The sequence below is a fragment of the Polaribacter sp. KT25b genome (assembly GCF_900105145.1).
Lineage (GTDB): Bacteria > Bacteroidota > Bacteroidia > Flavobacteriales > Flavobacteriaceae > Polaribacter.
The window spans coordinates 1,899,731-1,957,401 of sequence record NZ_LT629752.1 but is presented as its reverse complement, the minus strand read 5'-3'; the positions used below and the strand labels follow the sequence as shown (position 1 = coordinate 1,957,401).

At 27.6% G+C, this 57,671-nt stretch carries 50 protein-coding genes (2 of these 50 running past the window's edge); 23 read left to right on the top strand and 27 right to left on the bottom strand.

Going from position 1 to position 57,671, the window contains the following annotated elements; all coding sequences use genetic code 11:
- The 8 genes from BLT70_RS08415 to BLT70_RS08380 all read right to left on the bottom strand — a co-directional run.
- Nucleotides 1-688 carry the 5' portion of an anti-sigma factor gene (locus BLT70_RS08415; protein WP_091893487.1) on the bottom strand. It extends 95 nt beyond the left edge of the window, so 688 of the gene's 783 nt are visible here — the first part of the coding sequence; it begins with the start codon at nucleotides 686-688; the stop codon falls past the left edge of the window.
- A 3-nt stretch (nucleotides 689-691) separates the two neighbouring features.
- Nucleotides 692-1,222, bottom strand: coding sequence for an RNA polymerase sigma factor (locus tag BLT70_RS08410; protein ID WP_091897531.1), 531 nt, complete (start codon nucleotides 1,220-1,222; stop codon nucleotides 692-694).
- A 131-nt stretch (nucleotides 1,223-1,353) separates the two neighbouring features.
- Nucleotides 1,354-3,231: a DUF3857 domain-containing protein gene (locus BLT70_RS08405; protein ID WP_091893486.1), complete on the bottom strand. Its 1,878-nt coding sequence runs from the start codon at nucleotides 3,229-3,231 to the stop codon at nucleotides 1,354-1,356.
- Between the two features lie 78 nt (nucleotides 3,232-3,309).
- Complete coding sequence (locus BLT70_RS08400; RefSeq protein ID WP_091893484.1) at nucleotides 3,310-4,389, bottom strand: exonuclease domain-containing protein; 1,080 nt, start codon at nucleotides 4,387-4,389, stop codon at nucleotides 3,310-3,312.
- Nucleotides 4,390-4,413: 24 nt separating this feature from the next.
- Entirely contained in the window at nucleotides 4,414-5,073 is a 660-nt protein-coding gene (locus BLT70_RS08395) for a YggS family pyridoxal phosphate-dependent enzyme (protein ID WP_091893482.1), read from the bottom strand.
- An 84-nt stretch (nucleotides 5,074-5,157) separates the two neighbouring features.
- Nucleotides 5,158-6,111, bottom strand: a complete 954-nt coding sequence (locus BLT70_RS08390; RefSeq protein ID WP_091893480.1) for a D-2-hydroxyacid dehydrogenase — start codon at nucleotides 6,109-6,111, stop codon at nucleotides 5,158-5,160.
- Between the two features lie 84 nt (nucleotides 6,112-6,195).
- Nucleotides 6,196-7,263, bottom strand: coding sequence for a 3-phosphoserine/phosphohydroxythreonine transaminase (serC, locus tag BLT70_RS08385; RefSeq protein WP_091893478.1), 1,068 nt, complete (start codon nucleotides 7,261-7,263; stop codon nucleotides 6,196-6,198).
- An 84-nt stretch (nucleotides 7,264-7,347) separates the two neighbouring features.
- Nucleotides 7,348-8,409 (bottom strand): acyl-CoA reductase, encoded by a 1,062-nt coding sequence (locus tag BLT70_RS08380; RefSeq protein ID WP_091893476.1) that lies wholly within the window; start codon nucleotides 8,407-8,409, stop codon nucleotides 7,348-7,350.
- A 70-nt stretch (nucleotides 8,410-8,479) separates the two neighbouring features.
- Here BLT70_RS08380 and BLT70_RS08375 point away from each other — a divergent pair, with 70 nt between their 5' ends.
- The gene (locus BLT70_RS08375) at nucleotides 8,480-8,830 is read left to right on the top strand and encodes a 4Fe-4S dicluster domain-containing protein (protein ID WP_091893475.1); all 351 of its coding nucleotides are present in this window, start codon (nucleotides 8,480-8,482) and stop codon (nucleotides 8,828-8,830) included.
- Between the two features lie 58 nt (nucleotides 8,831-8,888).
- Here the strand turns inward: BLT70_RS08375 and BLT70_RS08370 are convergent, their stop codons facing one another.
- Complete coding sequence (locus tag BLT70_RS08370; protein WP_091893473.1) at nucleotides 8,889-10,352, bottom strand: carboxypeptidase-like regulatory domain-containing protein; 1,464 nt, start codon at nucleotides 10,350-10,352, stop codon at nucleotides 8,889-8,891.
- 205 nt (nucleotides 10,353-10,557) lie between these two features.
- Here BLT70_RS08370 and ychF point away from each other — a divergent pair, with 205 nt between their 5' ends.
- The 3 genes from ychF (at nucleotide 10,558) to BLT70_RS08355 (ending at nucleotide 13,956) form a co-directional block, all read left to right on the top strand.
- Nucleotides 10,558-11,649, top strand: coding sequence for a redox-regulated ATPase YchF (ychF, locus tag BLT70_RS08365; RefSeq protein ID WP_091893471.1), 1,092 nt, complete (start codon nucleotides 10,558-10,560; stop codon nucleotides 11,647-11,649).
- Nucleotides 11,650-11,747: 98 nt separating this feature from the next.
- A complete protein-coding gene (locus BLT70_RS08360; protein ID WP_091893469.1) occupies nucleotides 11,748-12,935 on the top strand; it encodes a hypothetical protein in 1,188 nt (395 codons plus the stop codon).
- Between the two features lie 232 nt (nucleotides 12,936-13,167).
- Complete coding sequence (locus tag BLT70_RS08355; protein ID WP_091893468.1) at nucleotides 13,168-13,956, top strand: transglutaminase family protein; 789 nt, start codon at nucleotides 13,168-13,170, stop codon at nucleotides 13,954-13,956.
- 10 nt (nucleotides 13,957-13,966) lie between these two features.
- Here the strand turns inward: BLT70_RS08355 and BLT70_RS08350 are convergent, their stop codons facing one another.
- Together BLT70_RS08350 and BLT70_RS08345 are read right to left on the bottom strand one after the other, a co-directional pair.
- On the bottom strand, nucleotides 13,967-15,034 hold the full coding sequence (locus BLT70_RS08350) for an endonuclease/exonuclease/phosphatase family protein (protein ID WP_091893466.1): 1,068 nt from the start codon (nucleotides 15,032-15,034) through the stop codon (nucleotides 13,967-13,969).
- Nucleotides 15,035-15,189: 155 nt separating this feature from the next.
- Nucleotides 15,190-15,984 carry a hypothetical protein gene (locus BLT70_RS08345; protein WP_091893464.1) on the bottom strand — a complete coding sequence of 265 codons (795 nt, stop codon included), beginning with the start codon at nucleotides 15,982-15,984 and terminating at the stop codon, nucleotides 15,190-15,192.
- Between the two features lie 331 nt (nucleotides 15,985-16,315).
- Here BLT70_RS08345 and BLT70_RS08340 point away from each other — a divergent pair, with 331 nt between their 5' ends.
- The 7 genes from BLT70_RS08340 (at nucleotide 16,316) to BLT70_RS08310 (ending at nucleotide 21,411) form a co-directional block, all read left to right on the top strand.
- Nucleotides 16,316-16,723, top strand: a complete 408-nt coding sequence (locus BLT70_RS08340) for a DUF134 domain-containing protein (RefSeq protein ID WP_091893462.1) — start codon at nucleotides 16,316-16,318, stop codon at nucleotides 16,721-16,723.
- Nucleotides 16,724-16,725: 2 nt separating this feature from the next.
- Complete coding sequence (locus tag BLT70_RS08335; protein ID WP_091893460.1) at nucleotides 16,726-16,905, top strand: DUF5320 domain-containing protein; 180 nt, start codon at nucleotides 16,726-16,728, stop codon at nucleotides 16,903-16,905.
- Nucleotides 16,905-17,294: a NifB/NifX family molybdenum-iron cluster-binding protein gene (locus BLT70_RS08330; protein ID WP_091893458.1), complete on the top strand. Its 390-nt coding sequence runs from the start codon at nucleotides 16,905-16,907 to the stop codon at nucleotides 17,292-17,294. Before BLT70_RS08335 ends, BLT70_RS08330 begins: the two co-directional genes overlap by 1 nt.
- A 48-nt stretch (nucleotides 17,295-17,342) precedes the next feature.
- Nucleotides 17,343-17,978 (top strand): GTP cyclohydrolase II, encoded by a 636-nt coding sequence (gene ribA, locus BLT70_RS08325; protein ID WP_091893456.1) that lies wholly within the window; start codon nucleotides 17,343-17,345, stop codon nucleotides 17,976-17,978.
- Nucleotides 17,968-18,387 carry a thioesterase family protein gene (locus BLT70_RS08320; RefSeq protein WP_091893455.1) on the top strand — a complete coding sequence of 140 codons (420 nt, stop codon included), beginning with the start codon at nucleotides 17,968-17,970 and terminating at the stop codon, nucleotides 18,385-18,387. Before ribA ends, BLT70_RS08320 begins: the two co-directional genes overlap by 11 nt.
- On the top strand, nucleotides 18,384-19,166 hold the full coding sequence (locus BLT70_RS08315) for an MBL fold metallo-hydrolase (RefSeq protein ID WP_091893453.1): 783 nt from the start codon (nucleotides 18,384-18,386) through the stop codon (nucleotides 19,164-19,166). Before BLT70_RS08320 ends, BLT70_RS08315 begins: the two co-directional genes overlap by 4 nt.
- 172 nt (nucleotides 19,167-19,338) lie before the next feature.
- A complete protein-coding gene (locus tag BLT70_RS08310) occupies nucleotides 19,339-21,411 on the top strand; it encodes a hypothetical protein (RefSeq protein ID WP_091893451.1) in 2,073 nt (690 codons plus the stop codon).
- 95 nt (nucleotides 21,412-21,506) lie between these two features.
- Here the strand turns inward: BLT70_RS08310 and BLT70_RS08305 are convergent, their stop codons facing one another.
- Both BLT70_RS08305 and BLT70_RS08300 read right to left on the bottom strand, forming a co-directional pair.
- Nucleotides 21,507-22,373 (bottom strand): YkgJ family cysteine cluster protein, encoded by an 867-nt coding sequence (locus tag BLT70_RS08305; protein WP_091893449.1) that lies wholly within the window; start codon nucleotides 22,371-22,373, stop codon nucleotides 21,507-21,509.
- 426 nt (nucleotides 22,374-22,799) lie between these two features.
- Nucleotides 22,800-23,792 carry a YhdH/YhfP family quinone oxidoreductase gene (locus BLT70_RS08300; protein ID WP_091893447.1) on the bottom strand — a complete coding sequence of 331 codons (993 nt, stop codon included), beginning with the start codon at nucleotides 23,790-23,792 and terminating at the stop codon, nucleotides 22,800-22,802.
- A gap of 145 nt (nucleotides 23,793-23,937) precedes the next feature.
- Here BLT70_RS08300 and BLT70_RS08295 point away from each other — a divergent pair, with 145 nt between their 5' ends.
- Entirely contained in the window at nucleotides 23,938-24,264 is a 327-nt protein-coding gene (locus BLT70_RS08295) for a helix-turn-helix domain-containing protein (RefSeq protein ID WP_091893445.1), read from the top strand.
- Between the two features lie 93 nt (nucleotides 24,265-24,357).
- On the opposite strand, the gene gcvT is transcribed toward BLT70_RS08295, so the two are convergent.
- Nucleotides 24,358-25,443 (bottom strand): glycine cleavage system aminomethyltransferase GcvT, encoded by a 1,086-nt coding sequence (gcvT, locus tag BLT70_RS08290; RefSeq protein WP_091893443.1) that lies wholly within the window; start codon nucleotides 25,441-25,443, stop codon nucleotides 24,358-24,360.
- Nucleotides 25,444-25,574: 131 nt separating this feature from the next.
- Here gcvT and BLT70_RS08285 point away from each other — a divergent pair, with 131 nt between their 5' ends.
- Nucleotides 25,575-27,197, top strand: a complete 1,623-nt coding sequence (locus BLT70_RS08285) for an aminopeptidase P N-terminal domain-containing protein (RefSeq protein ID WP_091893441.1) — start codon at nucleotides 25,575-25,577, stop codon at nucleotides 27,195-27,197.
- Nucleotides 27,198-27,199: 2 nt separating this feature from the next.
- On the top strand, nucleotides 27,200-27,421 hold the full coding sequence (locus tag BLT70_RS08280; protein WP_091893439.1) for a VF530 family DNA-binding protein: 222 nt from the start codon (nucleotides 27,200-27,202) through the stop codon (nucleotides 27,419-27,421).
- Nucleotides 27,422-27,702: 281 nt separating this feature from the next.
- Here the strand turns inward: BLT70_RS08280 and BLT70_RS08275 are convergent, their stop codons facing one another.
- On the bottom strand, nucleotides 27,703-28,632 hold the full coding sequence (locus BLT70_RS08275; RefSeq protein ID WP_091893437.1) for a sterol desaturase family protein: 930 nt from the start codon (nucleotides 28,630-28,632) through the stop codon (nucleotides 27,703-27,705).
- A 298-nt stretch (nucleotides 28,633-28,930) separates the two neighbouring features.
- Between BLT70_RS08275 and BLT70_RS08270 the strand changes: the two genes are divergently transcribed.
- Nucleotides 28,931-30,727 (top strand): long-chain fatty acid--CoA ligase, encoded by a 1,797-nt coding sequence (locus BLT70_RS08270; protein WP_091893435.1) that lies wholly within the window; start codon nucleotides 28,931-28,933, stop codon nucleotides 30,725-30,727.
- Between the two features lie 86 nt (nucleotides 30,728-30,813).
- Here the strand turns inward: BLT70_RS08270 and BLT70_RS08265 are convergent, their stop codons facing one another.
- From BLT70_RS08265 to BLT70_RS08250, 4 genes are all read right to left on the bottom strand, one after another.
- Nucleotides 30,814-33,144: a type IA DNA topoisomerase gene (locus BLT70_RS08265; protein WP_091893433.1), complete on the bottom strand. Its 2,331-nt coding sequence runs from the start codon at nucleotides 33,142-33,144 to the stop codon at nucleotides 30,814-30,816.
- A gap of 11 nt (nucleotides 33,145-33,155) precedes the next feature.
- The gene (locus tag BLT70_RS08260; protein WP_091893431.1) at nucleotides 33,156-33,407 is read right to left on the bottom strand and encodes a hypothetical protein; all 252 of its coding nucleotides are present in this window, start codon (nucleotides 33,405-33,407) and stop codon (nucleotides 33,156-33,158) included.
- A 292-nt stretch (nucleotides 33,408-33,699) separates the two neighbouring features.
- Nucleotides 33,700-35,823 carry a Tex family protein gene (locus BLT70_RS08255; RefSeq protein WP_091893429.1) on the bottom strand — a complete coding sequence of 708 codons (2,124 nt, stop codon included), beginning with the start codon at nucleotides 35,821-35,823 and terminating at the stop codon, nucleotides 33,700-33,702.
- Between the two features lie 198 nt (nucleotides 35,824-36,021).
- Nucleotides 36,022-36,534 (bottom strand): GNAT family N-acetyltransferase, encoded by a 513-nt coding sequence (locus BLT70_RS08250; RefSeq protein ID WP_091893427.1) that lies wholly within the window; start codon nucleotides 36,532-36,534, stop codon nucleotides 36,022-36,024.
- Between the two features lie 138 nt (nucleotides 36,535-36,672).
- Between BLT70_RS08250 and BLT70_RS08245 the strand changes: the two genes are divergently transcribed.
- Both BLT70_RS08245 and BLT70_RS08240 read left to right on the top strand, forming a co-directional pair.
- A complete protein-coding gene (locus BLT70_RS08245) occupies nucleotides 36,673-38,391 on the top strand; it encodes a lamin tail domain-containing protein (protein WP_091893425.1) in 1,719 nt (572 codons plus the stop codon).
- 194 nt (nucleotides 38,392-38,585) lie between these two features.
- On the top strand, nucleotides 38,586-40,943 hold the full coding sequence (locus tag BLT70_RS08240; RefSeq protein ID WP_091893422.1) for a CotH kinase family protein: 2,358 nt from the start codon (nucleotides 38,586-38,588) through the stop codon (nucleotides 40,941-40,943).
- A 106-nt stretch (nucleotides 40,944-41,049) separates the two neighbouring features.
- On the opposite strand, the gene BLT70_RS08235 is transcribed toward BLT70_RS08240, so the two are convergent.
- Together BLT70_RS08235 and lysA are read right to left on the bottom strand one after the other, a co-directional pair.
- Entirely contained in the window at nucleotides 41,050-41,661 is a 612-nt protein-coding gene (locus BLT70_RS08235; protein ID WP_091893420.1) for a fumarylacetoacetate hydrolase family protein, read from the bottom strand.
- Nucleotides 41,662-41,758: 97 nt separating this feature from the next.
- Entirely contained in the window at nucleotides 41,759-43,006 is a 1,248-nt protein-coding gene (gene lysA / locus BLT70_RS08230) for a diaminopimelate decarboxylase (protein ID WP_091893418.1), read from the bottom strand.
- Nucleotides 43,007-43,232: 226 nt separating this feature from the next.
- Here lysA and BLT70_RS08225 point away from each other — a divergent pair, with 226 nt between their 5' ends.
- From BLT70_RS08225 to BLT70_RS08200, 6 genes are all read left to right on the top strand, one after another.
- The gene (locus BLT70_RS08225; protein WP_091893416.1) at nucleotides 43,233-45,092 is read left to right on the top strand and encodes a DNA topoisomerase IV subunit B; all 1,860 of its coding nucleotides are present in this window, start codon (nucleotides 43,233-43,235) and stop codon (nucleotides 45,090-45,092) included.
- Between the two features lie 72 nt (nucleotides 45,093-45,164).
- Nucleotides 45,165-45,695 (top strand): ORF6N domain-containing protein, encoded by a 531-nt coding sequence (locus tag BLT70_RS08220; RefSeq protein WP_091893414.1) that lies wholly within the window; start codon nucleotides 45,165-45,167, stop codon nucleotides 45,693-45,695.
- A gap of 145 nt (nucleotides 45,696-45,840) precedes the next feature.
- Nucleotides 45,841-48,573 carry a DNA gyrase/topoisomerase IV subunit A gene (locus BLT70_RS08215; protein WP_091893412.1) on the top strand — a complete coding sequence of 911 codons (2,733 nt, stop codon included), beginning with the start codon at nucleotides 45,841-45,843 and terminating at the stop codon, nucleotides 48,571-48,573.
- Between the two features lie 100 nt (nucleotides 48,574-48,673).
- On the top strand, nucleotides 48,674-49,396 hold the full coding sequence (locus BLT70_RS08210) for an aspartate/glutamate racemase family protein (RefSeq protein WP_091893410.1): 723 nt from the start codon (nucleotides 48,674-48,676) through the stop codon (nucleotides 49,394-49,396).
- Between the two features lie 66 nt (nucleotides 49,397-49,462).
- Complete coding sequence (locus tag BLT70_RS08205; RefSeq protein WP_091893408.1) at nucleotides 49,463-50,782, top strand: 7TM diverse intracellular signaling domain-containing protein; 1,320 nt, start codon at nucleotides 49,463-49,465, stop codon at nucleotides 50,780-50,782.
- A gap of 391 nt (nucleotides 50,783-51,173) precedes the next feature.
- Nucleotides 51,174-52,469 carry a 7TM diverse intracellular signaling domain-containing protein gene (locus BLT70_RS08200; RefSeq protein WP_091893406.1) on the top strand — a complete coding sequence of 432 codons (1,296 nt, stop codon included), beginning with the start codon at nucleotides 51,174-51,176 and terminating at the stop codon, nucleotides 52,467-52,469.
- Nucleotides 52,470-52,569: 100 nt separating this feature from the next.
- Here the strand turns inward: BLT70_RS08200 and BLT70_RS08195 are convergent, their stop codons facing one another.
- The 6 genes from BLT70_RS08195 to BLT70_RS08170 all read right to left on the bottom strand — a co-directional run.
- Nucleotides 52,570-53,700 (bottom strand): ABC transporter substrate-binding protein, encoded by a 1,131-nt coding sequence (locus BLT70_RS08195; RefSeq protein ID WP_091893404.1) that lies wholly within the window; start codon nucleotides 53,698-53,700, stop codon nucleotides 52,570-52,572.
- Nucleotides 53,700-54,737 carry a GMP reductase gene (locus BLT70_RS08190; protein ID WP_091893402.1) on the bottom strand — a complete coding sequence of 346 codons (1,038 nt, stop codon included), beginning with the start codon at nucleotides 54,735-54,737 and terminating at the stop codon, nucleotides 53,700-53,702. Before BLT70_RS08190 ends, BLT70_RS08195 begins: the two co-directional genes overlap by 1 nt.
- 113 nt (nucleotides 54,738-54,850) lie before the next feature.
- Nucleotides 54,851-55,411, bottom strand: a complete 561-nt coding sequence (locus tag BLT70_RS08185; protein ID WP_091893400.1) for a hypothetical protein — start codon at nucleotides 55,409-55,411, stop codon at nucleotides 54,851-54,853.
- 30 nt (nucleotides 55,412-55,441) lie between these two features.
- Nucleotides 55,442-56,554 carry an ABC transporter substrate-binding protein gene (locus BLT70_RS08180; protein WP_091893398.1) on the bottom strand — a complete coding sequence of 371 codons (1,113 nt, stop codon included), beginning with the start codon at nucleotides 56,552-56,554 and terminating at the stop codon, nucleotides 55,442-55,444.
- 1 nt (nucleotide 56,555) lies between these two features.
- Entirely contained in the window at nucleotides 56,556-57,083 is a 528-nt protein-coding gene (gene cobC, locus BLT70_RS08175; protein WP_091893397.1) for an alpha-ribazole phosphatase, read from the bottom strand.
- Nucleotides 57,068-57,671, bottom strand: the 3' portion of a protein-coding gene (locus BLT70_RS08170) for an adenosylcobinamide-GDP ribazoletransferase (RefSeq protein ID WP_091893395.1). Its footprint extends 164 nt past the window's final position; only the last 604 of its 768 coding nucleotides appear in the window; the start codon falls outside the window, past its right edge; its stop codon occupies nucleotides 57,068-57,070. The genes cobC and BLT70_RS08170 overlap by 16 nt, the downstream gene beginning before the upstream one ends.

The following is a 57,671-nucleotide window of genomic DNA, read 5'->3' as shown; positions in this document are numbered from 1 at the left end:
TATTTGCATTATATATGGTAAATATCTTATTAGTGTCAGCAGTAAAAGAATCTAAAGTTCCTAAACTAGTTGGCGATAAAGGATCTAAAGTTAAAGACCAAACTTGATATACTTTTCCTTTTGGAGGTTCTGGTAATCCTTTAGCATCTAAATAAATAGAGTTTGTTTTTTTGTTCCAATATACTTTAGCATAAGAAGTTGGCGAAACTGTTTGCCCTGCTAAAGACACAGAAATAATGTCTTTATCTCTAAAAATTTCAATTAATTTTTCTGCAGCAGCTAAATTAGTAGATGCGCTATCTATTTGAGCTTCTAACAATTCTTTTTCAGAAGCCAATTGATTTTTTAGTTTGTTATTTTGTAATACAGATAAAATTAAGGTTGAACCAAATATAAAAGCAGCTGCCCAACCTGTATATAACCCCCAATTCGATTTTGGTTTCGAAATCGGTATTACTTTATGTTCATCAACTTTTAATTGATTTTTAATATCATTAAATGAATAAGTACTATCTTTTTTGGCAAATGCAGTTAATTGTACAATAGCATTTTCTATAGATTCTACTTCTGCTAAAACTTCAGGATATTTTTGCATAGCTTCATACACTTCCTGGTTTTCTTTTTCAGAAAGTGAACCTGCAACATAAAGTTCCAAAATTCCAGATGCTATGTATTCTTTACTATCCATTTTTTATGTGTCAAGCATTGTGCGTAATTCGCCAATGCAAGTTCTATTTTTTGTTTTTATAGTACCCAAAGGTATTTCTAATTCTTCTGATGCTTCTTTTTGTGTAAAACCTTTAAAGTATAATAATTGAATTACAGCTTTGCAAGTATCGCCCAGTTTTTTTACAAAATCGGTTAAACCAATTGTATTTGTTAAACTATCTAAAGAAGAACTTGTTTCTAATATATCTACGAAAAAATCTGCATTAAGGTTTTGTTTAGACTGTTTAAACTTTTTTGATCGGGTATAATCTATCGCAGAATTACGTGCTATATTTAAAAGCCAAGTAAAAAAACGTCCTTTTTTGGCAGAGTAAGTATCTGCTTTATTCCAAGCTTTTATAAAAACATCTTGTGTAATTTCTTGGGCAACATTATCATTTTTAACAATACTATTTACAACACCAGAAATACTATCACAATAAAGATTGTAAAGTTTTTCGTATGCTTTCACATCCTTTTTCTGAAACTGTAAAATTAATTGTTCTTGATTCATAGTTGTATCAACAGCTAATGTATGCAATTAAATCTATTAAGGTTATTTTCTTTTTAAGAAAAGAATATTTTAATTATTAGTGCTACTTTTTTTAAAAATACAATATTTATAAGAATAGCATAAATATGTTACTAAATCTTTTTCTCTAAAATAATTACTGATTTTTCAGCACTAATTATTTGATTAAAAAAATCTTTTAGTGCAAAATATTCATCTGTAGAGTAGATTTGTTTGTTGATACTCATTCTAACATATAATGTTATTTTGTTTTTTACTACTTTAGATCTTAAAACAAATAAACCTCCATTATTTGGTAGCGAAAAAGCTACTGATTCTGGAATTTTAGTAATTTTGTAATTATCTGGAATTGTTATGCTTAACGCAAAATTATTTTTTCTAGGATACCCAAAGTCAACTGGGTAGTTTCTCTCTTTTAATTTAAAAGGATTTCGTTTTAATCTATCAAAAAAGAATGGATTTATTCTTATTTTATTTGCCAACTCATTATCTAAAAACATCTTTATTTTAAAAAATTCTTGTAAAGGTTTTTCAAGTTCATCTTTAAAATTAACTTTATAATCTTCAACTTCTACATCAGAATTGTCGCCTTCAAATGCTTCTAAATAACTGTCTTCAGTTAGTAAGTTTATTTTTTCTCTTTTTTTTGATGCTTCATAGCCAAGACTTCTAATTTTTAATTCGCCATCTAAAAAACCATCTTCATTTAAATTTAAAATAGCAGTTATATTTTTTAAAGAACTCATTTTAGGTTTTAATTCAACCCAATTACTTTCGCCAGAATAATCTATAAGTCTGGCCTTACCATTTAAACATCTTTCTGGAATTTGACCAAAAGGTAAATACTTATTTGTTGCATCTAAATAATAGTCGACACCATTGATTACTGTTTTTACAATTACATAATTAAAATCGAAAATAACAGGAAATAATGTTGTTGGTATACCATTATTTCTAGTTGATAATATAATTAAATTTGCATTAATTTTAGCAACTTTTAAACTATTGTATAACGATAAATTTATTTCACCAGCACTTCCAGATTTATCATTAAAAGCTTGTTTTATTTTTTCATCTTGATCATTCCAATATTCTTCGTTCCAAGTAAAACGATTTTGAATAAAAGTATAAATACTTTTAGCTTTTTCTAAATCGTCTTTTATGTTCAAAATTTCTTCGGGAATATTTTTCTTAAAAAAACTTTTTTTTGATGTTTGATTATTTAAGAAAATCTTTTTCAACTTTTTATCAGCTTCTTTCCATGTTGTTGTATAATTTTCTATAACACCTCTAGAACTTGTATATGTTTCTAAATCAAATGATAAACGTGATAAATAATTTTTTTTACTTAACATATAATCCTCTTCCTCAAATGCAGGAATATCATCTATTCCATAAGAATATATGGCACAATCACCTTCACCTAAACCTTGTATGTAAATACATTTTTTCTTTACAGAAACATCATCTTTATCTAATTTTAGGTATCCAGTTATTCTAATTTTGTATTTATAATTACCAAGAATTGCGGCATCAAATTCGCTTTTTATTTTAGGAATATCAGACTGAAAAAGCCAGTCATCAATACCTAAATAAGGAGAAATTATACTATAAGAATATTCTATAACACTACCAACTTTTATGTTTGGTAAGGTAAAGTTTTTTGTGGTCCAATTTTCTGATGCATCCTTTGTATAAATTTTATCTTCTGATAGTGCTATTTTTTCTATTGTACCAATTTCTGTTAAATTATAAGTTCTAGCTTTTACATCTAAGAGTCTTTTCTTTTTAAATAGGTGTATAGAAATATTTGCTAAATCAAAGGCAGTTTTATCTAAAATTTTTATTCTAAAATAAAAGTCAGTTCTTGTGTTATAATCATTATTTACATCAATATAAATATTTGCATGTTCGTATAAAACTACTGCGGTTGCTGTAGAATCCTTGTCGTAAATAGTCATTTTTAATTCATCTAATGTGGTTTGTCCCATTTTAGATGATTTACTATTTTGCGAAAAACTGATTGTATAAAGGAGTAGTATAAGGGGAAAAATTATTTTTTTTATCATTTAAAATCGAACTATTTTTTGAACGGAATTTTTATTTAAGTAATTTTTTATAATAGTTTTAGAAATTTCTTTATTCTCAATTTTAGTTAATACAGATTCTAAAATGCTTAAGTCATTTTCTTGAATTGCTAAATTTGTATATCCATAACCATAAACAATATTGTTTTCAATTAATATAATTGCGTTTTCTTCAACTTCTCTACCTTTATCAATAATAACAAAATTATCATTATTAAAATTATTCAAAGTCATTTTAAATTTCTTTTTAAAATTGAATTTTGGAGCTAATTTTTCTAGCTCTATATAATATTTAAGGCGCGTAAAAAGTTCATTACCAGTTTTATCAAAAGAAACAGAAGTTGCTCTTTCTTGTATTTTTACGGCTCTTCGAGTAATTTTTAAAAACAATTTATTAATTTCTGCTTTTATATTTTTTCCTTTGCCAATATAAATAACTTTTCCTTTAGAATCATGGATGTAAAAAACGCCTACAACATTTGGAATTGTATCTATTAGAGTTTGTAATCTTTCTTTTTCTAGCCTTCTGTCAAAGTATTTTATAGATTCTTGAATAATTGTTTTTTCTGTATCTTTTTCTAGTAGAAGTTTAAAAAGTTGCACAGTTGCCAAAGCATCTCCAGAAGCTCTATGTCTTTCTGTCATTGGTATTCCTAGAGATCTTGTTAGTTTTCCTAAACTATAAGATGGTTGATCTAAAATAAGTTGCTGACTTAATTCTACAGTGCACAATGTATTTCTTTTAAAATCAAAACCTAATCTTTCATATTCAGTTTTTAAAATTCTATAATCAAAAGAAGTATTATGAGCAACAAGTATACAACCTTCTGTAATTTCTATAATTCTCTTGGCAACTTCGTAAAATTTAGGTGCATTTACCAACATTTTGTTGTTAATACCTGTAAGTTTTACAACAAATGCTTGAATTTCTTTTTCAGGGTTTACTAACGATATAAATTGGTCTACAATTGTATGACCATCAAATTTATAGATGGCAATTTCAGTAACGCCTTCTTCATTAAATTTTCCTCCAGTAGTTTCGATGTCTAAAATAGCGTACAATTTCTTTTTCTTTTTTTGATAAATTTACTGATTATAATTTCTATTACCAAATATAGAGCTACCAACTCTAATCATATTACTACCATTTTTAATTGCAAGTTGATAATCGCCACTCATTCCCATTGATAAAACCTTAAGGAATTTATTTTTAGCTTTTAGTTTATCAAAAAAGTTTTTAAGAGATAAAAATTCTTCGGATACTTGCACTTCATCTTCAGTAAAAGTTGCCATTCCCATAAAACCAACCACATTAATATTTTGTAATTCAGCTATTTTTTCTGTTGATAAAACGGTTTCTATTTCATCAAAAGAAAAACCAAATTTAGTATCTTCTTTGGCTATTTTAGCTTGTAGCAAACAATTAATAACTCTGTTATGTTTTTTTGCTTGCTTGTTAATTTCTACTAATGTTTTAAATTTATCAACTCCGTGAATTAAATCTACAAAATGAGCCATATATTTTACCTTATTACTTTGTAAATGACCAATCATGTGCCATTTTATGTCTTTTGGTAAAGCATCATATTTATCAACCATTTCCTGAATTTTATTCTCACCAAAAATTCGCTGACCAGCATTATAAGCTTCTTGTAAATCTTCTATAGGTTTGGTTTTAGAAACTGCAACTAAGGTTACATTTTCTGGAATTGATTCTTTTATTTTAATTAAGTTTTCTTTTATCATTTAATAAGTTTTAAAGGTGATAAAATTCTAATAGTTCTCGATACAAAAAATTTAATCAAAATTATATCGAGAACTTTTAATTATTTAATTTTCTAACAACTCTATTATTTGTTTAGCTAATTCTAAACCAATTCTTTCTTGTGCTTCTTTAGTAGCTGCACCAATATGCGGAGTTAAAGAAATTTCTGGATTCATTAATAATTGAACTGCAGGATTAGGTTCTGTTTCAAAAACATCTAATGCAGCATATTGTACTTTTCCGTTTTCTATTGCAGAAACTAAATCAACTTCATGTAAAATTCCACCTCTTGCAGTATTTATAATTCCTACGCCATCTTTCATTTTTTTAATTTCTGATGCCGATATAATATAATCTTCTTGTGCAGGAGTATGTAAAGTAATAAAATCTGATTCTTTTAAAACGTCTTCTTTATCAACAGTATCAATTGTAAAAGTAGTTTTTTGTCCGTTAAAAAACTCTAAAATTATTGGTGCGCTTAAAATTTCATCATCCGTAGCTAAAACGTTCATACCAATACCAATTGCAATTTTAGCAACTTCTTGGCCAATTTTACCAAAACCAATAATTCCTAATGTTTTTCCTCTTAATTCAGTTCCTTGAGAATACGCTTTTTTTAATTCTTTAAAACGAGAATCTCCTTCTAAAGGCATTTCTCTGTTTGATGAATGTAAAAAACGAACCATACCAAATAAATGAGAAAATACTAATTCTGCAACAGAACTAGAAGAAGCAGCTGGTGTATTTATAACAAATAAACCATTATCTTCTGCATATTCAACATCAATATTATCTAAGCCAACTCCGCCACGACCAATCAATTTTAAACTTGGGCAAGCTTCAATTAATTCTTGCCTAACTTGTGTTGCACTTCTTACTAAAATTGCATCAATATTATGTTCGTTAATGTAATTTTCTAATTGATTTTGAGCAACTTTTACTGTTAATACTTCAAATCCTCCTTTTTCTAAAGCATCTTTTCCGCTTTTAGAAATTCCATCGTTTGCTAATATTTTCATTTATATCTTTCAGTCTGTCATTTCAAATAATATAGCACAATCATATTAAAATGTTCTATTTTATTATTAATAACGATTTGTATTTTATTTTTGAGTTCTTTCTAATTCTTGCATTACATCAACTAAAGCTTGTACACTATATAAAGGCAAAGCATTGTACATGCTTGCTCTATAACCGCCAACACTTCTGTGACCATTTATACCGCTAATTCCTGCATCAGTCCACATTTTATCAAAAGTTTCTTTTAAATTTTCATCTGTTAAAACAAAAGTAGCATTCATATTACTTCTATCTTCTTTTTCTACAACTCCTTTAAAAAGTGGATTTCTGTCAATTTCGTTGTATAAAAGTGCCGCTTTTTTGTTGTTTACTTCTTCTATAAAAGGAATTCCGCCTAAATCTTTTAGCCATTGTAAAGTTAACATAGAAACATACACCGCAAAAACAGAAGGTGTATTAAACATGCTATCACTATTAATATGAATTTGATAATCTAACATAGAAGGAATGTGTCTTTCAACTTTTCCTAAAATTTCTTCTTTAATAATTACCAAAGTAGTACCTGCAGGACCCATGTTTTTTTGAGCTCCAGCATAAATTAAATCAAATTTTTCGAAATCTAATTGACGAGAAAAAATATCTGAACTCATATCACAAACCAAAGAAACATTTGTTTCTGGAAATGCTTTTATTTGTGTTCCTGCAACAGTATTATTACTTGTACAATGAAAATAATCTGCATCTTCAGGAATAGAATATCCTTTAGGAATGTATGAGAAATTTTTGTCTTTAGACGAAGCTACTTCTACAGTTTCTCCAAAAGCTTTAGCTTCTTTTTGTGCTTTATTTGCCCAAGTTCCTGTGTTTAAATACGCAGCTTTTTTATTTAATAAATTGTACGCAACCATTAAAAATTCTAAACTTGCACCACCTTGCAAAAACAAGGCTTTATAACCTTTATTCTCTAAACCTAACAACTCTAAAGATAAAGATCGAGCTTTTTCCATTACATCAACAAAAGATTTACTTCTGTGAGAAATTTCTATTAAAGATAAATTATCATCATTAAAATTAATAATTGCTTCTGATGCTTTTTTAAGTACTTCTTCAGGTAAAATGCAAGGACCTGCACTAAAATTATGTTTTTTCATTTTTTGTATTCTCTTTATTTGAGTTGCAAAGTTGTAGAGTTTATTATTTTGTAACTCTGCAAATTTTAGAACTTTGTTATTTTATTATATTGTTGATAAAAAATCTAATGTATTCACGCCGTCTGCAAAATCTGTTAGATTCGGATGTTGAGTTTGCCCAAATTCAACTTCATTTTCTATAAAATCTTTAGCAACAATACATTGAATTTTTTCTCTGTCTTCGTATAATTTTATTTTTAAATCTATTTCATTATCATAATATTCATAAAAAACAGTTGCAATAGGCGAGGAGTAACTTTCGTCTTCCTTAATCATTAAAAAACCATTTTCTAGTAAATCGAATAAACTCATTAAATAAACAGCTTTGTTATAGTCGTAATTATTGGCATATTTAGCATTATTAATAATGTCTTTTTTTGCGTACATTCCTGTAAAAAAAGCATCAAAATCAAATCCTTTAGGAACAAATAATTTAGAAACATTTCTACAACCTAAACCAAAATATTGAAAAATATCATCAGATAGTTTTACAAAATCTTCTTCAGTTTCTTTTCCTGTAATAACTGCCACAGAATTTCTGCTTTTTCTAATAATACTTGGTTTATTTTTAAAATAATACTCGAAATAACGAGCTGTATTATTGCTTCCAGTAGCGATAACTGCGTCGAAATCTGATAGCTTTTCTTCTGTAAAAGTGATTTTTCCTTTAAAATCAGCTTCAACATACTCTAAATATTTTGCTAAAAAAGGCAATAAGTGTTTATCGCTAGATGATTGTTTTACAACCACAGAATGACCAGAAATTAATACTGATAAAAAATCATGAAAACCTACTAAAGGGATGTTTCCAGCCATAATAATAGCTACCTTTTTAGGTGATTTTATATCTAGATTAATGCTGTTTGTAAATGTCGTTAAATTGCTATTTGTTAGTGATTTGCTCCAGCTGTTTAGCGTAAATAAAACATTATCTTTTGTAAACCAAGAATTATTTTCTTGCGCTATTTTTATTTGATGTAAAAAGCCATCAAAAAAGATTTCATTATGTTCAATATCATCTCTTTTTATTATATTATCTGTAGAAAACTGACTTAAAAAGTCCCCTAATTTTGCGAATGCAGTAATTCTATTTTGAATAGTAATCATTTATTTTGGTTGTCTATGATTTTGGCTTTATTTTTGCATTTGCAAAGGTACAAAAACAGAAAAGAAAATTATGGCAATTATTATAACAGATGAATGTATAAATTGTGGGGCATGCGAACCAGAATGCCCAAATACAGCAATTTATGAAGGAGCAGATGATTGGAAATATTCTGATGGAACAAGTTTAAAAGGTAATGTGGTTTTACCAAATGGAAAATCTGCAAATGCAGATGAAGATCAAGAACCAGTTTCTGATGAGATTTATTACATTGTTCCAGATAAATGTACAGAATGTAAAGGTTTTCATGATGAGCCTCAGTGCGCAGCAGTTTGCCCAGTAGATTGTTGTATACCAGATGATGAACATGTAGAAACAGACGAAGTACTGTTAGAAAAACAAAGTTTTATGCATGGTGAATAAAAAGTATTTCTTATCATAAATAAAAATCCCCAAATTTTACATTTGGGGATTTTTTTGTTTATTTATATTGCTCTAAATATTGTTTAATTAGAAACCTGTTTTTCCAATCGGTAGTATTATATTCTTCTTTAGTCATAAAAGGAGTTCTTTTTTTATAAGCTGCTTTTAATTCCTCTTTTGTTTTCTTTTTTAGATTATCAGATTCATAATCAGTAATATTATTAACTAAGGTTTCCCTTTCTTCATTTACATTTATTTCTATTTTAATATTAAATTTCACTTTATTTTTATCAGAAGAGTTTTCTATAAATTTTATAGGTCTATCTATATAAGCGTAATTAGTATTATTTTCTTTTAGGTAAGAAATATACACTTTATTGTTTTCATTTTTTTCATAAAAAAGTGTAACATTATGTTCGTTCTCAGAGAATTTAATGCCAAATAGAAATTTTAAGTTTAAATGTTCGCCACGTTTACCATTAGCGTATGCATATTCAATTTTTTTGATGAAAAAGTTAGAAGAATCTATATAAATTTTACCAGCATATTTAGACTTAGATTTTTTTGGTTTAAATGATATTACATAATATTTATTAACTCCTAATAGTTCATTTTCTTCTAGTTTATGTTTGTAATATTTTTGATCTAAAAAATTATTTTCTGATGAAACGTTGAAAAATAAACCTTTACGTTTTATATTACTTAAAGGATAAGTTTGGTTATAATCGCTAAAAGTGTTGTCTTTTGCTAAAGAATCTGCAATTTTAGTAGTTTCTGCTAACGATAAAGAATCTTCTACTTTAAAAAGACCCGATTTTACTTTGTATGTAAATTTAGTACTTAGATGTTTTAAAACTACATTTTGTAATTTTTCGGCAATATTTTTTATAGAAATACCATTGCCTATATTTATTTTTTGAAAGCCTTGTACTTCTTTTACCTGATAAGAATCTACATCTTTTTTAATTTTTTCTGAATAGAATTTATTACTTAAAATAGTACTCTTAAATTCTGTGCCAAACGTGGGTTTTCTTTTTTTAAGATTATCAGCAAACTTAATTAAATCTTTTTCGGCTAATTTTCGTTTTTTTCTATTTAAAATTGAACTAGAATTTAATTCGAATTCAAGTTTTTTAAAATCTAATTTCTGATTTTCTATAGCATAAACATCCTGTTTTACTGGCGATGAAAGATAATTTTCTTTCATGTTTCTTGTTGTTTTTATCAATAAACTATCTAAAGATATTTTAGCAATATTTAATTGAAACTCTTTTAGCTGATTTATATTCTCTATTAATTTTACAATATAATTTCTTTTTATTAATTCATTTTTTGAAATTGTTTTTGATTGAAAACCTAAACAAGAAAAAGTAATTGTAGTTACATTATTTAAATTTAAGGAGTAATTTCCATATTCATCAGAATTTGTACCCGATTTTAAATTGGTTATAATTGCCGCTTTTTCAATAGGTTCTAGCGAATTTATATTATAAATTTTACCAGAAATTGTTTGGGAATTCATCTCTAAAATGTGAATGAATAGTACTGTAAAGTAAAGTAGTTTTTTAGGCATATTTGGTTGTTTTTTTCGAAATGTATAACAATTTGAGAATCCTAAATAAAAGCAGTATTAAATTTAACAAAGTATTATATTTGCATTCTTAAAAATTTAAGAACTCTTAACTTAATTTATGTTAAAAGTTACTTTTTTATATAATATTTAAATTATGAAAGCCGGAATTGTAGGATTACCAAACGTAGGAAAATCAACTTTATTTAATTGTTTATCAAACGCAAAAGCACAAAGTGCAAACTTTCCTTTTTGTACAATTGAACCTAATTTAGGTGTTGTAAATGTACCAGACGAGCGTATAAAAAAGTTAGAAGAATTGGTAAAACCAGAAAGAGTGCAAACTGCAACTGTAGAAATTGTAGATATTGCAGGTCTTGTAAAAGGAGCTAGTAAAGGTGAGGGTTTAGGAAATCAGTTTTTGGCAAATATTCGTGAAACAGATGCTATTTTACATGTTTTACGTTGTTTTGATAACGATAATATTATTCATGTTGATAGTTCTATTGATCCTATTAGAGACAAAGAAACAATTGATATTGAGTTACAATTAAAAGACTTAGAAACTGTTCAAAAAAGATTAGAAAGAGTTAAAAGAACGGCAAAAACGGGTAATAAAGAAGCACAGATAGAATTAGTAATCTTGTTAAAAGTAGAAGAAACTTTGTTACAAGGAATTTCTGTAAGAGCAATTGAGTTTTCTGAAAAAGAAATGGAATTAGTTAAATCATTACAATTTATTACTGCTAAACCAGTACTATATGTTTGTAATGTTGATGAAGCTTCTGCCGTTTCTGGAAATAGTTATGTAGATAAAGTAAAGGAAGCTGTAAAAGATGAAAATGCAGAAGTAATTGTGTTAGCTGTTGGTACAGAGGCAGATATTACAGAATTAGATGACTACGAAGAAAGACAAATGTTTTTGGCAGATATGGGTTTGGAAGAAGCTGGAGTTGCAAGATTGGTACGCTCTGCTTATAAATTATTAAACCTACAAACATATTTTACTGCCGGAGTTAAAGAAGTTAGAGCTTGGACAATTCCTATTGGTTCAACTGCGCCACAAGCTGCAGGAGTAATTCATACAGATTTTGAAAAAGGTTTTATTAGAGCAGAAACAATTGCTTATGAAGATTTTGTTGCTTTTGGTTCTGAGGCAAAAGCTAAAGAAGCTGGTAAAATGAGAGTAGAAGGTAAAGAGTATATTGTTAAAGATGGTGATATAATGCACTTTAGGTTTAACGTGTAGTTAAAATAAAAATGATAAATTAGTTTCTTTATTTTTTATTTTTCATAAAATAAATTATGGCATGTTCATTGTAATTACAACATAAAACCTTACGTATTATGAAGAAAATTTTACTTTTTACAGCATTTTCTTTTTTATTGATTGCTTGCAGTAGTATTAAAAATACACAAGAAGCTATTAATAATGGTAATTATGATTTTGCGATAAATACTGCTCTCGAAAATTTAAAAAAGAATAAAGCAAAAAAAGGAAATCAACCTTACGTTTTTATGATTCAAGAAGCTTTTGCAAAAGCAACTGCTAAAGATTTAGATAGAATTTCTTTTTTAAAAAAGGATCAAAATCCAGAAAACATAGAAACTATTTATGGTATTTATAACAACTTAAAGAATAGACAAGAAGCAATAAAACCCTTGTTGCCATTGCGAATTTTAGAGAATGGAAATGAAGCCGAATTTAATTTCCATAATTATGATGATGAAATTATCGCTAATAAAAATCAATTATCAGACTATTTATATTTAAAAGCAAGAAAACTTTTTGATGCAAATAATAAATTTGATTATAGAACCGCTTTTGATGATTTAGAATATATAGAAAAGATAAATCCTAATTTTAAAGATGTTCGTAATTTAATAAATATTGCGCATGAAAGAGGTTTAGATTATGTAATTGTTTCTATGAAAAATGAAACTCAGAAAGTTATTACTAAAAGATTAGAAGAAGATTTATTAAATTTTGATACTTATGGTTTAAACGATTTATGGACGGTTTATCATGGTTATAAAAATCCAAAAATTAAATACGATTTTGGTTTAGAATTAAATCTTAGAGATATCCAAATTTCTCCAGAACAAGTGAGAGAAAAGCAAATAATTAAACAAAAAGAAGTTAAAGATGGCTTTAAATATCTTTTAGATAAAGATGGAAATCAGGTTTTAGATCAAGAAGGTAATAAAATTAAAGTTGATAAAATGATAAAAGTTCGTTGTGAATTGTATCAATTTACACAATTTAAATCATCAAAAGTAATAGGTCAAGTTAAGTATGTAGATTTAAATACAAGGCAAATTATAGAAACGTATCCTATAGAAAGTAGCTTTTCTTTTCAGCATATTTATGCAAAATTTAAAGGTGATAAAAGAGCTTTAGAGGATTCTTTTTTAGATCAAATTGCATTAAAAGTTGTACTATTTCCAACAAACGAACAAATGATTTATGATTCAGGTCAAGATTTAAAAGAAAGATTAAAATCAATTATTACTCGAAATAATTTTAGAAATTAAAATATAAAAATCCTGATAATAAATTATCGGGATTTTTATATTTTTTGAATTTTAAATAAGTAAATTAAAGTCGAATACTATTTTTGTCGCTAAATTTTAGTCCTTATTTTTATTGTTTTTGTAAATTATATATGTAATTATTATACTTAAATTAACGCAATTCTACTATAAATCACTTAAATTTAAGAGTTATCAATTTTGATAACAAAAATTGATTTAATAAAGTCTTCTTATGTGGTTACGTGTTAGTTGTAAATTGGCTTTTAATATAGAATTGTCAACTCCTTTTGTATTAATGTTGCGTCCTAGAAGTGGCGAAGAACAATGGATTGAACGTGATGAATTTAAAATAGCACCAAATGTACCTATTACAGAATTTACAGATCATTATGGTAATTTGTGTCAGCGTTTAGTAGCGCCTAAAGGTAATTTTTCTATTCATACTACATCAGATGTAAAAACTTCTGAATTTGTTGATGTAGATTTTGATGCGCCTTTTGTAGAAATAAAAAACTTACCAAACGATATACTATGTTATTTATTGCCAAGTAGATATTGTGAATCTGACCGTTTTAATGAGTTGGCAAATGCTATTACTGCAAATGTAAATCCTGGTTATAGTCAAGTATTTGCTATAGAAGAATGGTTACGTACAAATATTAGTTACATTCCTGGAAGTAGCGAATATCCTATTTCTGCTATTGAAGTTAATTATAAACTTTCTGGTGTTTGTAGAGATTTAGCGCATTTAGGCATCGCATTATGTAGAAGTTTAAGTATTCCAGCTCGTATGGTAGTTGGTTATTTGCATAATTTATATCCTATGGATATGCATGCTTGGTTTGAAGCTTTTGTTGGTGGTCGATGGTACACTTTTGATGCAACACAAACAGGTATAAAAGGAGGTTATGTGTCTGTAGGTTATGGACTTGACGCAGCAGATGTTGCAATTTTTAACCAATTTGGACCTGTTGCGCATTCTTTACAACAAAGTGTTTCTGTAATTCAAATTAAAAATTAAGCACTTTTTCCTAAGTATTTCTATTGTTGCTATCTTCTTTTTTTCCTTTTTTAATAAGTGAAAATGTCTCTTTTTCTTCTTCTGTGGTAATGGTTTTAACCTGTTTTTCTTGGTTGAAATTAGATGTATTAATACAGAAAATACAACAAATAGGAAAATGATCAGAACCAATATATTCTAAAACCTTTAACTCTTTAAGAAAAATAGTTGAGCTGTGAAAAACCAAATCTAAAGGTGCTCTAAAAAGCCAATATTTAGCATGATAAGTAGCTAAAATACCACGACCAGTTCGTCCGTCAATTAACTCACTATTTTTTTGAAATAATTTAGAAATTCTAGACCAAGCAACTGTATTAAAATCACCAATAACAAGTGTTGGTTTCTTAATTTCTTTAACGCGTTTTGCAATGCACATTAAATCTCCATCACGTTCTTTAGAAGTATTTTCTTCTGTAGGACTTGGAGGAGGAGGATGCACACAGAAAACAACAAATTCTTCTCCACTTTCAGTTTTAAAAAGAGCTTCTATACTTGGTAAATCGTCTGCAACAAAATAATGTGTAGTAATTTTAAGAATTGGAATTTTAGCATATAAATGCATTCCGTATGTGTTTTCTAGAGTAATTTTTTCGTTGTAAGGATAATTGTTTTCTAAATCTCGCAATTCAAATTCCCAGTCTTTATTACTTTCTATCGTAACAAAAATATCAGGTTTTTCTTTTCTGATAAGATTTTTAAATCTTTCAAATTCTTTATTAAATTGATAAATATTAGCAGATATTACTTTAATTTCTTTTAAAGTTTTTACCAGTTTATGTTGTTTTGGTTTAAGTTTTATAAAATTAGCTAAAAGATAAGCATGATAAATAATTAAAATAACTAGAAAAACTATAACCAACCAAAACCAAGTATCTTTTTTAGCAAAAACGAAAAGTCCAATAATTGCTGTTATTTTTAGAGTAAATAACTGAATTTTTAGAAACTCGGGTACACGAAATATCCAATGTTGATTTTTGATAAATGGCAACAGGCTTAATATAATAAGTAATAAAGATAAAACTAGAAAAAATTGATCCACTAAAAATTTTTATACAAAGTTACCAAAAATAGAAAAGACTTGTTAAAGGTTCTTTAGTTTCTAATTATAAAAAAGTTAAATGGAATTTTAAGCATTTTTTTAAAACAAAAAAACCTCACAAAAGGTGAGGTTTTCAAATATATAAAATGAATATATTACTTTTTAATATAATTTTCTGGAATAGAAAAGTCTTTTCTAAAACCTTCTACAAAATGAATATTGGTAATTTTTGCGTTTCCTATTTTATCAGATAAACCAGACTCAATATTCCAGCCATAATAACCCCAATTTGTTGCAAACGGAATTTCTTCAATCATTTTATAATCCTCATATTTTATAGCATGAGGATCTTTTTCTGCAGCTTCTTTCGTTTTTCCTGCAGTAACAATATATGCTACATGTTCTAGAAGATGAGTATTTTTATTAGTATAAACAATATACCAATCATCTGGTGCATCACCAATATTAGCTTCAAAAGTTAGTTTTGCAACATCAAAATTATTGGTTGTTTCTTTTGTTTTAAAATCATAATTCCATTTTGTTCCTTTATCACTTAATTTATAAGGATATAAGAAAAAGTATCCCCAGGTATAAGCATGAAAACGAACTCCTTTATTGTCTTTTAAGCTAGGAGATACAAATATATTCTCTTTGTTTACATAGATTTCATCTCCATTTTTATAAGTTATTTTAGCAATATCAGAATTAGTAGAAATAGTAACGTTTGCGTTAAAAATTTCATTTCCTCCAAATTCTATAAAAGCATCAAACTGAATTGCTTCATGCTTTAAAAACTCAGCTTTTTTATGTGCAATTTCTATTTTTTCAGTAAAGTTAGTTATTAAAACTTTTTTTTCAGTTTCATTCGTAACAACTTCTTTTTTTACTTGTTTTTGACAACTTACAAATAATAGAATCCCTAGTAAGGTAATAGTAAATGTTTTTTTCATGGTTTATTTTGATTGATAGATAGTATAATCGTTCTAAAATATAAAACCTTACATTTTTATATAAGTTTTTTTTAAAAATTAAATAAAAAATAAATTTTATCACTATAATTCTAAATTTATAGCATAATAAAAGATATAATCTACAGTTTTATACAATTTTGTTATTTTACTTTAAATCAATGTTGTAGTGCTTATTTTTTTTGTTTACTTCCTTATTTCTTTATTTTATGAAAAACTATAATAAAAATCTTTAGATTATGAACGTAAGTTCATTACCTTTGTTTGTGATTATATTTTATAGAACTAAAATAATCGTATTAATTTTTGATAAATGCCACGTCCAAAAAAGAAAAGAAAAGTAGATCATCCTCCTAAAATGTTAGGTTTTAAACCATTTGGAATTAGGTTTTGTGATACAGAACATATTGTAATGCAATTTGAAGAATATGAAACGGTTAAGTTAGTTATTTATGATAAACTATCTCAAGATGCTGCCGCTGAAAAGATGGAGGTTTCAAGGCCAACATTAACTAGAATATATAACAGCGCCTTAAAAAAAATTGGTAAAGCATTTGTAGAAGGTAAATCGATACTTATTAAAGGTGGAGATTTCGAATTTGAAAAAGATTGGTACAAATGTAAAACATGTTTTAAATTAGTTGATGGTGTTAAAGATGACGCTATTTGTGGTGACTGTCCTTCGGATGAAAAAAACGAATTAGAAAATTTAAATGAATAAAAATGCCAAATTTTGATCATAAAGGTCCTGAAGGATTAGGTCCAAAAACTGGAATGCAATTAGGAAAATGCCGTAAAACTAAAACGGATAATAATGAAGATCCTATAAATAGACCATTTAAAAAAGGAAGAAGAAATAATAATAATAAAACAAAGATAACAACATCTAATTTTTTAAAATAATGAAAAAAATAGCAATTCCAATTACAAAAGACAATAAAATAGAAAACCATTTTGGACGTTGTAAATTCTATGAAATTTATTCGTTTTCTGATAAAAATGAAATTATAGATTTACAATTATTAGAATCTGATGGCAAATGTGGCTGTAAATCAAACATTATAAACACGCTTACCAATGAAGGTGTTACATTTATGCTATCTGGTAATATTGGCGATAGTGCAATGCATAAATTAAATAATGCAGGCATTGGCGTAATAAGAGGTTGCAAAGGTAATTCTGCAGATGTTATTTTAGAATTTGTAGAAGGCAAAATTACCGATAATGGTATTAGTTGTGTAAAACATCATCACAATCACACAAAAGGTCATGCTCACGCATGTAATCATTAATTTCTATAACAATAATGTATCAGTTTTTCGTTATAAAATCATAAAAAAATGTCTGATAAAAATATAAGTATTTTACAAGGAGAAAGAGTACAACTTCCTACTAAATATGGTCATTTTGAATTAATTCCATTTCAAGAAAAAGAAAGTGGTTTAGAGCATATGGCACTTATTAAAGGATATTTTAAAGCAAATGAAACTGTTTTAACTCGTATTCATTCCGCTTGTGCAACTGGCGATTTGTTTGGTTCTTTAAGGTGCGATTGCGGAGATCAGTTAATTGAAGCTATGAATTTAATTGAGAAAAATGGCAGCGGAATTATCGTGTATTTACAACAAGAGGGTAGAGGCATTGGGCTTATGAATAAAATGAAAGCTTATAAATTACAAGAATTAGGCATGAATACTATTGAAGCAAATGTGCATTTGGGTTTTGCTGCGGATGAAAGAGATTATCAAATAGGAACCGAAATTCTCTCTAAGCTAAGCATTCAAAAAGTGAATTTGTTAACAAATAATCCAGAAAAAATTATTGGTTTAGAAGAAAACGGAATTCAAGTTATTGATCGTACTCCATTAATAATTCCATCAAATTCATTTAATAAAAATTATTTAGATACTAAAGAAAAGCAGATGGGACATCAACTTAGTAAAGAAAAACAAGTAAATAATTGTTATGATAACTGATGTTTTTCAATTAAGACCTCGTTATGGTGAAGTAGATAAAATGGGCTATGTGTATCATGCAAATTATGTTACATATTGTCATCAATCTCGTAATGAATTACTAAGAAAATTGGGTTTAGATGAAGTAATATTAGAAGAGCATAATATTATGTTACCAGTAATTTCTTTTGATATTAAATATAAAAAACCAGCTCATTTTGACGAATTAATCACCATAAAAACAACTATCAAAGAAATGCCAAAAGTTCGTTTCAGTTTCGAATTTGAAATTAGAAATGAACAAAACATACTTTTAAATAAATCAAAATCAACAGTTGTTTTTGTTGATATTGATTCTCGTTTGCCAAAGAATATTCCAACTTTTATTGAAAAAATATTGATAACTAAGTTTAAAACTAATGTTGTATGAAACTAACTGTTTTAACAGAAAATTGTGCAGGATCTGGATTTCTTGCAGAACATGGATTGTCTTATTTAATTGAAAATGAAAAAGAAAAATTTTTGTTTGATACAGGTGCTACGGATGTTTTTCTTATAAATGCACAAAAATTAGGTATTGATATTCAACAAGAAGTGGAAACGGTGGTTTTAAGTCACGGACATTGGGATCATGGAAATGGATTAGAATACATCAGCAATAAAACACTAATAACGCATCCTAATGTTTTTATGAAACGATATAGACAAAAAGAGGATGTAAATATTGGACTTAAATTAAGTAAAAAGGAAATAGAGAAAAAGTTTACATTAATTCTATCTAAAAGACCTTATTATTTATCAGACAATATTATTTTTTTGGGAGAAATACCTAAAGTAAATGACTTTGAAGCAAAAGAAACTACTTTTTCTGATAAATTAGGACAACCCGATATAGTAAAAGACGATTCTGCAATTGTTGTTATTCAAAATAATGAAATTATAGTAATTACCGGATGCTCTCACGCGGGTGTTTGTAATATTATTGAGTATGCTTGTAAAGTAACAAAAATTAAAAATGTAAAAGCTGTTATTGGCGGTTTTCATTTAAAACAGAACAATTTACAGACACAAGAAACTATCAAATATTTAAAAGAAAAAAATATAAAAAAAATATATCCATCGCATTGCACTCAGTTTCCTGCTCTGGTTGCTTTTAATGAAGTATTTCATATTGAACAAGTAAAAACAGGCATGATTTTAAATTTTTAAATAAAATAATCCTAATAAATAATTAAAAAAATACAATTTGAAAATTTTTACATACTATTTTAAGTTTTATAGTAAAAAAAGCTATAAATTTTTAAAGAATTTAATAGTGTTGTAAAACATTCTTATTTTAGCAAAATGTTCTTTTTTTGAACATTTTTAACGTAAAGCACTTATGAAGAATAATATTTCTATTGAAGATCAATACAAAAGAACAAGCTTATTTGAAAAAGAAAATGTGAACTATCTGGTTCACGTTTTAAAAAGATTTAACACCGTACCAAAAGTAAATAACATAAATATTATTACTTCTAGTAGTACACCAGATCTATTTAAAATTGAACCTAATAAATCAATTTTAATTGGTACGTTATATTTAAAAAATCCTGTTTTAGCATTGGTTTATTTACGTTATGGTATAGAATGGCAGCTTTGGTATAAAGCTTTAAATGGCGAAAAACACGCTACAGCATTATGTAATATTGCAGCATTAGAAGTAACTAGAATTTTTTATAAATTATTAACTAAAAATGATAAAGAAAAGTTAGAAAACCTTGATTATTTTTTAATTGATTTAATTAAAAATGAAGAAGGCTTAAATGCCGATTCTTTATTAAAGCATGAAGGTTTAGAAGCAATACACGGTATAAATTCTGTTAATGAAGTGTTTAAAAAATCCTGGAAGCCTATTATTGATAATCTGGCAAAACCAACTGAATATTTATTAATGTCTGGTGGAGATTTAAGGTTAAATATTGATGAAATCGATTTGTTAAATAAATATGGCTGTAGACCTTTTCCTAGACCAGAAGCATTTACTTTTGCATCATCAACAGCAACAAGTGTTTCTAATTTTGCTTTTGATAAATCAGACAAAACCAGAAGCATTTTAATTAAAGAAAGCTTAAAAAATGGATTTAAAAATACAGCAATTGACTTTTCTGAATCTTTAAAAAATAGTATAAAAAGTATATTTAAATTAAATAATGGTTGTGAAATAATTTTTTCTCCTTCAGGTACAGATTCTTCGCTTCAAGTAGCCGCGATAACTCAAATTGTTACAGATAAAGATATTACACATGTTTTAGTTGCTTCTGATGAAACAGGTAGTGGTGTTCCAGCCGCTTTAAAAGGTTGTCATTTTGAAAACAATACAGCACTAAATTATCCTGCTAAAAAAGGAGAAAAAATTGAAGGATTTAGAGATATCGATTTGATTAAAATTCCGTTTAGAGATGAAAACGGGCAATTAAAATCCACGCCTCAATTAGATACAGAAGTTTACAATGCAATTTCTAAAATGAATGAATTAGGCAGGCATATTGTACTACATGTTATGGATCATTCTAAATTAGGATATCAATCTCCAAGTGAAAATATGCTTGAAAATTTGAATACGCTAGAAGATTTGTCGCTACAAGTTATTGTTGATGCAGCACAACTTCGATTAGATCCTTTAGATATTCAAAACTATTTACAAAAAGGATATATTGTAAGTATTACAGGTAGTAAATACTTTACAGGTCCTCCTTATTCGGGTGCATTAATTTTTCCTGAAAGTGTGAGTAAATTAGTTAAATCTGTAAAAAATATTTTACCAGAAGGATTAAATAAATATTACAATCATTCAGATTGGCCAGTATCTTGGTTTTGTTCTAAAGATTTATCCGACGGATTTAATTATGGTTCTAATATGCGTTGGAAAGCCGCTATTGTAGAAATGGAAAGATATTATAAAACGCCAATTTTATATAGAAATATGGGAATTGAAATGTTTTGTAATTTTGTAAACGATTCTATTAATGAAGCTTCTTTTTTAGCACCACTTTCTGGAGACGAAATCAATGAAAATCTATATGAAGCAAAAGAATTTGGTATTAGAAATATTCGTACTATTTTTCCTTTTTTCATTTTAAATGATAAAGAAGTTCTTTCTGTAGATTGTGTAAAAAAATTATATGTTTTATTAAATACAGACATTTCGAATCAGTTTGAAGGTTCGTCTTTAGAAATTATTAGACTTGCAGCTCAAAAATGTCATATTGGGCAAGCTGTAAATGTAATGTTTGATAATGATACACAAAGTGCTGTATTACGAATTAGTTTGGGAGCAAGAGTTATATCAGAAAGTTGGGTAAATAGAGATATTAGCCTTTATTTTAGAAATATTGAAGCACAAATGAGTGAAATTACTGTAATTATTAAAAAAATAGAATTAATTCTTACCAATCCTCAAATATTAAATTAAAACTATATTTATTTTTTAGTATTAAATGCAGACTCATTTTTTTCTAAGTGAAAAATTTAAGTCTGCATTTTTGTATTTATCAATTTAATAGAACACTATTCTTGAGCGCCATGGCTTTTTGCAATTTCTATAAAATGTTCAGCAATTTCTTTTGGATTTGCGCCTAAACCTCTAGCCAAATGCAAAGCTACAGCCATTATTAAAACAGAAGCATCATGAACTTCTTGAAGTGTTTGTATACTTCCAAATTTTTCTTGCGCTTTTAAAAGTAATAAATCGTTGTGTTTATGTGCAAAAGTAATTGGATTTTCAATTTCATTAGTAATTTCTGGAATCATTAATAAGTCGATCCATTCTTTACCAATTCTTTCTGCTAAAATTTCTGGAAGTTCGTTGCCAATCTCTCTCCATAAAGGAAGTGTTTTGGTATCTCCAGAAGCAGATAAGCCAGTATCTAACAATAATTCAAAAGCGATATCAGCAATATTTTGCATGATTATTAAATATTCATCTTGTGCCTTTTCAAAAGGTTCTGCTTCCTGACCTTGTAAATATTTACCAACACTAAGTTTTGGTAAATCTAAAACTTCTGCGCAATCTGTTAAACATGGAAAAGTTTCACCTTCGTAAATATAATGGGCTTTATCAAATTGAATTTTACGTCCTAAAGGATATAAACGACACGCTAATGGGCGACCTTCGTGCACACTGCAACCAAAATTATCAATATATTGGCTGCATGCTTTTTGTCCTTTTTTATCGGGTTTACCATCAAAAAGTAATTGAATTCCACCAAATTCGCAATACAAATCACGAAATTCTCTTGGTGTAATTTTCTTTTCTTTACTAAAACATAATAATTCCCAAGGATTTAACATTACTGCTTTGCCAAAACAACAAGATCCAGATCTAGAACAGGTAAGAGGTAAAATACTTTCATTACTAAGTTTTGTTGTTTGCATTCTTTAGGTTTTTTGATGAATTTGTAATGAATTAAAAGTGCACTGTTTTATGGAATTGTAAATATATTATTTTATTTCGTCTTAAAATTAACCTGATGTAATTTGAGGTTAAATTAAAACTCTTTTTTGATGAATTCTAATTGATTTTAGGAGTTGTTTACAATTCGTTTTTTAGATAAGTAAATTAATAATAGTATTTTTTAATTTAGAAATATTAACCATTATTTAGATTAATTTTATGCCATATCAAGAAGTTTTCACCCTTTTTTGGAAACAAGTAAAAGAATGTGTTTAAGAAGGTAGGTTTGCTAAATTAATCATGGCTAAAACTATTGGTAAGCAAAATTTAAAAAAAACTTGAGATAAAAACAAAAAGTTGCATTTTAAAAACGCAACTTTTTTAGTGTTTTATTAAAAGAAATATTTTTAGATATCCATTTTAATAACAGTTCTACCTTTTAGTTTACCAGCTAACATTAAATTGATTTTTTCTTTCAATTCATCTAGATTTATTTCTGTGCAAGTTTCGGTTAATTTTGCTGTTTTATAATCCGTAGATAATTTATCCCAAACTTTTTCTCTGTAGATCATTGGGTAATTTTGAGAATCTATACCTATTAAAGTTATTCCTCTTAAAATAAAAGGAAAAACAGTTAAATCTAGTTTTGGTGAAGCTACATTACCACAACAAGTAATTGTTCCCATTGGTTTTACAGATTTAATAATATTTTCTAAAATAACGCCGCCAACTGTATCAATAGCTCCAGCATATATTGGCTTTAACAATGGCTTTTTATCCATTTCTTCAAAATCTTTACGCATTATAATTTCATCAGCTCCAAGACTTTTTAAGAAATCAATTTCAGTTTCTTTACCCGTTATAGCAACTGTTTTATAACCTAATTTGTTTAAAATAGAAATGCTTAAAGATCCTACACCTCCAGAAGCTCCAGAAACAATGATGCTTCCATCTTCTGGTTTTACAAGTTCGCTTAATCTTAAAACAGAAATTCCGGCAGTTAAACCAGCTGTTCCAATAATCATCGCTTCTTTCATTGATAGATTTTGTGGAAGTTTAACAACCCAATCTTCAGGGACTTTTACAAATTGAGCGAATCCACCATCAGTATTCATTCCTAAATCATAACTGGTTACAATTACGTTTTCATCAATCTTAAATTTATTAGATTCAGAAGAAACAATAATTCCAACGGCATCAATTCCTGGTGTATGAGGAAAATTTCTTGTAACACCCTTATTTCCAGAAGCAGACAAAGCATCTTTATAGTTTAAAGAACTATAGTGAACTTTAATTAATAATTCGCCTTTAACTAAAGGTGTAAATGGTACTTGTTTAATTGAAGAAGTAAAGTTTCCTTCATGTTCTTCTATTCTAAATGCTTTATATGTTGATTTCATATTTTTAGTTGATATTTTATATGTTTTACTTATTTTTATAGCAAATTTCGGTTAAATTATTCTGATAAACAATAACTTACAATTGATGCACATACGAACATTTTGTGCTAATTTGTTTGTTACGTTAGTGTTAAAGCAAAAAAAAATGAAAAAAAGTTATTGCCCCATAGATACTTTTATAAATACCATTAAAGGAAAGAGGAAATGCACAATTATTTTACACCTTTTTCAAGGAGATAAAAGATATGGCGAATTAGTAAAGTTATTGCCAGATATTAGTGAGCGAATGATGACCAAACAACTTAAAGAGTTAACAGAAGATGGTTTAATTACAAGAACTGTATTTGCAGAAGTGCCACCAAGAGTTGATTATAGTTTAACAGCTTTAGGTAAAGAAATACATCCAACTTTAAAAAGTATGTTTAGAGGTGGTTTGCTTTTTGAAAAAAGTATAATTAGAGTAGAAAATTAATTTGTTTCTAATTTTTATTATAGATAGATTTGATTTTTTCCATCAATAAAAAACAAAAAAGCCTCAAATTAATGAGGCTAATAACTATATAATTTATCCTTTATAAAAAGGTAATTTTACAATACTTGCAGGAATCGCTTTTTTACGAACTTGAATATAAATTTTGCTTCCTAATTTAGAAAATAGAGTTGGTACATAACCCAATCCTATTCCTTTTTGTAAACTCGGACTCATTGTGCCAGAAGTTACGTTTCCGATAATATTTCCATTTCCATCAACAATATCATAACCATGTCTTGGAATACCTCTTTCGTCCAACTCAAAAGCAACTAATTTTCTTTCTGGTTTGTGTTCTTTTTGTTTTGCTAAAGCATCAGCATTTACAAAATCTTTGGTAAATTTTGTAATCCAACCTAAACCAGCTTCAATTGGAGAAGTTGTATCATCAATATCATTGCCATATAAACAATAACCCATTTCTAAACGCAATGTATCTCTTGCAGCTAAACCAATTGGTTTAATGCCAAAAGAAGCACCAGCTTCAAAAACTTTATTCCAGATTTGTACAACTTCAGAATTTTTACAATAAATTTCAAATCCGCCAGAACCTGTATAACCTGTAGCAGAAATAATTACATTTTCTATACCAGCAAAATCACCTACTTTAAATTTGTAAAAAGGAATCTCTGCTAAATCTAAAGAAGTCAAAGACTGCATTGCTTCTACAGCTTTGGGACCTTGAATAGCTAATAAAGAATAATCTTCTGATAAATCTTTTAAATCGGCTTTAAATTCTTCGTTATATTTAGAAATCCAATTCCAATCTTTTTCAATATTACTTGCATTTACAACTAATAAATATTGATTTTCTTTAATCTTATAACAAATTAAATCATCTACAATTCCGTTGTTTTCATTAGGGAAACAGCTGTATTGCGCATCTCCAATTGCTAATTTAGAAGCATCATTAGAAGTTACTTTTTGAATTAATGCCAAGGCATTTTCTCCACTTACCAAAAACTCTCCCATATGACTCACATCAAAAACACCAACAGCATCTCTAACAGTAAGATGTTCTGCAGTTACGCCTTCATATTGAACAGGCATGTTAAAACCTGCAAAAGACACCATTTTTGCTCCTAATTTTTCGTGAATTGAATGTAAAGCTATATTTTTCATTTATCGAATTCTTTAAATTTTAGCTAAAATATTGAAAAATCAGCAATAATCAATCACTAATTATTTGTTAATATTTTTATTTCAAAAAGAAATAATACTAAATTTGAAAAAACTAGCCAAAAATCTATAGAATGAAATACCTAAAAATTTTATTAATTACTTGTTTAACATTTGTTCTAAATGGTTTCTCACAAACACCAACAGATTATTTAACTAAAGATTTTCATAAAAATAGACGAGAAATATTACGTGCTAAAATGCCAACAAATTCTATAATCGTTGTATTTGCTAATCCTGTTAGAAATAGAGCAAATGATGTTGATTATGTTTTTCATCAAGATCCAAATTTTTATTATTTAACAGGTTATAGAGAACCAAATGCTGTTTTAGTTATGTTTTCTGATAATCAAACTGATAAAAATGGAAATTTATTTAATGAAATTTTATATGTTCAAAAACGAGATAAAAGAGCAGAACAATGGAACGGTAAAAGGTTAGGAGTAGAAGGAGCAATTAGAGAATTAGGTTTTAAAACTGCTATGAATGCAGAAGATTTTGTGAAATTAAATATTGATTTTAAAAAATTTGATAAAGTTTTTATAGAAAAGTTTAATGATGATTATAGAGATTTAAGTGGTTCTGCAGATATTTTTAATTTAGTAAAAGATTTTAAAATAAAGGCAGGTTATGATCCTAATATTTATTTATCAAGAGTAAAAGAATATGTATATAATAATATTGCAAACACTCCAATTGAAAGTAGCGCAAATGTAATTCAGATTATAAATCAAGTAGAAGGTCGTTTTGAAGAAATTAAAGATGATAAGCTAATTAAAGAATATAAAACTGCTAATACTGATGTTTTAAAGAAAGATATTAAGCAAAAAATTACTTTAGCTTTAAAACCAAAAACCAATATTGATATCACTTTTTTAACATCAAATTTGGCAACAATGCGAGAAGTAAAAACTGCAGAAGAATTAAAACTTTTAACGAAAGCTGTTCGTATTTCTGCTATTGGTCAAATAGAAGTTATGAAAGCAATGAAGCCTCATATGTCTGAAACTGAGTTGCAAGGAATTCATGAATTTGTGTACAAAAAATATGGTGCAGAATACGAAGGTTACCCGTCTATTGTTGGTGCTGGTAATAATGGTTGTATTTTACATTATATAGAAAATAATAAAACAAAAATTGGTAATGATTTGGTTTTGATGGATTTAGGTGCAGAATATAGAGGTTATACAGCCGATGTTACTAGAACAATTCCTGCAAGTGGAAAATTTACTACCGCACAAAAAGAAATTTATGATTTAGTGTATGAAGCACAAGAAGCTGGCATTACTTTGTATAAAATTGGTACAAATATGCAAGCACCAAACCTAGCTGCAATAAAAGTAATTAATGAAGGTTTATTTAAACTTGGAATAATAAAATCTGCGGATGAAAAACATCCTTATTTACCTCACGGAACGTCACATCATATAGGTTTAGATGTACATGATCCAGGAAATTATGGTAACTTTGAAGAAAATATGGTTGTAACTATGGAACCTGGAATTTATATTCCGGATGGAAGTAATTGTGATAAAAAATATTGGGGCATAGGAATTAGAATTGAAGATGATATTTTAATTACCAAAAACGGACCTGTTAATTTATCTGAAGAAGCTCCAAGAACTTCAGAAGAAATTGAAAAAATGATGGCTAAAAAATCTGTTTTAGATGATTTTGTTTTACCAAATTTAGATTAAAAATGAGTAAAGAACAACCAAATAATCCGCTTCACGGAATAAAATTAGCAACCATGTTAGAAGAATTATTTCTAGAATATGGTTGGGAAGAATTAGGAAATATTACAAATATTAACGCTTTTAAAAATAACCCGACTTATAAATCGAGTTTAAAGTTTTTAAGAACTACACCCTGGGCTAGAGGAAAAGTAGAAAATTTATATTTAAAAACTATGATTAAGTAGTTGTTTCTAAACTTTTTATTTTAAGATGATTTATAGAACTTATTAATCAATAATAAGCAAGTTTTTTAATAATTGAAAAAGCAACCTTTTGGATAATGAAATTAAAAAATAATATTGTTTTATTAGACTTAGTTATAAATAGATGATTATTTAGACCATAAGTTTACTTCTAATCTAAAATATACTTTAAGAATATTTAGTTTAGAACACTCTAAATAATATTTTTTGTAAGCTTAATTTTACTGATTAAAGAAAGAAAACTAGCAATTTATAAAGCTTATTTATTCATTATTTTTAAGTGTTTTTCGTAATTGTTTTATGGTAAGTGTACTTCCGTCATGACTCCAACCAGGAGCAGCAAAAGCATACATAAATTTATGATACCAGTTTTTAGATTTTTTCATGTCATTCCAGATATCTTTATACTCATGTGTTAAAATAATTATTGGATTGTAAGAATTTGGTGGATGAGTAACTCCATATTTTATATCAATATTTTCATCAAGTTCTTTCCAAGTTCCAAAAATTTTATCAAATATATTTAAAAATCCACCATGATTTTTATCCATATATTCTAAATTCTGAGCATGATGAACTTGGTGCATTGTATGTGTGTTAAAAACTTTTTCTATAATTCCTAATTTTGGAACATAAACAGAGTGTAATTGAAATTGCCACAAAGCTTCAATACCTAAACATACAACAACCATTTCTGGAGGAAAACCAATAGCTGGAATCCACATATAAAAAAAGGGCTTGTAAAAAATTGTAAACCATCCGTTTCTTACTGCAGTTCCTAAATTAAAATTATCAGAAGAATGATGCACAATATGTGCAGCCCATAGAAAACGTACATTATGGTTTTGTCTGTGAAACCAATAATAACTAAAATCATCTAATAATTGACAGATAATCCAAGTATACCAAGCGTAACCAAAAGATTCATAACCCATAATATTTGTACGAATTCCTTCTACAATAGGATTAAAAATTTCATAAACAAAATTAAACAACACTATTGCAGCAATTGTTTTTGTTAAAGGAGCTAAAATAGCAGAACCAATGCCCATTGTAAGGCTAGCAGCTAAATCTTTCCATTTATAAATTTCTTTGTTTTTTTCTTTTTTATGATGTTTGCTATACGTTAATTCAAGTAAAATAAGACCTAAAAAACATGGAACACCGTATACTAGTGGGTTTGTAAAATCCATTAAATAATCAATTTTTTTTAATTTTGATAAATTTAATGCAATATAAACAGTAAAAGCAATGTTTTTGTTAGTTTTTTTTAAATTAGAATCAATTTAAAACAACATTTTATAATTTTAGTTGACATTATTAATGCGTAAATATTATTTATTTCATCTTAAAATCATAAAAAATATAACAAAAAATGTGTAAAATATCTTTCGAATTAGTAATAATCATTAAGAGTTATTTGTGATTTAGTCGTTTAAATATTTGTAAATTTGTTTAGTATAATACTAGTCTATTAAAAATAATCGAAAGATGAATTATAAGCATTTACTTAAAGTAATTAAAGATAATACCAGTCGATTTACAACAAAAGAAGCTATTTTTTATAAAGAAAAAACTTCGCAAAGTTGGAAAGGAATTTCTTGGAATTCTTTTTACTTTCAAATTCAACAAGTTTCTAAAGCTTTAATTAATTTAGGAATAAGAGAACAAGACAATATTGGGGTTTTTGCGCAGAATATGCCAGAGTGGATTATTGCCGATTTAGGAATTATGGGTGTAAGAGCTGTAACGATTCCTATATATGCTACTAATTCTAAAAAAGAAGTAGAATATGTTATAAATGATGCAGAGATTAGTATTTTATTTGTTGGTGATCAAGAAGAATTTAACAAAGTAGAAAATATTTCAGAAGAAAATAAATACTTAAAATTAATTGTTGTTTTAACTAAAACAGTTGATATAAAAAATCATAAAAATGCAGTTTATTTTGATGATTTTATAGATGCTGAATATCCAAAAAGCATCGAAACCGAATTAAAAAAACGTTATTTTGAATCTGATTTAAATGATTTAGCAAGTATCATTTACACATCAGGAACAACTGGAGAACCTAAAGGAGTTATGTTAGATCAGAGTAACTTTGCATCGTCATTAAAAGCTCACGAAGCTGAGTTAGATGTTGATGAAAACGACGTTTCTCTAAGTTTTTTACCTTTAAGTCATATTTACGAACGTAGTTGGGTGTTTTTCTGTTTACAACAAGGAATTCAAGTTTATTTTAATCAAGATCCAAAGAAAATAGCTGATGTTTTAAAAGAGGTGAAACCAACTTTAATGTGTACAGTTCCAAGAATTTTTGAAAAAATATTTACAGCAATTCAAGAAAAAAGAAAGGAAGCTTCACCAACAAAAATGAAATTAGCAAGTTGGGCTTTAGGAATTGGAAATAAATATCACAATAAGTTTCATCGACTTGATAAAAAGGTGCCATTAATTTTAGAATTAAAATATAAAATAGCAGATAAATTGGTACTTAGTAAATTACGCGATGTATTTGGTGGAAATATAAAGTTTATGCCTTGTGGTGGCGCGCCTTTAGGACCAGATTTAGTTTCATTTTTTCATTCGTTTGCGTTAAATGTAAAATGTGGTTATGGTTTAACAGAAACAACAGCAACTGTTACTTTGTTTGGTAATCAGTTTTTTGAATTTAATTCTGCTGGAAAAACAATTACGGGGTCAGAAATTAAAATTGGTAATAATAACGAAGTTTTAGTTAAAGGACCTGGAGTTATGAAAGGTTATTATAAAAAACCAGAAGCAACTTCAGAAGTTTTTGAAAATGGTTGGTTTAAAACTGGTGATGCAGGAAAAATTGACAAATTAGGTAACTTGGTTATTACTGATAGAATTAAAGATTTAATGAAAACTTCTGGAGGGAAATATATTGCACCTCAAAAGTTAGAAACAGCGTTTGTAAGTGATTCTTTTATTGAGCAAATTGCAGTAATTGGCGATCAACAAAAATATGTAACGGCTTTAGCTGTACCTAGTTTTGAAAACATTAAAAAATATGCAGAAGATCATAAAATCAGTTTTAAAGATATAGAAGATTTAATTAGTAATATTCAAATTAAAGAGATGTTTGAAAAACGTTTTGAAGAATTACAAAAAGAGTTTTCTAAGTTTGAACAAATTAAGAAATTTACATTATTATCCAAAGAATTTAGTATAGAAGCGGGTGAAATTACTGCAACTTTAAAACTTAAGCGAAAAGTAATTTTAGAAAAATACAAAGCACTTATTGATAAAATGTATGCAGATTAAGTTGTGTTTTACTTGTTGTAAATTTAAAGAATTTATAATTTTTTAATTATTAAAATGCTCATTTTTTATTACAATTATTAGGCACTTTAATTACTTATAATTTTTAGAACCAATTCTTTAGTCAATGGTTTTCCATTAGCCATTTTTTTGATATCGTCAAATGAAAATCTAAAATCGCATCCAATTTTGTGATTAGAGCAACCATAAGCTGTTTTACCTCTTAAAACTGTACCTTTTTTACATTTTGGGCAAGAAATTTTATCAGAAGACTTCTCGACTGGGCTCGAAGTGACAGTTTTTTCTTTTGGTTCTAATTTTAAATTAAAATCATTATCAAAACGAATTAATCCTTCCACTTTTTTATCCTCTAAAACAAAACCCTTTAGGTTGGTAGTACAACCTTTATCAAGCAATCTTATAATTTGATTTTCAGAAACTTTCTTTCCGTAAATTTCAAACGGAATTTTAAAATCACAGTTATTTTTATATTCAGAACAACCAAAAGCAGATGTTCCTTTTAAAATATGTCCTTTTTTACATTTAGGGCAGGTTTTACCTGCAACTTGTTTTTTTGTTTTTGCTTTGGGGTTTGATTTTGAAGAGTTCTCAACTGCGTTCGAACTGACAGTTGTATTCGAAGAAATACGTTTTCTAGAAGTGTTAGAACGAACTTCATATACCAATTCATCAACCATTTTTTTCATGTTGTTAATAAAAGTTCCTGCATTGAATTCTCCTCTTTCAATTTCTTTTAACCGTTTTTCCCATCTACCAGTTAATTCAGCAGATTTTAAAAGTTCGTTATCAATAATATTAATTAAGTCAATACCAGTTTGAGTTGGTAAAACAAGTTTTTTCTTTCTCTCTATATATTTTCGTCTAAATAAAGTTTCAATAATACTTGCTCTTGTAGAAGGTCTTCCAATTCCGTTTTCTTTCATTAACTCGCGCATTTCATCATCATCTACTTGCTTTCCTGCAGTTTCCATGGCGCGTAGTAAACTTGCTTCTGTAAAATTTCTTGGAGGTTTTGTTTCCTTTTGTAAAAAAGAAGGTTCATGTGGTCCTTTTTCTCCTTTTACAAAAGATGGTAAAGTTTGCGCTTCATTTAATTCTTTTTTAATCTTACTTTCTTGTGTTTCAAAAGCAACTCGCCAACCTTTTGTAAGTATTTCTTTACCAGTAGTTTTAAAAGTAACTTTGTCTGCTTTACCAATTACAGAAGTATTAGAAACATCAGAATCTGGATAAAAAACAGCAATAAATCTTCTTGTTATAATATCGTAAACTTGTTGCTGATTGTATTGCAAATGAGCTTCGATACCAGTTGGAATTATCGCGTGGTGATCTGTTACCTTTTTATCATCAAAAACACGTTTAGACTTTTTAATTTTCTTTTCTAAAAGTGGTTGAGTTAATTGGCTGTAATTTGTTAATTTAGATAAAATTCCTGCAACTTTTGGATACACATCATTTGGTAGAAAAGTAGTGTCAACTCTTGGATATGTAACTACTTTCATTTCATACAATTTTTGTACAATTTTTAAAGTTTCATCAGCAGAAAAAGAAAATTTATTATTACAATATACTTGTAATCCTGTTAAATCAAAAAGTTTTGGTGCGTAATCTTTTCCTTTCTTTTTGATTACAGAAACGATTTCAAAATTAGATTGTTTAACTTTATCTGCTAAAATTTTACCATCTTCTTCTTTTACAAAACGACCATCTTCATAATTAAAAAGTGTATTTCTATAGGTAGTTTGCAATTCCCAATAAGGTTCTGGTTTAAAATTCTGAATTTCTAAATACCGATTTACTAACATTGCTAGAGTAGGAGTTTGCACTCTACCAACGGATAAAACTTGTTTAAATCCGCCAAATTTAACAGTGTATAAACGAGTTGCATTTAAACCTAAAAGCCAATCTCCAATTGCTCTAGAATAACCTGCATAATATAGATTATCGTATTTTTCTGATGGTTTTAAATTGTTAAAACCTTCTTTAATAGCTTCTTCTGTAAGAGAAGAAATCCAAAGTCGTTTTACCTCTCCTTTATAATTACATTGGTTAATTACCCAACGTTGAATCAATTCTCCTTCTGTACCAGCATCCCCACAATTTATAACAACAGTTGCTTTTTCAAATAATGATTTTACAATATTAAATTGTTTTTTAATTCCAGAATCGCCAGTAACTTTGGTGTCAAAACGTTCTGGCAACATTGGTAAATTGTTTAAATCCCAACTTTTCCAATGTGGTTTGTAGTCTTTGGGTTCTAAAAGCGTGCATAAATGTCCAAAAGTGTAGGTTACTGCATAGCCATTTCCTTCGTAGAAACCATCACGTTTTGTGTTGGCTCCTAGAATATTAGCAATTTCTCTTGCTACACTTGGTTTCTCGGCAATACAGACTTTCAAATTTTATAGAATTAGGAGGTCGAAAGTAATAAAATTAAAGGTATTAATAAGTAAAAAATGATTCCTAATTTTTTTGCGACTATAGCATCTTCAATTTTTTTATCGAATCCATATTTTTTAAACCTTTCCAATTCAGAATCGTTTATATCTTTTATTGGAAATAAATCTGAACCATAACCAAACGGAAATAAAAAGAAAGATATTTTCTCTTTAAAAGTTAAAGGGGTTAGTTTTCTATTTGTTTTATTTTTTTCTTCTTTCATTCATAGTGTTTTACTCCACCCAAGTTAATTGAATCTAAGTTTTCAAAGACATCTACTAGAAAATTATTTAGAAGTTTTATAAATCTTTTTTTAACTTATAAAGATTTTGTCATGTATAAAAAATGGTAATAATTTCTATTTTTTTTGATTTATTAAAACTCTGCAATAAAAAGTAATTTGTTAGGTAATAACACATTTAGAGCCCTTTATATTTAAGTAATTCTACGCAACTCTATCTTTGTCGTTTGAATACTTATTATGTCTTTTTTATAAAGGTATGAAAATTTTTGTTTTACTTCACCAAAGCCAATTGAATTCGCTTTCTAACCACATCAACTTCAATAACTTTTGCAATAATTTGTTGTTGTAAAGATACAATTGCATTTACATCTTTTACAAAAGTATCTGATAAATTAGAAACGTGAATTAAACCACTTTCTTTAATTCCGATATTTACAAAACAACCAAAATTGGTAATGTTATTTACAATTCCTGGTAATAATTGTCCAATTCTTAAGTCGTCTATAGTTTTAATAGTTGCATCAAAAGAAAACACTTTTGCTTTAGCTCTTGGGTCTAAACCTGGTTTTTCTAACTCCTTTATAATATCTTCTAAAGTTGGTAAACCTACCGTTTTTGAAATATAATTTTTTAACTGAATTTTATTTAATAATTCTTTGTTCCCAATAAAATCAGAAACATTTTTTTTGTTGTCTTTAGCAATTTTATCAACCAAAGCATAATTTTCTGGATGCACAGCAGAATCATCCAAAGGATTTTTTGCATTTTTAATTCGTAAAAATCCAGCAGCTTGTTCAAAAGCTTTTGCACCTAAACTTGGTACTTTTTTTATAGCAGTTCTTGAAGTAAAAGAACCGCTTTCATTTCTATAAATAATAATGTTTTGAGCAATCTTTGGACCGATTCCAGATACATAACTCAATAAAGATTCACTTGCAGTGTTAATGTTAATTCCGATTGTATTTACACAACTTTCTACAACAGTATCTAAAGATTTTTTTAATTTTGATTGATCTACATCATGCTGATATTGCCCAACACCAATAGATTTTGCATCAATTTTAACCAATTCTGCCAAAGGATCTTGTAATCTTCGTCCTATAGAAATTGCTCCACGAACAGTAACATCAAAATTAGGAAATTCGTCTCTTGCAATTTTTGAAGCAGAATAAATAGACGCACCAGCTTCACTTACTACAAAAATATCCACAGGATTTTTAAACTGAATTTTTTTAACAAATTGTTCTGTTTCTCTGGAAGCTGTTCCGTTTCCAATTGCAATTGCGTCAATTTTATGAGCATCGGCTAGAAAACTAATTTTTTTAATAGCTTCAATTAAATTGTTTTGCGGCGCATGCGGATAAATAGTTTCATTGTGTTCTAAATCTCCTTGTGCATTTAAACACACAATTTTACAACCAGATCTAAACCCAGGATCGATTGCTAAAACTCTTTTTTCGCCTAAAGGACTTACTAAAAGTAATTGTTTTAGGTTTTTAGAAAAAACAGTAATTGCATTTTCGTCTGCTTTTTCTTTTGCAAGTGATAAAGCTTCATTTGATAAAGAAGGAAACAATAATCTTTTATAAGCATCTTTAGTTGCAATTTGAATTTGAGAAGTACACTCATTTTGAGTTCTAATAATTCTGTCTTCCATTTTCTGAATGGCTTTTTCTGAGTCAATTTCTATTTTAACACGAATAAAACCTTCCTTTTCTGCTCTTAAAATTGCTAATAATCTGTGAGAAGGAATGTTTTTTAAAGCTTCATTCCATTCAAAATAATCTTTAAATTTTTGTGCTTTTTCATCCTCAATTTTAGTCTTTATTACTTTGGATGAAATAGTAGCAAAACGTTCTAATTCACGTCTAATATTAGTACGGATATCTGTGCGTTCATTTATCCATTCTGCAATAATAAAACGAGCACCTTCTAAAGCAATTTGTATAGTTTCAACTTCGTTGGATGTAAATTTAGAAGCGGTATGTTCTAAATTATTTACTCGTTGACTCATTATCATTTTTGCCAACGGTTCTAAACCTTGTAAACGTGCAGTTTCTGCTTTAGTTTTGCGCTTTTTCTTAAATGGTAAATACAAATCTTCTAAAGCAATTAAATCTTTAGTTGATTTTACTTTTTGAGTTAATTCATCAGTTAAAACACCTTGTTCTTCTAATGCTTTTAAAATAGCTTTTTTGCGTTTTTCTAAAGCTTCAAAAATTTCTTTATATTTTACAATTTCTCCAATTTGAATTTCGTCTAAATTACCTGTCATTTCCTTTCTATATCTAGAAATAAAAGGAATGGTAGCTTCTTTATTTAATAGAGAAATTGTGTTTTCTATAGATTTAGATGAAAGTTGTGTTTTTTCAATTATATAAGAAAGTAACTGCATTTTATTGTTTGAGTTTTATCAGAATAAAGAAACCTCATAAATGATTTTTATGAGGTTGTAAATATAGTTTTATTTTGTGTTTTGATATGAAAAACTTCTCGAAACAATTTTCTTCTTCTGTAAGAAAATCACTTGAAGTGAAGTTGCGTCTTACAGTTTTAAGTTTGGGTATAAACATACTGTTACTTCTAGTATTTTTTAAGAAATTATTTTCTCAAAAGCCAATCTTTTTGCGTTGTAATTGGTGTAAATAATTCCACAATATTTGTAGCCTAATTTTTTAATTAAAGATTGCATTCCAAGATTGTCTTCATGTGTATCAATTTTTAGACTTTTGATATTCTTTTCTAGTAATTGTAGGTGAAATTCATCAAACAGAAATGTTGCCAATCCAAATTTTCTGAACTCTTTTTTTATTGCCATTCTATGAATAACTCCGTATGTTTTGGTTTCATCAATTAACCAATTTCCATCTATAGTTTTATAAGTTGGTTCTGGGTTTGTTGTAAACATCGAAGTTGCTATTATTTTATTTTCATTATTAATAACAACATAACTTTCTTCTTTTAAAATATCACTTTCTACTTGTGCTGAATTTGGATATCCATTTTGCCATTGATCTATATTTTGTGATGCTAAATAAGTTTTAGCATCTTCAATAATTTGCATAATTTTAGGAATATCTTCAATTTTAGAAAGTCTTATTTTCATGAATTTATGCTATTTAAAATTAGTCTTAGTTTACAGGAAATTATTTAGGATGAAAAAAAAAATAAAAATAGAAATATTTTACAAGTATTTTTTAATAAAATCATCTAAATTTATAGACTGAATAAAAATTTTATAAAAATGAAAAAAATTACTCAACTATTAATGCTATTTTTAATAACGTTTTCTGCATTCTCACAAGATTCTTATAAAATTGAATCATCAATATCAACAATAAAAGCTGGAGAATTGGTTATTAATGAAATAATGGCTTCTAATACAAAAACAGCTTCAGATCAAGATGGGGAGTTTGATGATTGGATAGAACTTTATAATAATAGTAATCAAACTCTTAGTTTAGATAATTTATATTTATCTGACGATTCTACAAATTTAACAGCTTGGCAGTTTCCTGCTGGACTAACTATAGAAGCAGGTGATTATTTAATTGTTTGGTGTGATAAAGATGATGAACAAAGTGGATTGCATGCAGACATTAAATTTTCTTTAGGAGGAGAAAGTGCAATTTTATCTTATGGTGATGATAATTCTATCATTGAAAACATAACGTTTGGTGTGCAACAAGATGATATGTCTTATGCAAGAAACCCAAATGGAACTGGAGATTTTGTAATTCAATCTCCTACTTTTGAATCAAATAATAATAGTGGGCAAGAAGGTGAAGAATATGATAAAATTGCAGAAGGTGATTTAGTTATTAATGAGATAATGGCTTCTAATACTTTAACTGTTACAGATCAAGATGGTGAATATGATGATTGGTTAGAACTTTATAATAACAGTACAAAAACTCTAAGTCTTGACAATTTATATCTTTCTGATGATTTTTCAGCATTAACAACTTGGAGATTTCCTTCAGGATTAACTATTAGTCCTGGTAGTTATTTAACTGTTTGGTGTGATAAAGATGACACACAAGCTGGTTTACATGCAGATATTAAATTTTCTTCAAATGGAGAAAATGCTATTTTATCTTATGGAGATGCAGATTCTATTATAGAAAGCGTTTCATTTGGTGAACAGATAGATGATAAATCTTATGCAAGAAGACCAAATGGAACAGGAGATTTTGTAATTCAATCTGCTACTTTTGAATCTAACAATAACAGTGGTGTTATAGTGGATGATGAAGAGGAAGAGTTTGATAAAATTATAGCAGGTGAACTTGTAATTAATGAGATTATGGCAAGTAATGAAACTACTGTAACGGATCAAGATGGAGAATATGAAGATTGGATAGAGCTGTATAATAATAGTTCTAAAACTCTTAGTTTAGATAATTTATTTCTTACTGATGATTCTACTGTATTAACAACTTGGAAATTTCCTACTGGTATTACAATAGAAGCAGGTGGTTATTTAATTGTGTGGTGTGATAAAGATGACACACAAGCTGGTTTACATGCTGATATTAAATTTTCTTTGACTGGTGAAAGCGCAATTTTATCTTATGGTGATGAGGATTCTATTATTGAAAACGTAACTTTTGGGCTGCAGCAAACAGATATGGGGTATGCAAGAGTGCCAAATGGTACTGGGAATTTTCAAATTCAATCACCTACTTATAATGCTAATAACGGAAATAACCTTTCTGTAAATGATAAAGAAAATAGTTTAAATTTTAATTTTTACCCTAATCCTGTAAAATCAATTTTAAATATTGAAAGTAGTACAAATCAAATAGAATCTTTAAAGGTTAGTTCTATATTGGGGCAAGTAATTTTTAATAATCAAAACATAAATACAACAAAAACAACAGTAGATTTATCAAGTTATTCAAAAGGAATTTATTTGGTAACTATAAATAATTTAGAAGTAATTAAAGTAATTAAGGAATAAAAAATAAGTAATTAAAAAAGAGGCTTGATAAAACTAAAATTTAGTTTTATCAAGCCTCTTTTTACAATAGTTATAATTTTATTAATTTTTTACATTCGAATTTTTATGAGCCAATAGATGATTTTATTAAAAAAAACGCAAGTTTTTTTTTATAAAATCATCTAAAATATAAATCAACTTAAAATTCATCAGAAATGAAAAAAATCACGCATATTTTAATGTTATTTTTAATAACATCAACAGCTTTATCTCAAGATTTGTATGATATAAATACAATTCAAAAGATAGAAATTGTTTTTGCTGAAACTAACTGGGATGCCTTGTTAGATGCAGAAAAAGCTGGAGATAATAATTACACAGAAGCCACATCTGTTACAATAAACGGAACCGTTTTTAATAGTGTAGGTGTAAAATATAAAGGAAATAGTTCTTACGATCGAAATTATGCAAAAAATCCTTTTCATATAGAATTAGATACATATGTAGATCAAGATTATCAAGGATATACAGATATTAAGTTATCTAATGGTTTTTCAGATCCATCTTTTGTAAGAGAAACTATTGCTTACAATATTGTAAATCAATATATGGATGCCCCAGAAGCAAATTATGCAAATGTATATGTAAACGGTACTTTAATTGGTTTGTACACAAATACTGAGTCGATTTCTAAGAAATTTGTAAATAAGCATTTTTACTCTAAAGACAATGCATTTTTTAGTTGTAGTCCTCCGGATGGTGCAGGGCCAACTTCTTCAGTTTTGCCTAGTTTAGAATATTTAGGAACCAATTCTGCAAGTTATGAAGATGGTTATGAAATAAAATCTGATGACGATGAAGATTTAACTGTTGCAGTTGCACATTGGAATGATTTAATTGAATTAACTAATATTTTAAATAATGATATATCTAATATAGAGAATGTAATTGATGTAGATATGGCTATTTGGATGTTAGCTTTAGATAATGTTTTGGTAAATCTAGATAGTTATATAGGAGAATTTAAACAAAATTATTATTTATATAAAAGTGATAATAACCAATTTAAACCTGTTATGTGGGATTTGAATATGTCTTTTGGTACTTTTAGTATGACAGGAGAATCTAGTTCTGGTGGAGGACCAGGAGGACCGGGTGGTGGACCCGGCGGAGGACCAGGTGGTTCAAGTAGTGGAACTCTAAATAGTACTACAGATAAAGCAGAATTAGATTATTTATTACATACTGACGATGATAGTTTTCCTTTGTTTTCTAAATTAATGGAAGTGCCAAAATATAAAAGAATGTATTTAGCACATTATAAAACTATATTAACAGAAAATATAAGTAATTCTAATTATTTAACTTTAGCTAATGATTACCAGACAATTATTACAACTTCGGTAACTGCGGATACAAATAAATTTTATACAAATGCACAATTTTCTGGAAACATTAATACTGATTATAGTGTAGGTAATAATACTGCTCCTGGTTTAACCAATTTAATGTCTGCCAGAAGTACTTATTTGTTGGCTCAATCAGATTTTACAAATACCCAACCAACTATTAGTAATATTGCTTCGTCTAAAGATACACCAACTATTGGAGATCAAATTACTTTAACAACTACAGTCATAAATACTAATACTGATGCGGTTTATCTTGGATATAGATCTGATAATACTTTGCCATTTACAAAAGTTTTAATGTATGATGATGGTGCTCATAATGATGGTGTTTCGGGAGATAATGTTTATGGAGCAACTATAACTGTAGATACCGATTATACACAATATTATGTATATGCAGAAAACGATAATATTGGTGCTTTTTCTCCGGCAAAAGCAGCATATGAATTTTACACAATAAATGCTACTTACACAACTTTAAATGTTGGTGATTTAGTAATAAATGAAATTTTAGCTTCTAATGATTCAGGTGAAACAGATGAAGAAGGAGAATTTGAAGATTGGGTAGAGTTATATAATACTACAAGTTCAACGTTAAGTTTAGATAATTTGTATTTATCTGATGATGAAGATGATAAATTGATATATCAATTTCCTACTGGAACTTTATTAGCTCCTAATAGTTATTTAATTGTTTGGTGTGATAAAGATGAAGAACAAGGAGATTTTCACGCAGATTTTAAATTATCAGCAGGAGGTGAGAGTGTTATTTTATCTTATGCTGATGGTACAGTTTTAGAGAATATTACTTTTGGTGATCAAACAACAGATATGGCGTATGCTAGAAGTCCAAACGGAACAGGAGATTTTGTAATTCAAACTCCAACTTTTGGAATTGATAATGATACCGTTTTATCAACTGAAACAATAGTTTCTGATTTAAATGTTCATTTTTATCCAAATCCAATTCAATCAACTTTAAATATTGAAAGTGTAACGTCAATTCAATCTTTAAAAGTTAGTTCTATTCTAGGGCAAGTATTCTATAACAAAGAAAATTTAAACACTACAAAAACAGAAGTAGATTTTTCTAGTTTGTCAAAAGGAGTTTATTTTATTACCATAAATAAATCAAAAATAGTTAAAATAATTAAGCAGTAAATTGCATTATAATATAAAAGGTTTCACAAAACTAATCTAGTTTTGTGAAACCTTTTATAATGAAAAATACATATTAATTTATGGATTAAATTTTGAATTGATAAAATTAAATCATTTTAAAATCTAACAATAATTCACCATTTACATAACATTGTAATTTATCTCCTTTAAAAATTTCTCCTTTACCTAAAGCAGGTGTACCTGTAAAAATTAAATCTCCAGGTTGTAACGTCATATATTTAGAAATAAATACAATAATATCAGCAAAATCATTAATCATGTAAGCTGTATTACTTTTTTGTTTTTCTTGTCCATTAATTTTTAATTCGAAATCAATATCCCCTAAATTATAGTCAGAAACTGGTTTGAAACTAGAAATAGGAGCTGCGCCATCAAAACCTTTTGCAAAATCCCAAGGATGTTTAGTTTCTCTAGCGTCTTTTAAAATATCTGTTGCAGTGTAATCGATTCCTACTGCAATTTCAGAAATATAAGAATTTGCCTCTTCTTTGCTGATGTTTTTCCCTTCTTTACCAATTTTAACAACCAGTTCTACTTCGTAAATTAATTGGTTGGTAATAGCACTAGGGTAAACAACATCGCAGTTAACAGCTAAACTACTTTCTGGCTTAGAAAAAATAAATTTTTTACCTTTCTTTTTTTCTTCAATGTCTTTTATATCAGTAACGTAGTTACTTCCTATTCCTAATATTTTCATTTTTATTTTTGTTTTATTTGTTGAAGTAAATATAAATAAAAATCCACCAAAAAAACTGTTGTTTTAAGGTGGATTTAATTCTAATAATAAATTAAAATTAAGCTTCTATTTTTTGATCTTTAGACGTTTTATTTTCTTTAGAAAAATCAATAACTTCTTGATTGTTAAGAATGTCTTTTAACGTTTGTCTTTTTCTAATTAAGTAATCTTTTCCATTATAAACCATAACTTCTGCAGGTAAATAACGAGAATTGTAGTTAGAAGCCATCGAAAAACAATATGCTCCTGCATTGTGAAAACATAATACATCTTCTTCAGAAATTTCTGCAATTCTTCTGTTAGATGCAAAAGTATCGGTTTCACAAATATAACCTACCACAGAATAATAACGATCTCTTCCTTCTGGATTAGAAATATTTGTAATATGATGGTAAGAATTGTACATCATTGGTCTAACCAAATGATTAAAACCAGAATCTACATGGGCAAAAACTGTTGAAGTTGTTTGTTTTACAACATTTACTTTGGCTAAAAATGAACCAGCTTCAGAAACTAAAAATTTTCCAGGCTCAAACATTAATGTAATTTCTTTACCATATTCTACGCAAAAATCATTAAATCTTTCTGATAATTGCAAACCTAATTGTTCAATATCCGTAGAAATATCTCCTTCTTTATAAGGCACTTTAAAACCACTTCCAAAATCGATAAAATCTATGTTTTCAAATTGTTTAGCAACATCAAACAAAATTTCTGTAGCACGTATAAAAGTATCAATATCTAAAATATCAGAACCAGTATGCATGTGAATTCCGTTAATATTCATACCTGTATTTTCTACAACACGTTTTATATGCGGAACTTGATGAATCGAAATTCCGAATTTAGAATCGATATGACCCACAGAAATTTTAGAATTTCCACCTGCCATAATATGCGGATTGATACGCACACAAACAGGAATTTCTGGATGTTTTTGTCCAAAAATTTCTAAAATAGAAAGGTTATCAATATTAATTTGAACACCTAGTTTTGCAACTTCTTCAATTTCTGTTAAAGAAACGCCGTTTGGTGTATAGATTATTTTCTTCGGATCAATGCCTGTTGTTAAACATAATTGAACTTCTTGTATAGAAACGGTATCTAAACCAGCGCCTAAATTTTTAAAGAATTTTAAAATATTGATGTTTGAAAGTGCCTTTACAGCATAATTTAATTTTAAATTTTTTACGCTACTAAAAGCATCCGTTAATCTGTTATATTGAGATTCAATTTTGTCTGTATCGTAAACATACAAAGGACTTCCGTATTTGTGTGCTAACTCTAAAAGTTGTGTTCTTTCCACTATTATTTAATTTTATTTACTGAGGTTCAAAAGTAATTAATTTGTTTAGAAAATAATGAAATGTTTAAAAATATAACATATTGTTTTTTATTGTGATTTTTACATCAAAATAAAATATAGGCTTTCGTTGAAATTCTGTTAATAAGTTATTAACAAAGTTATTTTATTTTACAGAGTTAAACCTTATTTTAGCAACACTTCAAACCTAATCACAGTACTGATTTTTATGAGTAAAGAAACAAAATATACAGAAGATAATATTAGATCATTAGACTGGAAAGAGCATATTAGAATGCGTCCAGGAATGTATATTGGTAAATTAGGAGATGGCTCTTCTGCAGATGATGGTATTTACATTCTTGTTAAAGAAGTTTTAGATAATTCTATTGATGAATATGTAATGGGCGCTGGTAAAACCATCGAAATTTCTATTCATGGTAATAAAGTAACTGTTAGAGATTTTGGACGAGGAATTCCTTTAGGAAAAGTGGTTGATGTTGTTTCTAAAATGAATACTGGAGGAAAATACGACTCTAAAGCATTTAAGAAATCTGTAGGTTTAAATGGTGTTGGTACAAAAGCTGTTAATGCATTATCAGATTTTTTTAGAGTAGAATCAACAAGGGAAGGTAAATCAGCATCAGCAGAATTTAGTCAAGGTAATTTAATTAATCAAGACTTTTTAGAAGAAACATCGCGTAGAAAAGGAACCAAAGTTTCTTTTATTCCTGATGAAAGTATTTTTAAAAAATACAAATTTAGAAACGAATATGTTTCTAAAATGTTAAAGTATTATGTGTATTTAAATCCAGGTTTAACGATTATTTTTAATGGAGAAAAGTATTTTTCTGAACACGGATTAAAAGATTTATTAGAAGATAATAACAATGTAGATGATATGTTGTATCCAATAATTCATTTAAAAGGAGACGATATAGAAGTTGCAATTACGCATAGTAAAACACAATATTCAGAAGAATATTATTCGTTTGTAAATGGGCAACACACAACGCAAGGAGGAACGCATCAAGCTGCTTTTAGAGAAACAATTGTAAAAACAGTTCGCGATTTTTATGGTAAATCTTTTGAAGCTTCAGATGTTAGAAAATCTATTATTTCTGCAATTGCCATAAAAGTTATGGAACCTGTTTTTGAAAGTCAGACAAAGACAAAATTGGGGTCGACAGAAATGGGTGGTAATTTACCAACTGTTAGAACCTTTATTAACGATTTTCTTAAAACAAAGTTAGATAATTATTTACACAGAAATGCAGATGTTGCAGATAGTCTTTTAAAGAAAATTGTACAAGCAGAAAGAGAACGAAAAGAACTTTCCGGAATTAGAAAATTAGCTAAAGACAGAGCTAAAAAAGCAAGTTTACACAATAAAAAATTAAGAGATTGTAGAGTTCATTTAGCAGATATAAAACACGAAAATTACTTAGACACAACACTTTTTATTACTGAGGGAGATTCCGCTTCTGGTTCTATAACAAAATCTAGAAATGTAAATACACAAGCAGTTTTTAGTTTAAAAGGAAAACCTTTAAATTCCTACGGATTAAGTAAAAAGATAGTGTACGAAAATGAAGAATTTAATTTGTTGCAAGCCGCTTTAAATATAGAAGATGGTTTAGAAGATTTACGTTATAATAATATTGTAATTGCAACCGATGCCGATGTTGATGGAATGCATATTCGTTTGTTATTAATTACGTTTTTCTTGCAATTTTTTCCAGAATTGATAAAAGAAGGCCATTTGTTTATTTTAGAAACGCCGTTATTTAGAGTAAGAAATAAAAAACAAACTTTTTATTGTTATTCTGATGAAGAAAAACGGGAAGCAATCGAAAAATTAAGAGGAAAACCAGAAATAACTCGATTTAAAGGTTTAGGTGAAATCTCGCCAAATGAATTTGTCCATTTTATTGGTAATGATATTCGTTTAGACCCTGTAATGTTAGATAAAGAAATGTCTATAGAACAAATGTTGCAGTTTTATATGGGTAAAAATACACCAGACAGACAAAAATTTATCATCGAGAATTTAAAAGTAGAGTTGGATTATGTTGAGGAAGAAGTTTAGAAACTTAGTTCCAATTTGAAAAAGATAAAAACTTGAGGTTGAGATTTGCGACCTCAAGATGAAAAAGTGTGAATGAAAGAAGAAGAAAATTTAATAATTCCTGATGAAATCATATCAAACAAAATTTATTTGATTCGCAATCAAAAGGTAATGTTAGATAGAGATTTATCGGAATTGTATCAGGTAGAGACAAAGCAATTAAAACGTCAAGTTCGTAGAAATATTGAAAGATTTCCTGAAGATTTTATGTTTGAATTAACAGAAAAAGAGAATGAAAACTTGAGGAGTCAAATTGGCACCTCAAGTTGGGGAGGTAGCAGATATGTACCTATGGTTTTTACAGAACAAGGAGTAGCAATGTTATCGAGTGTTTTGAAAAGTGATAGAGCCATAGCTGTAAATATCAAAATTATTAGAATATTTACTAAAATGCGAGATTTATTAAGTGATAATTTAAGTTTACGATTAGAAATCGAACAAATTAAAAAGAAAATGAATAATCACGATAAAAATATAGAATTGGTGTTTTCTTATTTGGACGAATTAGTTGAGCGAAAAGAAGAGAAAAAAGAAAGAACACAAATAGGTTATAAAAAAGATTAAGAATAAGGTAAAAGTTGTTTAACAAGCTTGCGTTAGGGATTGAAGTGGCATCCTTTTTATTTTTCATAAAAAGATATAACGTAAAGCCTGTTAAAACGCCCAAATAATAAACAATTAAACTCTTAAACGAATAAACGTTTTTTACATGAGTGAAGAAATAAACGAGAACGAACACGAAGAAGAATTAACAAATGAAGGAGAACAATTAGATTCTCCTCAAGAAGAAACCATTACCAAAGTTACAGGTATGTACAAAGAATGGTTTTTAGATTATGCTTCGTATGTAATTTTAGAGAGAGCTGTACCTTCTTTAGAAGATGGTTTAAAACCTGTGCAACGTAGAATTATGCATTCTATGAAAGATTTAGATGATGGTCGTTACAACAAAGTAGCCAATATTGTTGGGCATACAATGCAATATCACCCACATGGAGATGCTTCTATTGCCGATGCTATGGTGCAAATTGGTCAGAAAGAATTACTGATTGATATGCAAGGGAACTGGGGAAATATCTTAACAGGAGATAGAGCTGCAGCATCAAGATATATTGAGGCGCGTTTATCAAAATTTGCACTTGAAGTTGTTTTTAATCCGAAGACTACAGAATGGAAATTGTCTTACGATGGTCGTAGAAAAGAACCGATAGATTTACCGGTAAAATTCCCGCTTTTATTAGCGCAAGGAGCAGAAGGGATTGCTGTAGGTTTATCAACAAAAATATTGCCACATAATTTTAATGAATTAATTGATGCTTCTATTAAATACTTAAAAGGGAGAAGTTTTAAAATTGTTCCAGATTTTTTAACAGGTGGAATTGCAGATTTTTCTCATTATAATGATGGAAAAAGAGGTGGAAAAGTACGTGTGCGTGCTAAAATTTCTCAATTAGATAAGAAGACTTTAATTATTAGTGAAATTCCGTTTTCTACAACAACTACTTCTTTAATTGATAGTATTTTAAAAGCTAATGATAAAGGGAAAATCAAGATTAAAAAAATTGAAGATAATACTGCAGCAGAAGTAGAAATCTTGGTGCATTTACCACCAAATGTATCGCCAGATAAATCTATAGATGCATTATATGCTTTTACAAATTGCGAAACTTCTATTTCTCCTTTAGCATGTACAATTGAAGACAATAAACCTGTTTTTGTAGGTGTTTCTGATATGTTAAAACATTCTACTGATTTAACGGTTGACTTGTTAAAGCAAGAGTTAGAAATACAGTTAAATGAGTTAGAAGAACAATGGCATTTTTCTTCTTTAGAACGTATTTTTATAGAAAATAGAATTTATAGAGATATAGAAGAAGAAGAAACCTGGGAAGGTGTAATTGATGCTATTGATAAAGGATTACAACCACATATAAAACATTTAAAACGGGCAGTTACTGTTGATGACATTACACGTTTAACAGAAATTAGAATAAAGAAAATTTCTAAGTTTGATATTGATAAAGCTAAACAATTTATAGAAAGTTTAGAAGATAAAATAGCAGTGGTAAAAAATCATTTAGCAAATTTAATTGATTTTGCTATTGATTATTTTAAACGTTTAAAAGAATCTTATGGAAAAGGTAAAGAACGTAAAACTGAAATTAGAATTTTTGATGATATAGTTGCATCAAAAGTAGCTATGAATAATGCTAAACTTTATGTAAATAGAGAAGAAGGTTTTATTGGTACATCACTTAAAAGAGATGAATTTGTAACCGATTGTTCTGATATTGATGATGTAATTATCTTTAGAAAAGATGGGGTTATGATGGTAACAAAAATAGATTCTAAAACCTTTGTAGGTAAAGATATTATTTATGTGGCTATCTTTAAAAAGAAAGACAGAAGAACAGTTTACAATTTTATTTATAGAGATGGTAATAGAGGCGCATCTTACATGAAACGTTTTAATGTTTTGTCTGTTACAAGAGATAAAGAATACGATTTAACAAATGGAAGCAAAGGTTCTATTGTGCATTATTTTACAGCAAATCCTAATGGAGAAGCAGAAGTTGTAACTGTTAATTTACGCGCTGTTGGTAGTGTTAAAAAATTAAAATGGGATATTGATTTTGCTGATTTAGGTGTAAAAGGAAGAGCTGTAAGAGGAAATAGAATTACAAAATATACAATAAAAAGTATCGATTTTAAATCTGAAGGAGTTTCTACTTTAAAGCCTAGAAAAATTTGGTTTGATGATACTGTTCAACGTTTAAATGTTGATGAGAGAGGTGAGTTGTTAGGAGAATTTAAAGCAGAAGATAAATTATTAATTATTACACAAAGTGGAAAAGCAAAAGCTGTAAAACCAGATTTAGCAATGCACTTTGAAGATGATATGATTGTTTTAGAAAAATGGAAACCAAACAAACCAATTTCTGCAATTTATTTTGATGGTGAAAAAGAACGTTACTACATAAAACGTTTTCTGATTGAAACAACAGAAAAAGAAGAAATTTTTATTTCGGAACATCCAAAATCTCATTTAGAAATTATTGCAACAGATTATAGACCAATTGCAGAAGTACAATTTTCTAAAAGAAGTTTAGAAAATGAAGAAGTAAATTTAGAGGAATTTATTGCTGTTAAAGGGATAAAAGCACTTGGTAATCAGTTTACAACAGATAAAATAAAACAAGTTAATTTACTAGAACCTTTACCATTTGAAGAACCAGAAGAAGAAAAAATTGAGGAGGTAGAAGTCGTTGATGAAGAAGTTCTTGAAGATAAATTACCAATTGAAATACCGGAAACTAAAAAACCTGTTTTAGAAGAACTTTCTGCGGATGAAAAAGCGAAAATTGCTTTGCAAAAATCGATAGCAAGAAAGAAAGCCGAGCAAAAGAAAATTGATGACGAAAATCAAACGAAATTGTTTTAATCGCTGGTGGATTGCAAAGGGTTTGATTTCTCAATGCTTGTACAAAAAAAATGAAAAAATAAATTTTTAAGACATTTTGTGTATTTTTTAAAGAATAGCTATGAAAAAAATAGGTTTAATTGGCGGAATTACTCCAGAATCTACCATTTTATATTATCGAATTTTAAATCAATTAAATGCAGCTAGTTTAGGTAAAAGTCATTCAGCAGAAGTCGTTATCAATTCTTTCGATTTCGGAAAAATAGCAAAACTTCAGAAAGAAAATAGATGGGATTTACTTGATGAAATGATGGCTGATGCTGGCAAAAGTTTAGAAAATGCTGGTGCAAGTTGTATTCTAATTTGTGCAAATACCATGCATTTATGTATTAATGCTGTTAGAAATGCAGTAAAAATTCCTGTAATTCATATTGCTGATGCTACATCCAAAGAAATTATTAAAAAAAGGTTAAAGAAAGTTGCTTTATTAGGAACAAAATATACCATGGAAAAAATATTTTTTACAGATGTTTTAAAATCATTTGGTATAGAAGCAATTATTCCAAATCTAGAAGAAAGAAACATAATTCATAACATTATTTATGATGAACTTGCATCAGGAATTATAAACAAAACATCCAAAGAAAAATACATTAAAATAATTGAAAGATTAATTAAAAATGGGGCAGAAGGTGTCATTTTAGGATGTACAGAAATTCCTTTATTAATTCAGCAAGAAAATGTTTTTGTTCCTGTTTTTGATACTACAAAAATTCATGCAACTGCAGCTTTTAATTTTTCTACTAAATATTTGCAACAGCAACAACAGCAACAGCAACAATAATTTTAAAATATTTATGTATTTTTTTGTGTTAAAGTATGGTAGAATGGATTTTGATTTAATTAATAAATGAAATATATAGTAGTAACATTTATTTTATTTTTCCATGCTATTGTTTTTTCTCAAAAGGATGTTTATTTTTATAAAGATGTAGAAAGCACACTTACATTAGAAAATGTTAAAGATCAGGAGTTTTTAGTATTAGAAAATCAAATTTTAGAGAAACATTCACAAGCTACTTATTGGTTTAAAATACCTGCTTATAACACAAATTTAAATTATATTTTTAGAATTCCTTATGATCGTTTTAATACTGCAAACGTTTATCAGAATTCAAAGAGCATTGAAAAACTTACAAATCGCAGATATTTAAGTTATCGATTTTCTAGAGATAATGATGTTTATATTCAAGTAATTCCAAAACTTCATTCGTATATTCCAGTAGAATTCGGTTCTGAAGAAATTATGTCTTTAAGAGAAAAAAACAATTTATTGCTAAATGGTTTCTATTATGGATTTGCAATTTTGATAATTATTTATAACTTATTTTATTACTTCTTATTTAAAGATAATTCCTTTTTATATTATTCTTTGTTTTTATCAAATATCTGTTTTGGCATTTTTACTATGGATGGAATGTTAAATTATTACAATATAAATGAAGGTTTAAATGATTTTTTAATGTGTTTAAATTATGTTTTATTAGCATATTTCTCTAGTAAATTTTCCGATAATTTTTTGTTTTTAGATATATTTTTCCCAAAACTAAAAAGATATAGTTATGGAATAGGAATTATTATTCTCTTTTTAGCAGTTTTTTATGTTACCACAAAAAATTACTATTTTTTATTTTTTTTAAACATATTAGTATTTTTACTTCTTTTTATTAATTGGTTTTGTGCTGTTTTATTATTTAATAAAAATGTGTACACCAAAATTTTGGCAATAGCTTATGTGATTATCTTATTTTCTGCCATTGATTTTTTTATCTTAAAATTCCTTGGAATATCACTTATTGATATTAATGCTGTTACCATTAAAATTGGTGCTTTCTTAGAAATGATTATTCTATCAATTGCTGTATTGTATCGAATGAAAATTCTAAAAGATGAAAATATTCATATTAGAAATGAAATTATTAAATACTCTTTGCAGTTAAAGAATTTAACTTCAATAAATGATAAAACAAACATTAACATAAATATTTTAAGTTTTAGAGAAAGAGAGGTTTTTGATTTAATATGTGCAAAGAAATCAAACAAGGAAATTTCAAGCGAAATAAATATATCTATAAATACAGTTAAATTTCATGTAAAAAATATTTATGAAAAATTAAATGTAAAAAGTAGGCAAGAAGTGTTTATACTTAAAAATAGTTTTAAAAAGTAGTATTATTTTTAAAACTACCCAAAAACTACCCCTGATTTTACAGCTTCTAAGAGGTTTTTAATTAAATTTGAAGTAATAAAATACAATTATAATTTTCCCCAATTACTACTTTTAACCTTCAGCTTATTATTTAAGCTGAAGGTTATTTTATTCAATTTTGCTAAAATAAATAACGTATTATTTTTTATAATTGCAGCCAACAAAATCGTTTGTTTTTTTTCTAAATTCACTTAGTCATTTCACAAAAAATACAAAACTAATAAAGTTTCTTTTATAATTTTAGTTAAAATTTGTTGCACTTTTAAATTACAATTATCTTATTTTTTTATTGTTTTTGATTATACAATTCTTTTGTATATCTTTATAAAACAAGATATTAAAAAAGCTCGCTATGAAATTTAAGCTAATAATAATATTTCTATTCTTTGTTGGTACCACTTTTTCACAATCTGAAGTGTATTATTTTAAAGATTCAGAAAGTAAACTTACCTATAAAAATATTGAAAAAGAAGAATTCCAGGTTTTAGAAAAAAGAGTTTTAGAAAAATACTCTAAAGCTACATTTTGGTTTAAAATACCGGCAAATCAATCTGATTTAGATTATATTTTTCGAATAAATAATGTCATTATTAAAGATGCACATGCTTATCAGAATTATCAAGAAGTAAAAAAATTAAAAAATCAAAGATTTGTATCTTATAAATTTTCAAGACAATCTCCACTATATGTAAAGGTAAATGCAAAGTTTAATTCCTATTTTCCCATAGAATTAAAAACAGAAGAAGCTACTTTGTATAAAGATAAAATAGAGCTACTTATTGATGGTTTTTATTACGGAATTGCTTTTTTAGTAGTACTTTTTTGTATTGTTTATTTCTATTTTTTTAAAGACAATTCATTTTTATATTACTCATTTTTACTAGTAAGTTTAACCTTTAGTTTTTTAGTAACAGATGGCATATTCAAATTCTTTAATTTAGGCGATAAAGCAATTGAGTTTTTAATTCTATTAAATTATCTTTTTTTAGCCTATTCTTCTTCAAAATTCGCAAATAGTTTTCTTTTATTAGATATTTATTATCCGAAAATTAAAAAATATACACATATAATTATAGTAAGTATTATTCTATTTGTAAACTTATATTTAGTTTATAGTAAAAATGCAATATTTATAATCATAAATATTTTAACTTTTATACTATTACTTACGTATTGGTTTATGGGGGTTTTACTCTTTAAAAAAGATTTGCACACCAAACTATTTACTTTTGGATATGTAATTTTATTATTTAGTGGTATTGATTTCTTTGTTCTAAAAAATTTAGGAATTTCTTTTTTTGAAAGTAGTTCAGCAAATTTAAAAATAGGTGGATTTGCACAAATTTTAATATTATCATTTGCTATAATGTCTAGAGAAAAGAAATTAAGAAGGCATAATTATTACATTAAAAATGAAATTATAAACTTTAATAAAGTTAGTAAAAAACCTAATTTAATAGATGCTGAGAGAGCATCAATAGAAGAAACTTTAAATAATTTAAGTGTTAGAGAAAGAGTAATATATGATCAAATTATAGAAGGTAAATTAAATAGAGAAATTGCTGATGAGATAAAAATTTCTTCAAATACAGTGAAATTTCATACAATAAATATCTATGAAAAATTAAATTTAGAAAAAACAGAATAGAATTAATAATAATTTAAAATGCCATAGAAAAAACTATTAACCAATTCGTTTTCTCTTAAATAAAAAAAAAGTCCTTCAATAGAAATTTGAAGGACTTTTTTTATTGCATTCTCTCAAAAAATGTTAATTCGTAATTTGGTAACAATTCTGGATTTGTAATTTTTATAATATCCTTTAAAACTAAATCGGGTCTTGTTGGTGCTAATTCATAATAAATAATACCACCCGTTTTTCCTTTTTTGTTTGATGGAGTATAAATAAGATCATTCTTAAAAGCATCAAATTCAGTATAAACTTTATTGCTATTCAGTAATTGTTCTTTGGATGAAAAATAACCAGGAGCAATCCAAAATTCAGCATTTTTACCTTTATCAAAAACGCTTTCAAAACTTAAAGACAAACTACCTCTACCTTCGGATTCTTGCCATAAATAAGTAAGATTTGCATCTTTTAAAAACTGAGCAACAAAACTCTCACCACCAGGTAAATTCCAAATGTCTTTACTCATAATTGCACCAGATAAAATAGTTGGCTTTTTAGTTGATTTTAAAGCAATATTTTTAGCTATTTGATAATTACTTTCAATTACTTTAAAAATGCTGTCAGCTTGTTTTTCTTTATCAAATAAAACACCAAAAAACTTTATCCATTCTGCTCTTCCTAATGGCGTTTCTTCTAACCAATCGCCATTATAAATAACATTTACACCAGCTTTTTCTAAAGTTGTTAAAGATTTATCTGCAGATGAAACACTATAACCAACAATTAATTCGGGTTGCAAATCCAATAGAATTTCTGTGTTTAAAGAACTTTCTTTACCAATTTCAGCAATTTTACCGTCATCAATTAATTGTCTAGTTTTTTCTGATGAAACATATTTTGAATATGGAAAACCAATTATTGAAGTTTCTTCATTCAACAACTCAACCATAGGAATATGTGTTGTAGAAGTAACTACAATTTTTTGAATAGGAGTAAAGATGGTATTTTTAGTACTCTCATTTTTATCTGTATTATTTTTGATAATATACTCAAAAACTTCATCAGAATTTTGATAAGCAGTTTTAATAATTAGTTTTTTAACACCATTTTCATTTACAATATCAAAACCTTTTGCGTATTTAATAGTGCTTTCTATTGGTGTTTTTTTAGCAACATTTTTAACTTCTTTTTTACAAGAAAAGGAAATTATCAGGAATAAAAAAAGAAGTGTTATTTTTAAATTTTTCATTAATTATAAATTTTATTTTCTTGTTCTTGAACTCTAATAAAAGTAGTTCTTTTCGTTAATTCTTTTAATTTACTAGCACCAACATATGTACACGTAGATCTTAATCCGCCTAAAATATCAATTACAGTTTTATCTACATTACCTCTATAAGAAACTTCAACAGTTTTTCCTTCGGATGCTCTATAATTTGCAACGCCACCAACATGTTTGTTCATGGCAGTTTCAGAACTCATTCCATAAAAAGCTTTAAATTTTTCTCCGTTTTTTTCAATTAAATCTCCACCACTTTCTTCGTGTCCAGCTAACATTCCGCCTAACATTACAAAATCTGCACTTCCGCCAAAAGCTTTGGCAATATCTCCGGGAATTTTACAACCTCCATCAGAAATAATTTGTCCACCCATTCCATGAGCAGCATCAGCACATTCTATAATTGCAGAAAGTTGCGGATAACCAACGCCTGTTTTAACACGTGTTGTACAAACTGAACCAGGACCAATACCTACTTTAATAATATCTGCACCAGCTAACAATAATTCTTCAACCATTTCACCAGTAACAACATTACCAGCAATAATTACTTTATTTGGATGATTTTTGCGCATTTTTTGCACAAATTTCACAAAATGTTCAGAATATCCATTTGCAACATCCACGCAAATGAAGTTTATTTGTGGAAATTCAGTTAAAATTTGTTTTACTTTTTCTGAATCTTCTTTTCCTGTTCCAGTACTGACAGCTATATTTTTTAAAATATTTTCTGATGAACTTGATGCAAAATTTCTCCATTCTTCTATAGAATAATGTTTATGAATTGCTGTAAATAGTTTGTGTTTAGCCAATGCTTTTGCCATTTCAAAAGTACCAACAGTGTCCATATTTGCAGCCATTATTGGTATTCCTGCCCAAGTAATAGTGCTGTGTAAAAACTTAAATTCTCTTTCTAAAGTTACTTGCGAACGCGATTTTAAAGTAGAACGTTTTGGGCGAATCATAACATCTTTAAAACCTAATTTCAATTCATTTTCTATTCTCATTTTCTCTAAATAAAAGTAAGTTATAAAGGTATAAAATTTGAATACCAATTTTATACGATAATTGATTTAAATCGGTTCAATTCAAATAATATACAAATAAAAAGTATTTTAAATTAGTAACTTTTGCTAACAAAAGGTGTTTCTTTAAAGCCAGTAACTTTATTGATTAGAATTGTGGCCGTAAAAAAATAGTTACAAAGTAAATTTGCAAATTTTGGTAAAATATCTGCAACTTCTTTTTGCTCGTTATTGTGTATAATGACCATTAATCTAATCGCTTTTTTAGAAAGAGATGAACATTGATTTAAAATTCCTACAGGAGATTTTCCTCCGGGTAAAACAAAACCAGAAATAGCATCTTCTACTAGTAGCTTCATATTTCTATAATGAACTAGTAATTGTTTATGATCATTTTCTGTAATCGCCAATTTTCCTCTAATAGAACCATTAAGATGGTAGCAAAGAGGTAATAACCAGTTCAATTCCTTTTCTAATTTTTTTAGCTCTTCGCTTTTAGGATAATTTATGATTAAAGTAGAAAGCTCGTCAATAGCCCAAGCTACAGAACGAGTTAGTTGATCTGTTTCTATTTCATAATCGCAAAGAGAAGAATCTTCATATATAAAAGGATAGCAGAGTTCATCAATATTTGATTTTGGATGTAATTTTTTCATTAAAAGGATTGGTTTTTAGAAATACTAATTTTAATACATTTTTTCAAAAAAAGTTAAATTGTAATTTGGCAACAAATCAGGATTTGTAATTTTAATAATATCTTTTAACATTAAATCTGGTCTTGTAGGCGACTTTTCAAAGTAAATAAGTCCGCCTGTAGCACCTTTTTTTGTTGCATATGTAAACACCTTATTTTTTTTAAAAGAAGTAAAAGAGTTGTAATATTGGTTAGATCTTAGCATGTCTTCTTTGTTTTCGAATAGACCACAACCCACCCAAAAATCCGCGTTTTGCCCTTTCTCTAAAACACTTTCTATGCTTAAAGGTAAACTACCATTTCCAGCTGTATCTTTCCATAAATAATTTGTATTTGCATCTTTAAAGTAAGTTGCAATAAAACTTTTTCCGGCCGGCATGTACCATACATCTTTAAATAAGTTACCAGATATAATTGTTGGGATTTTTTTTGTTTTTAAGGCTGTTTTTTTAACGTCTAAATAATTAGCTTCAATAACATTAAATATGCTATCTGCTTCTTTTTCTTTGTTAAATAAAACGCCAAAAAATTTAATCCATTCTGCTCGTCCTAAAGGAGTTTCTTCTAACCAATCTCCATTGTAAAGAACAGGGATTCCGTTTCTTTCAATAGTTTCATAGGTTTTATTATTGCCATTTAAACCAAAGCCAATTACAAGATCAGGAGCTAATTCTATTAATCGTTCTGTATTCATTGTTTGTTCACTTCCAAGTTCTATAATACTGCCTTCTTCAATACGTTTTCTTGTTTTTTCTGATGAAATAAACTTTGTTTGTGGAAAACCAATTAGATAATTTTCGGCACCGATTTGTTCTAGCATTGATATGTGTGTAGTACTTGTTACCACAATATTTTTAATAGGAACTTTTAATTCATTTTTAGCAACATTGGTTTTGTTGCCAAGAATGTACATAAATGTTTCTTTTGCATTTTGATAAGGTTTTTTTATGATTAACTTCTTCTGATTACCAGTTGTAATGATATCAAATCCTTTTGCATATTTTACAGTGCTTTTTACTGATTTATTTTTAGTTTGAAATGCTCTTTTTTTTTGACAAGAGATAAAGAAACTACTAATAATTAAGAGAGATAAAAAGTACTTCATTTTAATATTTTATTTTTAATACTTGTGCGTATTGTAATTTTAAATCAAAAGATTTTTCTAGAGGAGTTTTATTGATAAAAGAAAACAAACTTCTAATAACACCTGCATGCGTAATAATAACAACTTTTTTATGTCCTTGTTTCGCAATTTCTAATAAGAAATTAGTAGTTCTGGCATGTAAATCTAAATACGATTCGCCATTTGTAGCAGAAACTTTTACAAAGTTATTCATCCAATAATCTAATTCCTTTTTATTGATGTCTTTCCAGTTTTGTAATTCCCAATCTCCAAAATTTAATTCTTTTAGGCGATCATCAAAAAGAACATTAGTTGATAGTTTTTTGGCTAGTTTTTTACATCGTTTAAGCGGACTGCTATAGAAAACAGTCTCGGTATCCTTTACATCAACTGCCTGTAAAATAGGTTTAATTTCTTTTAAAAAAGTATCAGTAACGTCAATATCAGACTGCCCATAGCAAATTCCTTTGGCTATTTTTGGTGTGGTATGTCTAATTAATAAAATTTCCATAAAACAAGTAAAAAAAGATAAAAAACAACTTCGGCAACTTGTTGTAAAGCACCTGCACAATCTCCTGTTTGACCACCAATCCACTTTTTAAAAAATCTTGCTAAATACCAATAGGTTATTAATAGTGGTAAAAGGCATAGAAATACCCAGTAATTTTGAAAAAAGAAAAGTGGTAAAACGCCAAAAAAGAAAGAAATCGATAAAGATTTTTTACTCATTTGTGTTGTTGTTGGTTTTATTTTAGAACTATCAATATCTCTAACATAAGGATGCGTGTAGAGTAGGATAGTAGCTATAAAACGACTAATTGCATGACCAGAAATAATAAGTAATGGAATATTTATAGTAGAAAGACTTAATGCTTGTGTTGCTGAAAATTTTAAAATAAGAATTGAAAATAATCCTATAACACCAAAAGTTCCTAATCTAGAATCTTTCATTATTGTTAAAATCTTTTCTTTGGTCCAGCCACCACCAAAACCATCGCAAGTATCTGCAAAGCCATCTTCATGAAAAGCACCTGTTGCCCAAATAGAAGAAATCATGCTTAAAAAAATTGCAATTTCTACCGTAAAAATAAAAGTTGCC

What these genes read in the sequence shown, in the direction of transcription:
- BLT70_RS08200 (WP_091893406.1), top strand. Translation starts at nt 51,174, where the DNA reads ATGAAATTTAAGCTAATAATAATATTTCTATTCTTTGTTGGTACCACT.
- BLT70_RS08195 (WP_091893404.1), bottom strand. Translation starts at nt 53,700, where the DNA reads ATGAAAAATTTAAAAATAACACTTCTTTTTTTATTCCTGATAATTTCC.
- BLT70_RS08300 (WP_091893447.1), bottom strand. Translation starts at nt 23,792, where the DNA reads ATGAAATCAACATATAAAGCATTTAGAATAGAAGAACATGAAGGAAAC.
- BLT70_RS08205 (WP_091893408.1), top strand. Translation starts at nt 49,463, where the DNA reads ATGAAATATATAGTAGTAACATTTATTTTATTTTTCCATGCTATTGTT.
- BLT70_RS08235 (WP_091893420.1), bottom strand. Translation starts at nt 41,661, where the DNA reads ATGAAAATATTAGGAATAGGAAGTAACTACGTTACTGATATAAAAGAC.
- BLT70_RS08320 (WP_091893455.1), top strand. Translation starts at nt 17,968, where the DNA reads ATGATAACTGATGTTTTTCAATTAAGACCTCGTTATGGTGAAGTAGAT.
- BLT70_RS08260 (WP_091893431.1), bottom strand. Translation starts at nt 33,407, where the DNA reads ATGAAAGAAGAAAAAAATAAAACAAATAGAAAACTAACCCCTTTAACT.
- BLT70_RS08335 (WP_091893460.1), top strand. Translation starts at nt 16,726, where the DNA reads ATGCCAAATTTTGATCATAAAGGTCCTGAAGGATTAGGTCCAAAAACT.
- BLT70_RS08280 (WP_091893439.1), top strand. Translation starts at nt 27,200, where the DNA reads ATGAGTAAAGAACAACCAAATAATCCGCTTCACGGAATAAAATTAGCA.
- BLT70_RS08310 (WP_091893451.1), top strand. Translation starts at nt 19,339, where the DNA reads ATGAAGAATAATATTTCTATTGAAGATCAATACAAAAGAACAAGCTTA.
- BLT70_RS08275 (WP_091893437.1), bottom strand. Translation starts at nt 28,632, where the DNA reads ATGGATTTTACAAACCCACTAGTATACGGTGTTCCATGTTTTTTAGGT.
- ychF (WP_091893471.1), top strand. Translation starts at nt 10,558, where the DNA reads ATGAAAGCCGGAATTGTAGGATTACCAAACGTAGGAAAATCAACTTTA.
- BLT70_RS08390 (WP_091893480.1), bottom strand. Translation starts at nt 6,111, where the DNA reads ATGAAAATATTAGCAAACGATGGAATTTCTAAAAGCGGAAAAGATGCT.
- BLT70_RS08185 (WP_091893400.1), bottom strand. Translation starts at nt 55,411, where the DNA reads ATGAAAAAATTACATCCAAAATCAAATATTGATGAACTCTGCTATCCT.
- cobC (WP_091893397.1), bottom strand. Translation starts at nt 57,083, where the DNA reads ATGGAAATTTTATTAATTAGACATACCACACCAAAAATAGCCAAAGGA.
- BLT70_RS08340 (WP_091893462.1), top strand. Translation starts at nt 16,316, where the DNA reads ATGCCACGTCCAAAAAAGAAAAGAAAAGTAGATCATCCTCCTAAAATG.
- BLT70_RS08180 (WP_091893398.1), bottom strand. Translation starts at nt 56,554, where the DNA reads ATGAAGTACTTTTTATCTCTCTTAATTATTAGTAGTTTCTTTATCTCT.
- BLT70_RS08355 (WP_091893468.1), top strand. Translation starts at nt 13,168, where the DNA reads ATGTGGTTACGTGTTAGTTGTAAATTGGCTTTTAATATAGAATTGTCA.
- BLT70_RS08395 (WP_091893482.1), bottom strand. Translation starts at nt 5,073, where the DNA reads ATGATAAAAGAAAACTTAATTAAAATAAAAGAATCAATTCCAGAAAAT.
- BLT70_RS08215 (WP_091893412.1), top strand. Translation starts at nt 45,841, where the DNA reads ATGAGTGAAGAAATAAACGAGAACGAACACGAAGAAGAATTAACAAAT.
- BLT70_RS08210 (WP_091893410.1), top strand. Translation starts at nt 48,674, where the DNA reads ATGAAAAAAATAGGTTTAATTGGCGGAATTACTCCAGAATCTACCATT.
- BLT70_RS08370 (WP_091893473.1), bottom strand. Translation starts at nt 10,352, where the DNA reads ATGAATTCCCAAACAATTTCTGGTAAAATTTATAATATAAATTCGCTA.
- BLT70_RS08405 (WP_091893486.1), bottom strand. Translation starts at nt 3,231, where the DNA reads ATGGGACAAACCACATTAGATGAATTAAAAATGACTATTTACGACAAG.
- serC (WP_091893478.1), bottom strand. Translation starts at nt 7,263, where the DNA reads ATGAAAAAACATAATTTTAGTGCAGGTCCTTGCATTTTACCTGAAGAA.
- gcvT (WP_091893443.1), bottom strand. Translation starts at nt 25,443, where the DNA reads ATGAAAAATATAGCTTTACATTCAATTCACGAAAAATTAGGAGCAAAA.
- BLT70_RS08380 (WP_091893476.1), bottom strand. Translation starts at nt 8,409, where the DNA reads ATGATTACTATTCAAAATAGAATTACTGCATTCGCAAAATTAGGGGAC.
- BLT70_RS08285 (WP_091893441.1), top strand. Translation starts at nt 25,575, where the DNA reads ATGAAATACCTAAAAATTTTATTAATTACTTGTTTAACATTTGTTCTA.
- BLT70_RS08245 (WP_091893425.1), top strand. Translation starts at nt 36,673, where the DNA reads ATGAAAAAAATTACTCAACTATTAATGCTATTTTTAATAACGTTTTCT.
- BLT70_RS08295 (WP_091893445.1), top strand. Translation starts at nt 23,938, where the DNA reads ATGAAAAAAAGTTATTGCCCCATAGATACTTTTATAAATACCATTAAA.
- BLT70_RS08255 (WP_091893429.1), bottom strand. Translation starts at nt 35,823, where the DNA reads ATGCAGTTACTTTCTTATATAATTGAAAAAACACAACTTTCATCTAAA.
- BLT70_RS08410 (WP_091897531.1), bottom strand. Translation starts at nt 1,222, where the DNA reads ATGAATCAAGAACAATTAATTTTACAGTTTCAGAAAAAGGATGTGAAA.
- BLT70_RS08330 (WP_091893458.1), top strand. Translation starts at nt 16,905, where the DNA reads ATGAAAAAAATAGCAATTCCAATTACAAAAGACAATAAAATAGAAAAC.
- BLT70_RS08315 (WP_091893453.1), top strand. Translation starts at nt 18,384, where the DNA reads ATGAAACTAACTGTTTTAACAGAAAATTGTGCAGGATCTGGATTTCTT.
- BLT70_RS08270 (WP_091893435.1), top strand. Translation starts at nt 28,931, where the DNA reads ATGAATTATAAGCATTTACTTAAAGTAATTAAAGATAATACCAGTCGA.
- BLT70_RS08250 (WP_091893427.1), bottom strand. Translation starts at nt 36,534, where the DNA reads ATGAAAATAAGACTTTCTAAAATTGAAGATATTCCTAAAATTATGCAA.
- BLT70_RS08345 (WP_091893464.1), bottom strand. Translation starts at nt 15,984, where the DNA reads ATGAAAAAAACATTTACTATTACCTTACTAGGGATTCTATTATTTGTA.
- BLT70_RS08220 (WP_091893414.1), top strand. Translation starts at nt 45,165, where the DNA reads ATGAAAGAAGAAGAAAATTTAATAATTCCTGATGAAATCATATCAAAC.
- BLT70_RS08225 (WP_091893416.1), top strand. Translation starts at nt 43,233, where the DNA reads ATGAGTAAAGAAACAAAATATACAGAAGATAATATTAGATCATTAGAC.
- BLT70_RS08360 (WP_091893469.1), top strand. Translation starts at nt 11,748, where the DNA reads ATGAAGAAAATTTTACTTTTTACAGCATTTTCTTTTTTATTGATTGCT.
- BLT70_RS08240 (WP_091893422.1), top strand. Translation starts at nt 38,586, where the DNA reads ATGAAAAAAATCACGCATATTTTAATGTTATTTTTAATAACATCAACA.
- BLT70_RS08375 (WP_091893475.1), top strand. Translation starts at nt 8,480, where the DNA reads ATGGCAATTATTATAACAGATGAATGTATAAATTGTGGGGCATGCGAA.
- BLT70_RS08190 (WP_091893402.1), bottom strand. Translation starts at nt 54,737, where the DNA reads ATGAGAATAGAAAATGAATTGAAATTAGGTTTTAAAGATGTTATGATT.
- BLT70_RS08305 (WP_091893449.1), bottom strand. Translation starts at nt 22,373, where the DNA reads ATGCAAACAACAAAACTTAGTAATGAAAGTATTTTACCTCTTACCTGT.
- ribA (WP_091893456.1), top strand. Translation starts at nt 17,343, where the DNA reads ATGTCTGATAAAAATATAAGTATTTTACAAGGAGAAAGAGTACAACTT.